This window comes from Pseudomonas baetica (assembly GCF_019733355.1).
Lineage (GTDB): Bacteria > Pseudomonadota > Gammaproteobacteria > Pseudomonadales > Pseudomonadaceae > Aquipseudomonas > Aquipseudomonas baetica_A.
Window position 1 is genome coordinate 1 of record NZ_JAIHLQ010000008.1, and the last position, 57671, is coordinate 57671.

Here is a 57671-nt window from a genome sequence, read left to right on the forward strand (position 1 = left end):
AGATTGCGGTGTGTGAAGACGAAACGAACCGAAAGTTCGATGTTCACAAAACACCGACAGCTGTCACATACCCAATTTGCTGAAGCGAGGCCAACAGGCCACGAGTCAGTACCCGAATTTCTTGACGACCATAGAGCGTTGGAACCACCTGATCCCATCCCGAACTCAGCAGTGAAACGATGCATCGCCGATGGTAGTGTGGGGTTTCCCCATGTGAGAGTAGGTCATCGTCAAGATTAAATTCCGAAACCCCAATTGCGAAAGCAGTTGGGGTTTTGTTTTGCCCGCAGGAAAGTTCTTACAGCCTGTAGGGCCTTCTTCCGGCTGTCACAACCTGCCGACAGTGCTAAGGTTCTGCCCTGGCTTTTGTACTTTCCCAAGGAAGCTTTTATGCCGGACGCCCAGTCCCTCAACGCTGCATTCATGGTGGTTCAGAGCAATAGCCTGGACGAACTGCGCAGCCTGGTGGTCAGCATAATGCGGCGCTATCCACTGGCCCCCCTGGAAAACGAAATTGCTCTGGTCCAGAGCAACGGTATTGCCCAGTGGCTCAAATTGGCCTTGGCCGAAGATCCTGAAGATGATGACCTCGGCGGCTGCGGTATCGCCGCAGCGATTGATGTGCAATTGCCTGGCAGTTTCATGTGGCAGCTCTACCGTATGGTCTTGGGCCGAGATGAAATTCCTGCCAAATCCCTGCTTGATAAAGCTCCGCTGACCTGGCGGCTCATGCGCCTGCTACCTCAGGTCATCGACCGTCCGCATTTTGAACCACTGCAACGCTTTCTCACCCACGACACCGACTTGCGTAAGCGCTATCAGTTATCCGAGCGTCTGGCGGATCTCTTTGACCAGTACCAGGTGTATCGGGCCGACTGGCTGGAGGATTGGGCTGAGGGACGGCATCAATTGCGTAACGTCAGAGGCGAAGTAAAACCACTGCCGCCTACCAGTTGTTGGCAGGCTGAGTTGTGGCGTGCATTGCTGGATGACGTAGGAACGCTGGGCATGGCTCAAAGCCGTGCCGGTGTTCATCAGCGATTTATCGAACGCATCAATACGATTGAAGAAGCCCCCAAAGGGATCCCTTCGCGAGTGATCGTTTTCGGGATTTCTTCCTTGCCAGCACAAGTGCTTGAAGCGCTGGCAGGGCTCGCACGTTTCAGTCAGGTTCTACTGTGTGTACACAACCCATGTCGACATCACTGGGCCGATATCGTCGCTGATAAGGACTTACTGCGTCACCAATACAAGCGCCAGTCCCGCAAGAACGGTATGCCCGTGGTTCTGGATCAGGAAACACTGCACCAACATGCCCACCCGCTGCTGGCCGCATGGGGCAAACAAGGTCGTGATTACATCAACTTGCTCGACAGCTATGACGATCCGAATAGCTATCGCGCAGCTTTTCGCGACGGGCGTATCGATCTGTTCAGTGAGACCCGGCCAGAGAATCTGCTTAATCAACTACAGGACGACATCCTGGAACTGCGGCCACTCAATGAGACACGCGAGCACTGGTCTGCTGTTGATCTGAATGAAGATCGGTCGATCCGTTTTCACATTGCCCACAGCGCCCAACGCGAAGTTGAAATCCTCCATGACCAGCTATTGGCACGCTTCAGTGCCAACCCGGATTTACGGCCGCGCGATGTAATTGTGATGGTGCCGGACATCGACAGCTATGCCCCGCATATCCGTGCAGTGTTTGGTCAGCTTGATCGACATGATCCACGTTTCATCCCATTTACCTTGGCGGACCAGGGCCAGCGTGGTCGAGATCCATTGCTGATCGCCGTCGAGCATCTACTCAAACTGCCTGACAGCCGCTTCCCGGTCAGCGAAATTCTCGACCTGCTTGACGTTCCAGCATTACGTGCGCGTTTCGGTATGGAGGAGCGCGATTTACCGACGCTGCATCGCTGGATCGAAGGCGCCGGCGTGCGCTGGGGAATGAACGCCGAACAACGTGCCGGACTAGGTTTGCCGGACGAACTGGAGCAGAACAGCTGGCATTTCGGCTTGCGGCGAATGTTGCTGGGCTATGCCGTAGGCAGCGCCAATGCCTGTGCGGGTATCGAGCCCTACGACGAAATCGGCGGATTGGATGCCGCACTGATCGGGCCATTGGTTGCCTTGCTCGATGCACTGGAACTCGCTCATCAGGAACTCACGCAACCGGCTCAACCCAACGTGTGGGGTCATCGCTTGCAGGCGCTGATGCAGTTGTTCTTCAAGGCCAGCAACGAGCACGATGACTACCTGCTCACCCAGTTGGAAGAGCTTCGTGAAACCTGGCTGGAGACCTGCGAGGCTGTGGGCCTGAAAGATGAATTGCCGCTGACCGTGGTTCGCGAGGCCTGGCTCGCTGGACTGGATCAGGGCCGACTGTCCCAACGCTTTCTCGCCGGTGCAGTGAATTTTTGTACGTTGATGCCCATGCGTGCCATTCCCTTCAAACTCGTCTGTTTGTTGGGGATGAACGATGGCGATTACCCCCGCGCACAACCGCCGCTCGATTTCGATCTTATGGGCAGCGATTACCGTCCGGGAGATCGTTCCCGGCGCGAGGATGATCGCTATCTTTTGCTCGAGGCGCTGCTGTCTGCCCGTCATCAGCTCTACATCAGTTGGGTCGGCCGCAGCATTCGTGACAACAGTGAGCGGCCGGCTTCGGTGCTGATCGGCCAGTTGCGCGATCACCTTGCCAGCGGTTGGCGATTAGTCGACGAAAGTCAGGATTTATTGCATGCCATGACCGAGGAGCATCCGCTGCAACCGTTCAGTGCGCGCTATTTTCATGAGGGCGATCAACTGTTCAGCTATGCCAGCGAATGGCAGGTATTGCATCAACATCAGGCGCCCAAAAACGAGGTGGAGTTGCTCGCTCCGTTTGTTCAAGAAGAGCCGCTGAGCCTTGCCCTGCTGCAGGACTTCTTGCGTAACCCCGTTCGACACTTTTTCACCCAGCGCCTCAAGGTGTATTTCGAAGCCGCCGAAGCGCCGCTCGCCGACGAAGAGCCTTTTGTCTTGGACGCGTTGCAGCGATATACGCTCAGCGACAGCTTGCTCGAAGCTGCGCTCAGACAGCCGGATAATGTCGAGCAAGCGCTCGCGGCTCAAGCCCGACGTTTGCAAAACAGCGGACTTCTACCCATGGCCGGTTTTGGTGAATGTCTTCAACGTGAGTTGATCGAGCCGTTGCCCGATCTGTTGCAGCGCTATCAACAGTTGCTGACGTTATGGCCGACACCGTTGACCAGTGCGATCCCGATCTCTATGGCACTACAGGGCTTACGCCTTGAAGGTTGGCTTTCGGGCTTGCATCAACGTGCCGACGGTGGCGTGTTGTCAGTCACGACCATCCCCAACAGCATCGGCTCGATCAAGAACCGCAAATGGCATCGACTGACCAAACCTTGGGTTAATCACTTGGTCGCCTGCGCCAGCAGACTTTCGATGACCACGGCGTTGGTGGCCAGCGATGACACCTTGCTGCTCGAACCGATGGAGCCAGACAAAGCTGTTCGTTTCCTTGGGGATCTTCTTCTCGCCTGGCAGGCTGGAATGCGTCAACCATTGCCGATCGCGGTAAAGACCGCGTTCGCCTGGTTATCACAGACTGATCCGCTCAAGGCTGAAGCCGCGGCGCGTAAAGCCTATGAGGGTGATGGCCAAACCAGTGAGGGCGAGCGCCGCGAAAGCCCGGCGCTGTCACGGCAATATGCCGACTTTGATGCATTACTTGCAGACGAGACGTTCTCCGGTTGGTGCGATACCTTGTATCGGCCTTTGCTTGAAGCGCCCTGGCGTTCGTTGTCCAGCGAAGGAACTCGGTCATGAGCAAGAAGATACCGCTGGCTCTGGCATTCCCATTACGTGGTAGCCAGTTGATCGAAGCCAGTGCCGGCACCGGTAAAACCTTCACTATTTCTGCGCTGTATCTGCGTCTGATTCTGGGCCATGGCGGCGAATCGAATGGCTTTGCCCGAGAACTGTTGCCACCGCAGATTCTTGTGGTGACGTTCACCGATGCTGCCACGAAAGAGTTGCGCGAGCGGATTCGCACTCGCCTTTCCGAGGCCGCGCGCTTCTTCAGAGACGAGATACCCGCTCCTGACGGATTGATCGCGCAGCTGCGCGAACAATTCGAGTCTCAGCAATGGCCCGGTTGCGCCAACCGTCTCGATATCGCCGCACAATGGATGGACGAAGCGGCGGTTTCCACCATTCACAGTTGGTGTCAGCGCATGTTGCGCGAGCACGCTTTCGACAGCGGCAGCCTGTTCACTCAGTCGCTGGAGACTGATCACAGCGATTTGCTCGGGGAAGTGCTGCGCGATTACTGGCGACTGTTCTGTTATCCGATGCAGGGCGATGCCTTGAATTGGGTTCGCAGCAATTGGGGTGGGCCTGCTGCGTTGTTGCCTCGGGTGCGTGGCCTGTTCGCCAGTGAACGCGACAGCGACGAAGGCAAGCCCCCGGCGGAGCTGATCGACGAGTGTCTGCAAGAACGCCGTGCAGCGCTGATCGAACTGAAAATGCCTTGGCGTCAGTGGGCCGACGAGTTACTCGCCATCTGTCATCAGGGCGTCGCGAGTAAAACCGTCGACGGTCGCAAGATGCAGGCGCGCTACTTTGAACCATGGTTCGAGAAGCTCAAAGCCTGGGCCGAGGACGAGTCCCTCGAGCAGCTCGACATCGGCACCGGATTCACTCGACTGACGCCCGACGGTATGGCTGAGGCCTGGAAAGGCCAGGTCCCCCGTCATCCCGGGCTGGATGCCATGTCGAGCCTCAAATCCAGTCTCGATGCTTTGCCGACCCCCGACGCCGCCGTTCTGCAACATGCCGCCAAATGGGTAGGTGCGCGTTTTGAGGAAGAGAAGCGTCGCCGCGCCGAAATGGGCTTCGACGACATGCTATTGCGCCTGGATGCAGCCCTGCAATCTGACGGGGGCGAGCGCCTGGCGACGTTGATCCGCGAACAGTTCCCGGTCGCGTTGATCGACGAATTCCAGGACACCGATCCGGTGCAGTACCGAATCTTCGAGAGCATTTACCGCATCGAAGAAAACAATCCGGACACCGGTCTGTTTCTGATCGGCGACCCGAAGCAGGCGATCTACGCGTTCCGCGGTGCGGACATCTACACCTATCTGCGCGCCCGGCTAGCCACGACAGGCCGACTGCATACATTGGGCACCAATTTCCGTTCAAGCCATGGCATGGTGGACGCGGTCAACCACATATTCGAACGCGCCGAATCCCGAGAGCAGGGACGCGGCGCGTTTTTGTTCCGGGAGAAAAACGGTGAGAACCCGGTGCCGTTTCAACCTGTCGACTCGCAGGGCCGTAAAGAAAAACTGCAGATTGCCGGGCAAGACGTTGCGGCGCTGAATGTCTGGTTATTGTCTTCCGATCAGCCCCTTTCTGGCGTGGTCTATCGTCAGCAGTTGGCATCGGCATGTGCCAGTGAAATCACCGCGTTGCTCAATGGGGGGCAAACAGGTGTTGCTGGATTCGTACAAGAGGGTAAAGACTTCAAAGGTCTGCGCCCTTCTGACATCGCGATCCTGGTACGTGACGGTAAAGAGGCCCAGGCTGTGCGCGGCGAACTCGCTGCCCGTGGCGTGCGCAGCGTGTATTTGTCGGACAAGGATTCGGTTTTTGCCGCGCAAGAAGCTCACGACCTGCTTTCCTGGCTCAAGGCTTGCGCCGAACCGGATGTCGAGCGCTCGCTCAAGGCCGCGCTGGCCTGCATCACCCTGAACCTGCCATTGGCGGAGCTGGAGCGTCTGAATCAGGACGAACTGGTGTGGGAAACTCGCGTCATGCAGTTCCGTGGCTACCGTGAGCTGTGGCGCAAACAAGGCGTCCTGCCGATGTTGCGACGCCTGCTGCACGATTTTCATTTGCCACAAACCTTGATGACTCGCAGTGACGGTGAGCGCGTGCTGACCAACCTTTTGCACCTGTCCGAGCTGATGCAGCAAGCCGCTGCGGAGCTGGATGGTGAGCAAGCGTTGATCCGCCATTTGGCCGAGCTTCTGTCGTTGTCCGGTCAGGCCGGTGAAGAGCAGATTCTGCGTTTGGAAAGTGATGAGCAACTGGTCAAAGTCGTGACCATTCACAAGTCCAAAGGCCTTGAGTATCCCCTGGTATTTCTGCCCTTCATCTGCTCGGCCAAACCGGTGGATGGCAGCCGATTGCCGCTGCATTACCACGATGCATCGGGCAAGGCTCAAGTGAGTTTGAGGCCGACTGCCGAATTGATTACGCAAGCGGACGACGAGCGTCTGGCCGAGGATCTGCGCTTGCTCTATGTCGCCTTGACCCGTGCGCAACATGCTTGTTGGCTGGGGGTGACGGATCTCAAACGCGGCAATAACAACAGTTCGGTGCTGCACCTTTCGGCGCTGGGTTACTTGTTGGGTGGCGGAGCATCTCTGGGGGAATCCAATGCGCTGAATCGCTGGCTACAAGAGCTGCAACACGACTGCCCGGCAATCAGCACGGGTGAAATGCCCCTGGCCACCGACGAGCATTACCTGCCTCCACGCAATGACGCTGTGCTCAGTGCCACGCTATTGCCCAAGCGCAAGGCCAGTGAAAACTGGTGGATTGCGTCCTACAGTGCATTGCGCATCAGCGACATTTTGAGTGTGGGCAGTGATGAAGCGCCGGACAGTCCTCAAGCACAAAAGCTGTTCGATGATGAACGCCTTGACCCCGATGCTCCGCGAGACATCATTGCCGGCGGCGCGGATATTCATCGTTTCCCTCGTGGTCCCAACCCGGGAACGTTCCTCCATGGTCTGCTGGAGTGGGCAGGTGAAGACAGTTTTGCCGTTTCCCGCGAGGCGCTGGAGGATGCGATTGCCCGACGCTGCAATCTTCGCGGATGGGAAGGCTGGATCATCACCCTGAGTGACTGGCTGCAACATCTGCTCAAATCCCCGTTGCCGATCGCTGGTGGGCAGCCTCCCGTCATTCTTGAGCAATTGCAGCAGTACCGCGTCGAGATGGAGTTCTGGTTCGCCAGCCATAAAGTCGACGTAGTCAAACTCGACGAACTGGTGCGTCAGTACACCCACAATGGCGTGGCACGGGTGGCGGCAGAGCCGGTGCAGCTCAATGGCATGTTCAAAGGTTTCATCGACCTGACCTTTGAACACGATGGTCGTTATTACGTGGCCGACTACAAATCCAACTGGCTGGGCGTTGATGACCTGGCCTACACCGCGCAGGCCATGGAGCTGTCGATCCTCGACAACCGCTACGACCTGCAATACGTGTTGTACCTGTTGGCGTTACATCGTCAGCTCAAGGCTCGCTTGCCAGATTACGATTACGACCGGCATGTCGGCGGCGCGCTGTATCTGTTTCTGCGCGGGACTCGCGCAGACAGTCGCGGTGTGTATTTTGCCCGTCCGCCCCGTGAATTGATTGAGCGCCTCGACCGGATGTTCCAGGGCAAACCCGAACCCAAGGCCGAACCCGCATGGGAACAGGGAGTCCTGCTATGAGCCGCACCTTCGACGATCTGCTGCCGACCCCTTTGACAGCCGACAGCCTGTCCTCGCTCTCGCCTCTGACTCGTGCTGAAGACTTGCTGTTGCTGCTCAATCGTTGGGTTGAGCGAGGCTGGTTGCGTGCGCTCGACAAGGCATTCGTGGCATTTCTTCACGAGCTTGAGCCGGATACCGATCCACTGGTGCTGCTCGCTGCGGCACTGACCAGCCATCAGCTCGGGCATGGCCATGTGTGTCTGGATTTGTTTGAAACCCTTAAAGCCCCGGATTTTGCCCTGTCGCTCCCGCCCGAAGGCGATGTGCAAGGGGGTGTGCTGTTACTGCCCTCGCAACTGCTTGAAACGCTCGATGGTGCCCATTGGTGCAAGGTTCTGGCGGGCAGCCCCTTGGTAGCCTTGGCGGCTGATAGCAGTGATGCGGCGCAGCAGCGGCCGTTGGTCTTGTCATCAAAGCGGCTGTACCTGCGACGCTATTGGGCTTACGAGCGCCGTATCGATTCGGCGCTACGCCAACGTCTCGCCCAAGTTGAGGCGACGCCGGGTGATCTGCCGCAGCGACTGGATGAACTGTTCGGCTCAGCCAAGCCTGGTGAGGTGATCGACTGGCAGAAACTCGCCTGTGCTCTTGCCACGCGCGGTGCCTTCAGCATTATCACGGGCGGTCCCGGCACCGGCAAAACCACCACCGTGGTGCGTTTGCTCGCGCTGCTTCAGGCGCCGGCGGTCGAGGCAGGCCTCCCACTGCGCATTCGTCTGGCAGCACCGACTGGCAAAGCGGCTGCGCGGTTGACCGAGTCGATCAGTCAGCAAGTACAAACGCTGACAGTCGCCGAAAACGTTCGGGCCAAAATCCCCTGCGACGTCACCACGGTGCATCGCTTGCTCGGCAGCCGTCCCGGCACCCGGCACTTCCGGCACCATGCCGGTAACCGCTTGCCATTGGATGTGCTGGTGGTCGATGAAGCGTCGATGATTGATCTGGAAATGATGGCCAATCTGCTCGACGCGTTGCCGCCGCATGCGCGTCTGGTGTTACTGGGCGACAAGGATCAACTGGCCTCCGTGGAGGCCGGCGCGGTGCTGGGGGATCTGTGTCGTGATGCCGAGGACGGTTGGTACAGCCCGCAGACCCGGCAATGGCTGGAGTCGGTCAGCGGCGAATCCCTGGAGGCCGGCGTTTTGCATGAAGACCTCGACGCTTCCCATCCATTGGCCCAGCAAGTGGTCATGTTGCGTCACTCGCGGCGCTTCGGCGAGGGCAGCGGCATCGGCCAGCTCGCGCGACGGGTCAATCAGCAGTTACCGGAGGAGGCACGGCAGTTGCTGGCGACGGGGCACTATGACGATGTGTTTTCGTTGCTGCTCAAGGGCGAGCACGATCACAAACTGGAGCGTCTGCTGCTCGAAGGCCATGGCGATGGCCCGCAAGGTTATCGGCATTATCTGAGTGTGCTGCGCAATCAGCGTCCACCGCTGGGCAGGCCGCTCGAACATCCGGACTGGATCGACTGGGCCCGTGAAGTCTTGCAGGCGTTCGACGCTTTTCAGCTGTTGTGCGCGGTGCGCAAAGGGCCGTGGGGTGTTGAAGGCCTCAACCAACGCATCACCGCGGCACTGCTCAAGGCTCGCCTGATCGAGAACGACCAACAATGGTACGAAGGCCGCCCGGTACTGATGACCCGTAACGACTACGGTCTGGGTTTGATGAACGGTGACATTGGCATCGCACTCAAACTACCGGAACGCGAAGGACCGGACGCTGGAAAACCGGTGTTGCGCGTAGCCTTCCCGCGTAATGACGGTCAGGGCGGGGTACGTTTCGTGTTGCCGAGTCGGCTCAATGACGTCGAAACCGTTTACGCCATGACCGTGCACAAATCCCAGGGCTCGGAGTTCGCCCACACGGCGCTGATTCTGCCGGATGCCTTGAATCCCGTGTTGACCAAGGAGTTGATCTACACCGGTATTACCCGGGCCAAGCACTGGTTCACACTGATCGAACCGCGTATCGGGGTATTTGAGGAGGCGGTACAGCGCAAGGTCAAGCGTCTGAGCGGGCTCATGCTGGAACTGGAGGAGGGTGCCGCGCCTCTTTGAAGGTAAACGCAAAGATTTTCGGTAATTTCTGACCAGTCAGTCAGGGGTCGCTGTTTCGCTGGTGATTCACCGCTGTGCTATCGTTGCGGCATCATTTCGTTACGATCGAAGAGAATACCTGCATGAAGGTGGCTTTCTGGGCGACAGAGCGCGTGGTTCGCTGCAAGCACGTAGTGCTTGTCGGTCTGCTCTGGTTGTTGGCGGGTGTGGCTGTCGCGCAACCGCAAACGCCGACGGGCATGGCTGAGCAGCGTGCCCGTTCTGTCACCAAGGTCGTTCTTGGCATCCTCAGCTACGCACGCTGGCCAGTGGAACCTGCGCAGTTGCACCTGTGCATCGTCGGCCCCACCGAATACACCGATGACCTGGTCAAAGGCACCACTCAAGCCACCGGCAGGCCGGTCATTGTGCGTCGCCTGCTGGCCGACAACCCGGCCATCGTCAGTGAATGCGATGCGGTGTACATCGGCAAACTGACCGCAGATGAACGCAGTCGCCTGTTCACTTCACTGATTGGTCATCCGGTGTTGAGCATCAGCGAAGGCGACGATCAGTGCACGGTCGGCAGCCTGTTCTGCCTGCGGGTGGGCGACGATCAGGTAGCCTTCGAAGTCAATCTCGACTCCGTTGCCCGTAGCGGCGTGCGCATTCATCCAAGCGTGTTGCAACTGTCCCGTCGCAAACCGGCGGCGCCATGAAACGGTTCAGTTCCAAAGTTCGTCCGACTCTGGGCTCGGTCATCGGTCGCGGGCATTTGATTGTGGCGCTGGTGGCTGTGGCAATGGCCAGTGTTTCGCTGACCCTGCTGGGCGTTCTGGCGCTGCGGGTCTATGCGGATCACAACTTGCACCTGATTGCGCGCTCGATCAGCTACACCGTCGAAGCGGCGGTCGTATTTAACGACAAGGCTGCGGCCACCGAAGCGTTGGCATTGATTGCCTCCACCGAGGAGGTCGCCGATGCCCAGGTGCTCGATGCTCAAGGCCAACTGATAGCGCGCTGGCAGCGACCGGAAAACGGCTTCATCTCCAAACTGGAAATGCAGACCGCCCGCGCCATCCTGGAGAAACCGATCAGCCTGCCGATCCTCCATCAGGATCGTGAAATTGGACGCATCCTGCTCACGGGGCATGGCGGCAGTCTGATGCGCTTTCTGCTGAGCGGTCTGGCGGGGATCCTTCTCTGTACCGCGATCAGTGCCTGGGTGGCGCTCTATCTGGCGCGTCGGCAGTTGCGTGGCATTATCGGCCCGCTGCACAGCCTCGCTACGGTGGCCCACGCCGCCCGCAGTGAGCGAGCACTGGACCGTCGCGTGCCGCCCGCGCAGATCGCCGAACTCGACAACCTCGGCAACGACTTCAATGCCTTGCTCGACGAACTCGAATCCTGGCAAAGCCATCTGCAAAGCGAAAACGAAACCCTTGCCCACCAAGCCAGTCACGACAGCCTGACCGGGCTGCCTAACCGGGCATTTTTCGAGGGCCGCTTGATCCGTGCCCTGCGCAACGCCAGCAAGCTCAGCGAGCGGGTGGCGGTGTTGTTTCTTGACAGTGATCGCTTCAAAGGGATCAACGACAACTTCGGCCATGCCGCCGGCGACGCGGTGTTGGTGGCAATCGCCAATCGTGTCCGCGCGCAATTGCGTGAGGAGGATCTGGTAGCGCGACTGGGCGGTGATGAGTTCGCCGTGTTGCTCACGCCGCTGCACAAAGTCGAAGATGCCGAGCGCATTGCCGACAAGATTCTCGCCAGCATGGACATGCCCATCGCGCTGCCCGGCGGCAGTAGTGTCGTGACTTCGCTCAGCATCGGCATCGCGGTTTATCCCGATCATGGCATCACGCCTGGCGCCTTGCTCGATGCTGCAGATACGGCGATGTATCAAGCCAAGCGCTTGTCTCGCGGTGCTCAATTCACGGCTGGGGCGGAGCACCCGGTCGATTCCGTTCAAAACAGGAGCTGACTCTCGTGTTCACACTTCCCATTCGATTTTTTACCGCTGTACTGTTGATGGCCGCCCTGGCCCTCACAGGTTGCCAGACCACCCCGCAAAAAGGCCTGACCCCGGCGCAAGTGGCGGTGCTCGAACAACAAGGCTTCGAGCTGACCGACGACGGCTGGGAGTTTGGGCTGTCCGGCAAGGTGCTGTTTGGCAGCGATGTTGAAAGCCTGAACACACAAAGCACCGAGATCGTCGAGCGCATCGGCAAAGCATTGATGGGTGTCGGCATCGAGCGCGTGCGGGTCGATGGTCACACCGATGCTTCGGGCCAGGAAAATTACAATCAGCAACTCTCGCTGCGCCGCGCCAAGAGTGTTGCCAATGTGCTTTCCACAGTCGGCATGAAGCAAGAGAACATCCAATTGCAAGGCCTGGGCAGCAGCGAGCCGGTGGCGTCCAACGACACCGCGGCGGGCCGCACGGAAAACCGTCGGGTGTCGATTGTGGTCAGTGCCAATTAATCGGCAAACCGCATCTCACGGGTCTGCCCCATCAACAGACCCTGATTGCGCTCGGTCACCTCACGAATGTAATCCCACAACAGGGTGATTCGCTTCAACTTGCGCAGATCCTCGCGGCAGTACATCCAGAACTGTCGGGTGATGTCGATTTCCTCCGGCAACACTGGCAGCAAGCGCGGGTCCTGTGCGGCGAGGAAGCACGGCAGAATCGCCAGTGAGCGCCCTTGCTGCGCTGCAACGTATTGCGCGATCACGCTGGTGCTGCGCAGGTTTGCGCTGGCGCCTGGCAGCACGTTCGCCAGGTACAACAGCTCCGAGCTGAACGCCAGATCATCCACATAACTGATGAATTGATGCTTGCTCAAATCGGCCGAGCGGCGGATGGGTGGGTGTTTATCCAGATAGTCCTGGGTTGCGTACAGCTGCAAGCGGTAGTCGCAGAGTTTGCAGCACACGTACGGCCCGTGTTCCGGCCGTTCCAGGGCAATGACGATGTCGGCTTCGCGCTTGGACAGGCTGATGAAGTGCGGCAGGGGCAGGATGTCCACCGAGATCGCCGGGTAGGCGTCGACGAAGTGGCTCAGTTGCGGCGTGATGAAGAAGCTGCCAAACCCTTCAGTGCAGCCCATCCGCACATGCCCGGACAGCGCCACGCCGGAGCCTGATACCTGCTCGCAGGCCATGTGCAATGTGCTTTCAATCGACTCGGCATAACCCAGCAAACGCTGGCCTTCGGTGGTCAAGACGAAGCCGCTGGTGCGCGACTTTTCGAACAGCAGCGTACCGAGCGCCGCCTCCAGCGAACTGATCCGCCGTGACACCGTGGTGTAGTCGACGGCGAGCCGTTTGGCGGCGGTGCTGGCCTTGCGGGTGCGGGCGACTTCGAGGAAAAACTTGAGGTCGTCCCAGTTCAGTGAACCTAGCGAGGTGATGTTTTTTTGCATGATGGACGGGCTTATATGTGCGTTCTTATCAGAAGTTTGCACATCTATACTCCAAAAACCGTCCGACAACCAATTCGTGACACACGCCTCATCTCAAGGCGCACCTTTCGCCTTGGCTCCTACGATAAAAACAAGTTCTGGAGACCAGCATGAACGCATCGCTTACGCCCAACGACACCACGCTGCAGAAGGTCAAGCTGCTGATTGACGGCGAGTGGGTCGAGTCGCAGTCCACCGAATGGCACGACATCGTCAACCCCGCGACTCAGCAAGTGCTGGCCAAAGTCCCATTCGCCACCGCCGCTGAAGTCGATGCCGCTGTCAGCGCCGCGCAACGCGCCTTCCAGACCTGGAAACTGACCCCGATCGGCGCGCGTATGCGCATCATGCTCAAGCTGCAAGCGCTGATCCGCGAGCATTCCAAGCGCATTGCCGTGGTGCTGAGCGCCGAGCAGGGCAAAACCATTGCCGACGCCGAGGGCGATATTTTCCGTGGCCTGGAAGTGGTCGAGCACGCTTGCTCAATCGGCACGCTGCAAATGGGCGAATTCGCCGAGAACGTTGCCGGTGGCGTTGATACTTACACCCTGCGTCAGCCGATCGGCGTTTGCGCCGGCATCACGCCGTTCAACTTCCCGGCAATGATTCCGCTGTGGATGTTCCCGATGGCCATCGCCTGCGGCAACACCTTCGTGCTCAAGCCTTCGGAGCAGGATCCGCTGTCGACCCTGCTGCTGGTGGAATTGGCGATTGAGGCCGGTGTCCCGGCGGGCGTGCTCAACGTGGTGCATGGCGGCAAGGACGTGGTCGATGGCCTGTGCACGCACAAAGACATCAAAGCCGTGTCCTTCGTCGGTTCGACCGCTGTTGGCACTCACGTTTACGACTTGGCCGGCAAGCATGGCAAACGCGTGCAGTCGATGATGGGCGCGAAGAACCACGCCGTGGTGTTGCCCGATGCGAATCGCGAGCAAGCCCTCAATGCACTGGTCGGCGCTGGTTTTGGCGCGGCCGGGCAACGTTGCATGGCGACATCCGTGGTCGTGCTGGTGGGTGCAGCAAAACAATGGCTGCCGGATCTCAAGGCCCTGGCGCAGAAGCTGAAGGTCAACGCCGGCAGCGAGCCAGGCACTGATGTCGGCCCGGTGATCTCGAAAAAAGCCAAGGCGCGGATCCTCGATCTGATCGAAAGCGGCATCAAGGAGGGCGCCAAGCTTGAGCTGGACGGTCGCGACATCAGCGTGCCGGGTTACGAGCAAGGCAACTTCGTCGGCCCGACCCTGTTCTCCGGGGTGACCACCGACATGCAGATTTACACCCAGGAAATCTTCGGCCCAGTGCTGGTGGTGCTGGAAGTCGATACCCTCGACCAGGCCATCGCGCTGGTCAACGCCAACCCGTTCGGCAACGGCACGGGCCTGTTCACCCAGAGCGGTGCGGCGGCGCGCAAGTTCCAGACGGAAATCGACGTCGGTCAGGTCGGCATCAACATCCCGATTCCGGTGCCGGTGCCGTTCTTCAGCTTCACCGGTTCCCGTGGTTCAAAACTCGGCGACCTCGGCCCGTATGGCAAGCAAGTGGTGCAGTTCTACACGCAGACCAAAACGGTCACGGCGCGTTGGTTCGATGACGACAGCGTCAATGACGGCGTAAACACCACCATCAACCTGCGCTGAGGAGCGAGCCATGAAAATCGCATTTATCGGTCTGGGCAACATGGGCGCACCGATGGCGCGCAACCTGATCAAGGCCGGCCATTCACTGAATCTGGTCGATCTGAACAAAACCGTGCTGGCAGAACTGGAACAACTGGGCGGCACCCTCCGTGCCTCGGCGCGCGAAGCCGCTGAAGATGCAGAACTGGTGATCACCATGCTCCCGGCCGCGGTGCATGTGCGCAGTGTCTGGCTCGGTGAGGACGGCGTGTTGGCCGGCATCGGCAAAGGTGTGCCGGCAGTGGATTGCAGCACCATCGATCCGCAGACCGCTCGCGATGTGGCGGCGGCCGCTGCCAAGCAAGGTGTGGCCATGGCTGACGCACCGGTTTCCGGCGGCACCGGCGGTGCGACGGCCGGGACGTTGACTTTCATGGTCGGTGCAACGCCGGAGCTGTTCGCGACTTTGCAACCGGTGCTGGCGCAGATGGGCCGCAACATTGTGCATTGCGGTGAAGTCGGCACCGGGCAGATCGCCAAGATCTGCAACAACCTGCTGCTGGCGATTTCCATGGTGGGCGTCAGTGAAGCCATGGCATTGGGCGATGCACTGGGGATCGACACCTCGGTGCTGGCCGGGATCATCAACAGTTCAACCGGTCGCTGCTGGAGTTCGGAAATGTATAACCCGTGGCCTGGCATCGTCGAAACGGCACCGGCCTCGCGCGGTTATACCGGCGGCTTCGGTGCCGAACTGATGCTCAAGGATCTGGGGCTGGCGACTGAAGCGGCGCGTCAGGCACACCAACCGGTGGTGCTCGGCGCGGTGGCGCAGCAGTTGTATCAAGCGATGAGCCAGCGCGGGGACGGCGGGAAAGACTTCTCGGCGATCATCAACAGCTATCGCAAACCGCAGTAGCAATCGCCGCCAATGTAGGGCCAATCAACGTGCAGTCAGTGTTGCCGGGAAATCACGTCGGGTGATTTCCCGGTTTTTTTGCATCAGGCAAACACGAAATATTTGCGTACGGTCTCGACCACTTCCCAAGTGCCTTTCATTCCCGGTTCAACCACGAAAATATCGCCGGCGCGCAGATGAATCGGCGCCATGCCGTCCGGGGTGATCACGCAGTAGCCTTCCTGAAAATGGCAGTACTCCCACTTCACGTATTCAACGCGCCACTTGCCCGGCGTGCAGATCCAGGTGCCCATGATCTTGCTGCCGTCTTCGCTGGTGTAAGCATTGAGGTTGACGGTGTGCGGGTCGCCTTCGAGTTTTTCCCATTTGCAGGCGTCGAGTACCGGCAGTGGGTGGGTGTCGCGCAGAACGGTGATAGGGGCGGTCGCGGTCATGAGGACTCCGGGCGGTGGACATGAGGAATGAAGTCGCACCCTATAGCGCCGGCTCGCCGCTCAGTTGTCTGTGTTCGACATCGAGCTGCTCAGAAACGCGCCAACACTTACAGATTTTCCAGCGGGCATTGCTCTCGGGCCTGTTGCAGGTTCGCGTCAAATGCCACCAACTGCGCGTGCTGTCGAGAAAGTTTGGCGATCTGGTCGCTGATCTCGCGTTTTTTGTCTTCGATGGCCTGCTGTGCCAAAGCCCAAGGCATCGACTCACCGTGATGGCCTGCGAAAATTTTCTGCAGCTCCATAAGTTTGAAGCCCATCTCCTTCGCACACTTTATAAAACCCAGCAGTTCGACGCTTTGCTGGTCGTAGACGCGATATTTGCCCTGTCGTCGAGGTGGGGGCAGCAATCCAATAGCCTCGTAATGGCGGATGGTTTTGACCGTGGAGCTGGCGCGTTGAGCGGCTTCGCTGATGTACATGAACAGTCCTTTTTACCTTGGCTATGCCTCAGTGATTATCGCCAGACTCAACGACTGACGATAGCCTGCGCCTGTTGCAACCACGCCTGTCGCTGCTGAGCGCTTGAGCCCAGCACCGGGCCGAACGTGAGCGTGCGCAGTGGTTTTATTCCGCAGAACGCTAGGGTGCTCTTGCGTACTTCATGCAAGGCGGGCATGCGATAGACCCAGCGGTAATACCAGGGCGGCGTGTCCATGGTCACCAGCAAATCCGCGGTGCGGCCTTTCAGCAATTTGTCGGGGAACGCTTTGCCTTTGCGGTATTTGAAGGCGAAACCCGGCAACAACACCCGATCAAAAAAACCTTTGAGCAGCGCCGGTATGCCGCCCCACCAGATCGGGTACACCAGCGTCAGATGCTCGGCCCAGAGGATGTCGGACTGTGCCGCACTCAAGTCATCTTCCAGCGCTTGAATCTGTTCATAGCCTTGGCGTAACACCGGATCGAAGTTCATTTCACCAAGTCGCAACTGGCGAACTTCGTGTCCGGCATCGAGTGCCGATTGTGCATAACTTTCGGCGAGTGCGGCGCACAAGCTGTTCGCCGAAGGATGCCCGAGAATCAATAGAATACGTTTGCCCATCGTCATCGTCCTTGCTGATGAAAAAGCCAAGGATGAAGTCTGCCCCTTAGGGGAGAGTCAAGGCGCACAGCGAAGCTTTGGCGTAATTGGGCCGGGCGCTGAACTCCCGGGCGCACACCGTCAAGCTGCGCCGCGCCCACTTGCTGATCAGCGGTTAGCCGATGCTTCGCTGAGCATGTCGATCAGACGGATATCGAAATCGCGTTCCAAATAGTCCATGCGCTCGGCGTAAAACGTCTTCATGTGCGGCAGCGTCGAATGCACATCGAGATGCGCCTGGGACTCCCAGACCTCGTAAAAGATGAACAACGTCGGATCTTCTTTGTCGCGCAGCATGTGGTACTCGATGCAGCCCGGCTCAGCGCGGCTGGGCTCGACGTAGGCGCGAAACAGCGCTTCGAAAGCCTCGGATTTTTCTGGGCGGGTCTTGGCGTGCAGGATGAAACCCCGGCGTTCACTCATCAGAAACGACTCCTCCAATTCAGATGGCTACCAATGCTAAGGCAATAATCTTCTGTCGATTCGTGCGTTTTACTCAAATGTATTTTGCGCCACCCCGGCTTATTCCGCGAAAGAGGGATGGTTAATCTGCCGCCATTCAATTTTCCCTTCTCCATCCAGCCCAATGGCTGTGCCGAGGCTTTCTCATGAAAAAAGTTCTGTTGCTCAATGGCGGTAAAAAATTCGCCCACTCTGACGGTCGCTACAACACCACCCTGCACGAAGCGGCGCTGAGCGTGCTGGATCGCGGCGGTATGGATGTCAAAACCACCTTCATCGACGAGGGTTACGACGTCGCCGAAGAAGTGGCCAAATTTCTCTGGGCCGACGTGATCATTTATCAGATGCCGGGTTGGTGGATGGGCGCGCCGTGGACGGTGAAAAAGTACCTCGACGAAGTCTTCACCGAAGGCCACGGCAGCCTGTACGCCAGTGATGGTCGCACCCGTTCCGACGCGTCGCAGAAGTACGGCAGCGGTGGGCTGATTCAGGGTAAGCAATACATGTTGTCGCTGACCTGGAACGCGCCACAGCAAGCCTTCGATGATCCGAACGACTTCTTTGAAGCCAAAGGCGTGGACGCGGTGTACTTCCCGTTCCACAAGGCCAATCAGTTTTTGGGCATGACCGGCCTGCCGACCTTCCTCTGCGTTGACGTGATGAAACGCCCGAACATCGAAAACGATGTGGCGCGTTATGAGCAGCATTTGACCGAGGTGTTTGGCCTCAAGGCTTGATGCTCGGCTACTATCGAAGGCCTGAACCTGCGGTGCAGGCCAATCGATCAGAGGACACCCGTGAAAGCCAGATCCGATGAGTTGCAGATTTTCGTCTGCGTGATCGAATGCGGCTCGATTTCCGCCGCCGCCGAGCAGGTCGGGCACACGCCGTCGGCGGTCAGTCGCACCCTGTCGCGGCTGGAAGCCAAGCTCGACACCACGCTGATCAACCGCACCACGCGGCGCATGGACCTGACCGAGGAGGGCAAGTATTTCTTCGAGCAGGCCAAGCTGATTCTCGATCAGATGGACGCGCTCGAAGAACGCCTGTCCTCACGTCAGCAAACGCCGTCCGGACGGCTGCGGATCAATGCAGCATCGCCATTCATGCTCCACGCCGTGGTTCCCTACATCGACGAATTCCGCCGTCTCTACCCCGACATCCAGCTCGAACTCAACAGCAATGACCTGATCATTGACCTGCTGGAACAGAGCACCGACATCGCCATCCGCATCGGCACCCTTGCCGACTCGACGCTGCATGCGCGTTCGCTCGGATGCAGTCCGCTGTTGATCGTTGCCAGTCCCGCCTATCTCGAAAAGCACGGCACGCCGCTGCAAGTGGCCGATCTGAGCGAACACACCTTGCTCGGTTTTACTCAGAACGAGGGCCTCAATCAGTGGCCGTTGCGTTATGTGCATGGCGACCGCTGGCCGATCACCCCGGCGATCAGCGCCTCCAGTGGCGAGACCGTGCGGCAACTGGCGCTGGAAGGGCAGGGCATCGCGTGCCTGTCGCACTTCATGACCATCGACGACATTCGTGCCGGGCGCCTGAACGTGGTGCTGGCCGAGTTCAACAGCGGCTATCGCCAGCCGATCAACGCCGTGTATTACCGTAATTCGCAACTGGCGCTGCGCATTCAGTGCTTCCTCGACTTCATCCAGAGCAAACTCGCCGCCTACGCCAGCGCCGATTTCAAAGGCTGAATGAGGTGCGTGACAAGCAAGCCCGCCCCCACAGGGTTTTGTGTTAACCCCATAACGATGTAAATCCCACCCCGCGATTTTCAATAATCGCGACACGGCCTATCCATCCGCGACAGGTCTTACCTCTCCACGAAAATGACTTTCATGGCGTTTGAAAACTCGATCTCGAAATGATTTATGAGTTTCACAACCCATTCGAACGTGACCCTTTCGAGGAGTACCGCATGACGCCTTCCTTCGGCTATTGGCTGCTGGTCTACGCCGCCGTCGCCATCATTGCTCTGATCGTGCTGATCGCCCGTTACCGGCTCAACCCGTTCATTGTCATCACCCTGATTTCCATTGGTCTGGCGCTGGTGGCGGGTATGCCGCCGTCCGGCGTGGTGGGCGCGTATGAGGCCGGGGTGGGCAAGACGCTGGGGCATATTGCGCTGGTGGTGGCGTTGGGGACGATGCTCGGCAAAATGATGGCCGAGTCCGGCGGCGCCGAGCAGATGGCGCGTACGTTGATGGACAAATTTGGTGAAAAGAACGCGCACTGGGCCATGGTCTGCATCGCGTTTCTGGTCGGTTTACCGCTGTTCTTCGAAGTCGGTTTCGTCTTGCTGGTGCCGATTGCTTTCACCGTGGCGCGGCGGGTCGGTGTGTCGATTTTGATGGTCGGCCTGCCAATGGTTGCCGGTTTGTCGGTTGTGCACGCGCTGGTACCGCCGCACCCGGCAGCGATGCTGGCGGTGCAGGCCTATCAGGCTTCAGTCGGGCAGACGCTGCTGTATGCGATTGCGATCGGCATACCGACGGCAATCATCGCAGGGCCGCTCTACGCCAAATTCATCGTGCCGCGCATTCAATTACCGGCGGATAACCCGCTGGAAAAACAATTCCTCGACCGCGAACCGCGCGACAACCTGCCAGGGTTCGGCATCACCATGGCGACCATCCTGTTGCCGGTGGTGCTGATGCTGATCGGCGGTTGGGCCAACCTGATTTCCACACCGGGCAGCGGCCTCAATCAGTTCCTGTTGTTTATCGGCAACTCGGTGATTGCGCTGCTGCTGGCGACCTTGCTGAGTTTCTGGACGTTGGGCATCGCCCAGGGTTTCAACCGCGAATCGATCCTCAAGTTCACCAATGAATGCCTGGCGCCGACGGCCAGCATCACCTTGCTGGTCGGCGCGGGCGGTGGCTTGAACCGGATTCTGGTCGATGCCGGCGTGACCGATCAGATCGTTGGCCTCGCTCACGAATTTCATCTCTCGCCGCTGATGATGGGCTGGCTGTTTGCGGCGTTGATGCGCGTGGCAACAGGATCGGCCACGGTGGCGATGACCACCGCTTCGGGCGTGGTTGCGCCAGTCGCCATCGGTCTGGGTTATCCACACCCTGAACTGTTGGTGCTGGCGACCGGTGCCGGGTCGGTGATCTTTTCCCACGTCAACGACGGCGGCTTCTGGTTGATCAAGGAATACTTCAACATGACGGTCGCGCAGACGTTCAAGACCTGGACCGTGCTTGAGACCTTGATCTCGCTGGTCGCTTTCGGTCTGACTGTCGGCCTTTCTTACTTGCTGTAACCGGAGCCCGCCGTCATGGACATCCTCTATCAGATCCGCGCCCGTCAGGATTCCTTCAGCGTCGGTGAAGGGCGCATTGCTCGGCTGATGCTCGACGACGTCGGCTTTGCCGCCTCCGCCAGCCTCGATGATTTGGCGCAACGGGCCGAAGTCAGCACCGCCACACTGTCGCGATTTGCCCGCACCGTCGGCTGTCGCGATTTGCGTGATCTGCGCCTGCAACTGGCCCAGGCCAGCGGCGTTGGCAGCCGTTTTCTCGACCCGGCCGGCACACCTGAGCAGTCGGCGTTTTACGGGCAGATTGTTGGCGATATCGAAACCACGCTGCGCCAGCATCTGGCGGCCTTCGACGAATCGCGATTTGCCGACGCGGTGAAAATGCTCAGCCAGGCACGCATGATTCACGCGTTCGGCATGGGCGGCTGCTCGACCCTGTGCAGCGATGAATTGCAGGTGCGGCTGGTGCGCCTCGGCTACCCGATTGCGGTGTGTCATGACGCGGTGATGATGCGCGTCACCGCCGCCAGCCTGAACGCCGAACAAGTGGTGATTGTCTGCTCATTGACCGGTGTCACCCCGGAACTACTGGAAACGGTCGAACTGGCGCGCAACTACGGCGCACGCATTCTGGCCATCACCCGCGCCGATTCGCCGCTGGCCGAACGGGCCGACCTCGTCCTGCCGCTGCAAAGCGCGGAAACCTCGTTCATCTACAAACCGACGGCAGCGCGCTACGGCATGTTGTTGGCCATCGACGTGCTTGCCACCGAGCTGGCGCTGGCCAATCCTCAAGACAATCAAGAACGTCTGCGGCGGATCAAACTCGCCCTCGACGAATACCGTGGCGGCGATGATCACCTGCCGCTGGGAGACTGACATGCTGTACGACACGTTGATTCGTAACGCCCTGATCATCGATGGCAGCAACCGCCCCGGTTACAGTGCCGACGTGGCGATTCTCAATGGTCGCATCGAGCAGATCGGCGACTTGCACGACGCCACCGCCAGCGAAGAAATCGACGCCGCCGGCCGCGTGCTGGCGCCGGGGTTTATCGACGTGCACACCCACGACGACACCGTGGTCATCCGCCAGCCAGAAATGCTGCCCAAGCTCAGCCAAGGCGTGACCACGGTGATTGTCGGCAACTGCGGGATCAGCGCCTCGCCGGTGACGTTGAAAGGCAACCCACCCGACCCGATGAACCTGCTCGGCACGGCAGCGGCGTTCATCTATCCACGCTTCAGCGACTACCGCGCAGCGGTCGAAGCGGCCAACACCACGCTCAATGTCGCCGCACTGATCGGCCACACAGCGCTGCGCAGCAATCATCTTGATGACTTGTTCCGCACCGCAACGGCTGACGAAATCAGCGCCATGCGCGAGCAGTTGCGCGAAAGTCTCGAGGCCGGTGCGCTGGGTTTATCCACAGGCTTGGCGTACGCCAGCGCCTACAACGCCTCCACCGATGAAGTGATGCAATTGAGCGAAGAACTCAGCGCATGCGGCGCGGTGTACACCACTCACCTGCGCAGCGAATTCGCCCCAGTGCTGGAGGCGATGGACGAGGCGTTTCAAATCGGTCGTCATGCCCGCTCGCCGGTGATCATTTCTCACCTCAAATGCGCCGGTGTCGGTAACTGGGGGCGCAGTCCGCAGTTGTTGGCCGCTCTTGAAGACGCGGCAAAAACTCACCCGGTCGGCTGCGATTGTTATCCGTATGCGGCGAGTTCATCGACGCTGGATCTCAAGCAAGTCACCGATGCCCACCGCATCACCATCACCTGGTCGACGCCGCATCCGCAAGTCAGCGGTCGCGACCTGATCGACATCGCCGCGCAATGGAACGTGCCGCTGCTCGACGCCGCCCAGCGCCTGCAACCCGCGGGGGCGGTGTACTACGGCATGGACGAGGCCGATGTACGAAGAATCCTCGCGCATCCGTTGTCGATGGTGGGGTCTGACGGACTGCCGGAAGACCCGTTCCCGCATCCGCGTTTGTGGGGCGCTTTCCCACGGGTGTTGGGACATTTCAGTCGTGACGTCGGGTTGTTTCCCTTACACACAGCGGTGCACAAAATGACCGGTCTGTCGGCGGCCCGATTCGGTTTGAAGGGCAGGGGCGAGATTCGGCAAGGCTACTGGGCCGATCTGGTGTTGTTCGATCCGGCAACGGTGCGTGACGTGGCGGATTTCAGCGACCCGCAACGGCCGGCGCAAGGCATTGACGGGGTGTGGATCAACGGTGTTTTGAGTTATTGCGATGGGCAGGCGAATGGGCGAAGGGAAGGGCGTTTTCTTGCCCGTCAGGGCGATTTGCGTGACGGCTTTCGTTGACGTTTCGCGCAGTGCGTCACAGCAGTGGCACATTGCGACTAAAGAAAGCCATCCACAAGCCGAAGTGCTGACATTCAGCCCCGCTACACTTTTGGGCCAATCAGTCAGGGAGCCCCCCCATGAGCTTCGGCAAAACCACTCCGATCCTGCGCATTTTCGATGAAGCCAAAGCCGTAGAGTTCTACGTCGACTTTCTCGGTTTCAGGATCGACTGGCAGCATCGTTTCGAAGCGAATTTCCCGTTGTATCTGCAAGTGTCGCGGGGTGAGTGTGTGCTGCATCTGTCCGAGCATCATGGTGATGCGACGCCGGGTTCGGCGCTGCGGATTGAAACGGATGAGCTGGAGGCGTTTCAGCAGCAACTGCTGGCCAAGGATTACAAATTCTCGCACCCACAGATCCAGGCCATGCCGTGGGGCAGTCAGGACATGACCATTGCCGACCCGTTTGGCAATCGGCTGGTGTTTACCAACGCGATCAGTGTTTGAAACCGTTTTAAGCCGCACAGAAAAAGCCCGCAGCCAAACCATCAGGGTTTGACTGCGGGCTTTTTCGTTACTCAGTCGGCACTAACGTGTCCAACACGCGATTGACGGCCAATTCGGCCAGCATCACCACTTGAGCAATACCTTGCAGTGTCTTGCGGTGCGTGCCTTCAACCAGCGCCACATGGTTGTTGATCATGACCGTGGCCGAACCGAGGGTTTCACTGGCATCGGCCAGCAGGGATTCGGTGTCGGCGTCGGGGTGTGCCATGTAGAGGGTGTTGGGTTTGTACGGCGCGGCCATGATTTGGTCGGCGGGTTTGAGGTAATGGTCGAGGGCGCGCTCGGCGGCTTCGTGGAATTTCTTTGAATCGGGCGATTCGTAGGGGGAGGCCGGGTCGGTGAACGGCGGGTTGGGCGTTACTTTGAACATAAGCTGTGTTCCCTTCATTGAGCGCCAACCCTTTGGCTACTAAACGAAAGGGAGGCAGCTGTACGCAGGTTAGTAGACCGGGGAACTCAGCTTAAGCCGGCGCGCCGAAGCGCCCTACGTACAGCCACCATCAAGCTCAGGTACGGGAGCACCTGTGATGAATGTACGACCAGCAGAATTACCACGGGCTACTAAACCCGATCACTGGAAATCAGTGACGGACTCAAGTTACCGATGGGCTCCGGGGCGCACAAGCCGGCGGATTCTGGCGCAGGCGTAGGCAGCGGCGCAAGGATTTGTAGGCTGTCGGGCGTAACACTGGATGTCTTTAAACGGATGCGCTGCGAGGTGTTTATTGCACTACAGAGATCAAGGATTTGCCTGTCGGATTTCGGTGCTGCGACTGACGCCTTCGCGAGCAAGCACCCTCCCACACTGGATCGTCAGTGGACACAGATTTTGTGTACGACATAGAGCCCCTGTGGGGGCTCGCTCGCGAAGAGGTCCGCACAGTCAGCCCCGATGCATCTGCCGAAACTCCCCCGGCGGCATCCCCCGCCGACGCTTGAACGTGCGGTGAAACGAACGCGGTTCGGTAAAACCCAAATACTGCGCAATGTCCTGAATCGGCAGGTTGCTGTTGAGCAAGTAATGCTCAGCCAGTTCCTGACGCAGGTCATCGAGAATCTGCTGATACGAGGTGCCGGCCTGTTGCAGTTGACGTTGCAGCGTACGCGCCGACACGGACAACTGCTCGGCCACCTGTTCCTTGCGTGGCAGACCTTCCTTGAGCAATTGGCGCAGGATGTTTTTCACGCGTAGCGCCAGCGACGCATCCTCCAGCGTCGCCATCAACCCCATCGCATGTTCTTCCAGCGTGCGCAGCAATTGCGCATCGGCCTGGCGCAACGGCAATTGCAGATACGCCAACGGCACAATCAACGCTGAATAAGGCTGATCGAACAAAACCGGGCAACCGAAAAACGCTTCGTACTGCGCCAACGTGGTCTCGGCAGGGCAGGAATGTTCCAGCCACACAGCCGCCGGCGACAGCTGCATATCAGCAATCCAGCGCGCATAGTGCAGCCACGAACCGAGCACGTTTTCCACCAGATGCCGGCGAATCTGTGGGCGCTGATAACGGCAGCTCCAGATCAGGTGCACATGGCCGTCCTGCACCTCGGCGCGGCTGACGCCCATGTCGCCGACCAGTTTCTCGAACGGCATGATCCGGCTCATGGCATCACCCAGCGTCGCGCAGTTCATGGTGATGTAACCCAGCACGCTCCACGAGTTGGGTAGCACGAACGTGGCCGCGTTGAGCCCAAACAATGGATCGCCCGAGTGTTCGCAGAAATAATCGAGCAGTTTTTCATGCGCCTCACCCGGCAGGCGCAGGCTGTTGTCGCTCAACTGCTGCGCCTGCAACCCGGCCGCCGCCAATGCCGGCGCAATGGCCATGCCCAGTCGCTCGGCATGGCGCAGGTATTTGAGCAGGGGCGGAACGGAGGTGAAGCCGAGCGATGGCATGATCAAAGCCTGCATGAGCGAATGAATGCCCTGAAAGGTAGTTTGAAAGCATGGCTGAAGTAAATTGCAGACGTGGAATGCGCTGAGGGTGTAATTGCCACTGGGAAGATTGCCAAATCTCAGCAAGGCGGGATGTGTTAGCCTGCAATCAATGATTTCATTGATTGCAGGAGGCGTCATGGCCAGCATCACAATCCGAAACCTTGATGAGAAGCTCAAGGAGCAGTTGCGTATCACCGCTGCCCATAACGGACATTCCATGGAAGAAGAAGCACGCCTGATTCTGGGCAGAGCCTTGGCGACGGTTGATCGCGCTGGTGGGCTTGGCAGTCGGATTCGCAACAGGTTCAGCGATGTGGGGGCCGTGGAGCTGGATCTACCCGCGCGTTCAGATAAAGCCACCGGCGTGGATTTTTCTGAATGATAGTGCTCGATACCAACGTGCTTTCAGAGTTTATGCGCCTCGAGCCGGCAACCCGGGTGCTTGCCTGGGTGGATGCGCAGCCGGCGATGGATCTGGCAATCAGCGCTGTCACCGTGGCCGAAATACTTCACGGCATCGCACGCCTGCCCTCTGGCAAGCGCAAACAAAAACTGGAGGCGCATGCCATGGCCATGTTCGAAGAGGACTTTGCCGGGCGCATTTTGCCGTTCGATGCCCATGCCGCCGTTGAGTACGCAACACTGGTTGCTGATTGCGAAGCAAAGGGCCGCGCGGTGTCGATGGCTGACGCGCAAATAGCCGCGATCTGCCGCGTGCATGGCGCATCCATTGCCACTCGTAATGTGAAGGATTTTGAGTTCAGTGGTGTTGAAATCATTGATCCGTGGGCGAGCTGACGGCTTCTGTTGCTGTTCAATAGCGCCCACAAAAAAGCCCGCTATCACATCTAGTTGATGTGGTAGCGGGCTTCTTCGTTAGTCGGTCAATCAGACGCGGAAGTGGCTCACCATCTGCTGCAACTGACCCCCCAGGCGCGCCAGTTCAACGCTGGACGCGGCGGTCTCATCGCTCGCGGCGGCGGTCTGTTCGGACACGTCGCGCACGTTGATGATGCTGCGGCTGATCTCTTCGGCCACGGCGCTTTGCTGCTCGGCAGCGGCGGCGATCTGCTGGTTCATCGACTGGATGTTCGACACCGTGCGGGTGATGTTTTCCAGGGACGAGCCGGCCTTGCGGGTCAGGGCTACGCTACTGTCGGTCAGCGCGCGGCTGTTGTTCATCACGGCCGAGACTTGCTGCGTGCCGTTCTGCAGGCCGGCGACCAGGCCTTCGATTTCTTCGGTGGATTTCTGTGTGCGCTGAGCCAAACCACGGACTTCGTCGGCCACCACGGCAAAACCGCGACCGGCTTCACCGGCGCGTGCCGCTTCGATGGCAGCGTTGAGCGCCAGCAGGTTGGTCTGTTCGGCAACGGCTTTGATCACGTCCATGACGCTGCCGATCTTGTCGCTTTCCTGCTGCAACACGCTCATGGCCTCGGTGGAACGCGCCACTTCGCTGGCCAGACGCTCGATCTGGGCGATGGCTTCATTCACAACCTTGTCGCCTTCACGGGCTTCGCCGTCAGCAGCGGCGGCCGCTTGTGAGGCTTCTTCGGCGTTGCGCGCGACTTCCTGCACGGTGGCGGTCATCTCGTGCATGGCGGTGGCGACCTGATCGGTCTCGATTTTCTGGCTGTTGACACCGGCGCTGGTCTGCTCGGTCACGGCCGACAGTTCTTCGGCAGCGCTGGCGATCTGGGTGACGCCGTCGCGGATGCCGCTGATCAGGTCGCGCAAGGTCACGCCCATGCGGGCGATGCCTTGTTGCAGCACACCGAGTTCGTCGCGGCGGGTGACGACCACGTTTTGCGACAGGTCGCCGCTGGCGATGCGCTCGACCACGGCAAGGGTGTCTTGCAGCGGGCGGGTGATCTGACGGGTGATGATCACGGCGGCAATGATGCCCACCAGCAGAGCCAGCAGGGTGCTGATCAGTTGCAGGGTGCGGGCCTGGGCGCTTTCGGCGTCGCGGCGATCAAGCTGGATCTGATACAGCTGCTCGCTCAGTTTCACGATAGTGCTGCCCTGATCGGTCATTTCCTTGCGTGCCTGCACGGCTTCGCTGTTGGCGGACTTGTAGGCCATCAGCGCGCTGCGATAGTTGATCAGCGCCGCTTCCAGCTGACGCAGGGCATCTTGCTGGGTATCGCCGAAATGCACATTCAGTGGCTTGAGGCTGGCGATGGCCGCGTCGAGTTGGCCGATGGCTTTCTGCTCGGTTTCGGCGTTGGTGGTGGCGGTGTAGCCACGCACTTCGTAGCGCGCGAGGATGAACGCTTCCTTGGCGCCAGTGATGGCCTGGAACTGGTCGAAACGCTGTTCGCTCATCGCCATCTGGTGGACGCGGGTGCTGATCGCTTCAATCAGGCTGTAAGCGGTTTGGGCGTTAGCGCCCATGGTCTCGCGCGCGGTGTTACCGGTGCGGTAGGCGTTGCGCATTTTGTTCAGCGACGTCTGGTACTCGGCGATAGTCGCGGCCTGCTCCTTGAGCAGTTTGACGTTTTCCGGGCTTTTGAAGCTGCTGATCAGTTGTTGCTGTTGTGCGGCGAAACCGTCGAGGGTGGTCTGCACATTCTGCGCGGCGGTCTCGTCGCCGTTGGTCAGCATGTATTGCAGGCGCACCACGCGCAGTTTGGTCAGGCCGGCGTTGAGCTGGGTGATGTCGCTCATCCAGTTACTGCGGTCAATCAGGCTGCCCAGGCTGGTCCAGCCGGTCAGGGCCAGTACGCAGGTCAGTGCCAGGACAAGGCCGAAGCCCAATCCCAATTTCAGGTTCACGCTGATGTTACCGAACCAGCTATTCATCACAATTCCTCCAGAAACGTTGGGTTTCTTGATCGTCGGTTAGGCTGGAAGATTGTTGTTTTTTTGAGCCAGCAAGGGTGTAGCAGGTGTGTATCGGCCGTAAATCCGAGAGCTGAAAGGATTTTGTCCGACAGAATTTGTAACAAGCCGATCCCAAGACTTTTTTCACATGGGTTTCACTGGCTGCCCACACGGGCGTCTGTAGCTTCGCCGCATCGAATGACAAGTGATGCTGGCTGGCGAGGCGGTTTTTTGTGGAATTGAGACTGAGTCTGTTCGGCGCCAAGCGCTCGATTGATCTGAGCGGTTTGGCGCGTTTTCGAAACACTTGGGTCGTGTTGGCGGCCTCGGTGTTGGTGATTCCACTGACCCTTTGGTTGCTGGCACCGGCGTCGGTGCCGGATCTGGCCCACGGCAACGTGGCCGGTGCGAAGGCGTTGGCGGCGGGGTGGGCCAAGGGCGACATGATCGTGCTGGTGCGCCACGTCGAGCGCTGCGATCACTCCAGTGCGCCGTGCCTGATCGGCCATGACGGCATCACCGACCGTTCGCGCAGTGCCGCCGTCAGTGTCGGTGCACAGTTCGAACAACTGGGCCTGAACAATGCCGACATCTACAACAGCCCGTCGCTGCGCACCGTGCAGACGGCCGGTTACATGTTCAATCGGGCCGCGAGTGGGGAAGACTGGTTGATGAACTGCAAGGGGCACATGTTGCAGGACGCGCTTTCGCACAAGATCCCCGGTCGTAACCTGATTCTGGTGACCCACAGCGAGTGCATGGGGCAATTGGAAAAAGATCTGAAAGTGCCGACATCCAACCTGGGTTACGGCGCTTCACTGTTTGTTTCCGCTGCCAGCCCGGCGGCTCCAAAAATGCTCGGCTTTATTGAAGCTTCCGACTGGCGCACGGTGACCACCCGATGAAATCTCGTTTTTACGCCTACAACTTTGGCATTCCGCTGGTGTGCGCGGCGCTGGTGTTCCTGATGTTCGACATGACCAAAATCGACATCGCCTTCAGCAATCTGTTGTTCGATCCACTGACTCAGAGCTTCCCGCTCGACAAGATTCACTTCTTCGAAAAACTGACGCACAAATGGGCGCGGATCATTCCGAACTGGACGGCCGAAATCGCCCTGATCGGTGCGATGCTGTCGGTGGTCTGGCCGTTGGTCAATGCACAGAAGCGTCCTCGACTTGGCGCGTTTCTGGAGCGCAGCAAAGTCGCTCCCGTGCTGCGATTCACCGCTGATCACCGTCGGGACTTTCTGTTTGTGGTGGTGGCTTTCGCGGTGTGTACGGGCGTGATCCATTTCCTCAAGTCGCACACCAGTGTTTACTGCCCGATCGAGACGACGTTGTATGGCGGAAAAATGGCCCACATCGAGTGGTACAGCAATTTCCAGCTGTTCCATGAAGCGGGTAGTGGGCGTTGCTGGCCGGGCGGCCATGCGTCCGGTGGTTTCACCATGCTGGCGTTGTATTTCGTAGCGCGTCGCTATCAGTGGCGTTTTTCCAGTGCCTTGCTGTGGGGGTCGTTGTTGCTCGGTTTCGTCTACGGCACGACGCGGGTTCTGCAGGGCTGGCACTACATGTCCCACACGTTCTGGGCTGGAATCTTCGTGTGGTTGGCGTGTTTGCTGACGGCGCTGGCGTTTTATGGGTGGGCACGGCTGGCGTTGCCGGTGCTGGACAAGCAGTCTCAGGCCTTCAGCACGCAGCCAGAAGCGTCGGTCTGAGTCTTTGCGATCGCTACAGAAAACCCGCCTTTTACTGGCGGGTTTCTTGTTTGTACTCCCGCTAGTTCAATACCCGACGAAGTAGTACGCCTGCTTTCCAACCATCAACGTCTTGAGCACTTTCAACGGCGCAGCGGGTTCGCGGTCTGCCGCCATTATTGCGACGTGGGAGGAAGAGGCGGCGAGGAAGTCTCTCAACTGTGCATCGGTATCCAGCCCCTTTAGCACGCGTTGGGTGTAGAACACGGTAGCGCCACCCAGACGTTCATTGGCCTGAAACAGGGCGATCTGATGCCCTTCGGCCTGCAGCGTCTGAATGTGTGCGGTCAGCGGCAGGAAAGAGAGTTTTTTATCCGCGTGGGGGAGTGCCCATTGCGCTGCGCCCAGGTAACTGAAGATCACCAGCGTGAGGATGCTCATTGCCAGTGTCTGACGATGACGGGCGATTTTTCCGACGAGCCCGATGGCGGTTTCGTGCCCTTTCAATCGCTCAAACAACACGCCTGCGTATTCGGCAGCAATCACCGCAGCAGCCGGTGTCATCGACATCAGGTACACCGTGCGCTTGCTCGACGCCAGGCTCAGCATGATGAATTGCACGATGATCCACAGGCTGAAAAACAGCAGGTAACGATTGGCCTTCAGCTCTTTACGTAAATGCCACAGCCCCAGGTACACCAGAATGTTCCACGGCAGGAAGGCTTCGGGCAGTTTGGCCAGGTAGTAATAGAACGGTTCGTAGTGCCCGGCCTCGACGAACGATCCGCTGAAGCGTCCGACGCTGTTGGTCAGCAGCACTTCCTTGAGCGCTTGCACCCCGCCGTGCTGATAGAGCACGGCCAGCCAGATCAGCAGCGGAATCAGCCCGATTGCCGTGAGCAACCCGGGCCTTAACCAGTCGCCAACCTTCAGGCGCTTGTCCATCAGGTTGTCGGCCAGCAGATAAGCGAAAATCACTACCCCCGGCATCGCCAGCCCGAGCACGCCTTTACTCAATGTGGCGATGGCAATCCCGACGATAAACAGCAACGAACTGCCTAGGGTCGATGCACGTTGCGCCTGGAAAAACGCCAACAGCGCCGTGGTCACGCCGAGCGCGAGCAGGGCATCTTCGCCAACGCCGCGCACGTTGCTCCAGTAGCTGGCCATGGTTGCCAGGAGAATTCCTGCCGTCCAGGCGACCATTTTTGGCCGTTCGAAGCGACGCAACATGCCGTAAAGCAACATCACGCTGAGCAACCCGGCAACCGCTGACGCCAATCGCACCGCCCACGGCGAAACACCGAATACGCGCATGGCGCCGGCGTCCAGCCACAAACTCAGGGGCGGTTTTTCCAGAAACGGTTCGCCGAACAGACGTGGGGTTACCCAGTCATTGTCCAGGTGCATCTCCATGGCGATCCCGGCGACGCGAGCCTCGGTGGAGCCTTGCAATTGATGGTTACCCAGCGCGAAGAAAAACAGCAGGGCGGCAAGCAGAAACAGCGAAGTGGCGGCACGCGACATGGGTTTCAGGCAACCGGAAGGGGCGGGAAACCTGAGCATACGTCGCCAATGCTTAACAAATTGTGAACGTCAGCGTTTATTTCACGCCAGGCGTCGTGACCAGCGCTGATCCGGCGCTTCGAACGCCGGATTGACCAACGCCGTCAGCACATGATCCTGCCAGCGTCCGGCTATGTTCAGGTACGCCTTGGCGTAGCCTTCACGCTCAAACCCCAGCCGTTCCAGCAAGCGTGCACTGCGATCGTTGCCAGGAATGTAGTTGGCCATGATCCGGTGCAGGTTCTGTGTCTCAAACATGTAAGCGATGGCAGCCTCCAGCGCTTCCTGCATCAAGCCCTGGCCCTGATGAGCCTGGTCAATGTGATACCCCAGATAACACGCCTGAAACGCGCCGCGAATAATCCCGCTGAAATTGCAGGCACCGATCATCTGTTGGCTGTCGGGCGTCAGCAGGGCGAAATGCATCGCCAGTCCCGCTTCAAACGCGCGGGCCTGGATGTCGAGGCGTCGGCGAATCTGTTCGGTGGAGAAATAATCGGTGGTCCGGATCGGCGACCACGCCGCGAGATGGCGTTGATTGCGCTGGTAGAAATCACTTTCCAGTGCCGCCTGATCCGGGGCAAGGATGGCCAGCGTCAGGCGTTGGCAGGGCAGGGTCAGCAGCGGCATCGGGGGCTCCGGTTGGCGAGAAGTCTGCTGGCAGGTTCGCGCAATAACCTGGAGTACGGCAAGCGATGGTGGAAAAGGGCGCGTAAACGCCAGGCAAAAAAAAGCCCGCGGGAGAGTGCGGGCGAACCGTAGTTTCTTGAATGAGCGAGTGGACTGTACCGGTTTGGCGCAGCGGCAGCAGTGAAGAAAAATTCATCTCGAGGCGCTGGCTCGATGTCGTTCCACCGGTTAATAAAAGACAGGCCGACAATGAGGTCGGCCTGTGCAGGTTTTGCCCATCAGTGGCGAACTTCAGGGTCGGGGGTGGCGCACGATCGTTGGGGGTCAAGATTGTCCCGCACCCGACAGATCACGATTTCGGCCAATGCACTCAGTTGCTTTATAGCGACCGCAACATGGCGCTGGGAACCGTCAAACTCATCAGCAAAGTTGGCGCTGATGACCGCGAGGGATTCAAGGAGGTCACTGGCATGCGCCAGCAGGGTTGTCGTGTCGACGTCGTCGCGTACGCTGAGCATCTGCTTGAGGGGGATGGTGCGGCGGGGTTTGCGTCGGTTCGAGCTGGTGGTGTTGGATTGCGGTTTCAGGCCGGCTGTTTGCGCTTCGGCAGATACCGGTCCAACAAGCGTAAGTCGGGTGATTTTTTTCATGACGTAGCTCCGTGGAATGAACAATCTCTGCGGTTGCGGCTGTCAAACCGTCCGCTGGATGGCAGCAATCGTGGAGGGTAATCCCCTGAAAACCTGTTCACCAGTTCATGAAAGTCGACGCGTATTGAGGGAAATTTCCTAGGATGCGAAATGTAGGAAGTGATGTTGCGTGTAAGAACCTTCCTGGATGCTTGTCAGCGCTCGGTAACTTTATCTTCCCGTAAAATCCAGCCCGCCTCGCCAGCGTCCAACGTGTACTGAACCTGGCGCATTTTTCCTGTCCGGCCCGCGTCTGCATCGGCGCTGTCGTAGAGCGGAAACCGCTGTACCAGCCCGTTCTCCACCACAGAAAATGAATCCTCTCCCTGATACCCCTCGGCGGTCTTCGGATTGTCGCTGACCGGCGGCAGGTAAATGTCGCTCAGGGATTTTTTATTGTTGGCCGAGTAGGCAATCAGTTCTCCCGGCATGCCGCGACCGGAGGCGCGCGTAAAAACGTAGATCTCAGGTGAGCCGTCGTTATTGAGGTCGGCGACTTCGGCACGGACGATCTCGCCGTTAAGCGGTCGGGTTATCGCCGAGTTGTCGATTTCCAGCCCCTTGGGTTCGATGCGCAAAGTGGGTTTGCCGTCGACGATATTCGCCTGCACATGAAAGCTGATGCCCTGCAACGCCAGGTTCTGGTCGAAGGGCGCGTGGTTATCCACAGCGTCGCCGTTGGCGAGGATGAGCGAGATGTTGTAGTCGGCCACTTCATTGCGCCGAGCGGCATTGCGCATGAGATAGACCTGCACCGAGTATTCGCCGTCGGCGGGTAACGAGCCGAGAAAGTGATTGCCCATCATCGAACCGTTGAACAGCGCGTAATCGGCGCCTTTGGCGGTGATGTTGAAGTAGGCGGAGGTGTTGGAGGGCTTGAAGTCCACCGTCAGGAGCTGCCCAGCCTTGGCATTGAGCCTGTACTGCGCCGTCTTGTAGCCCTTGATCGATTGTTTGAACTGCACGCTGCCATGGCCGCTTTTGTAGACGACCTGCTGGATCCTAGGCGCGATGTCGATGGTGGCAGCGTGGGCAGACAGTGAAACGAGGGCCGCCAGTACGGCGCCGAGCCAGATATTCATGAGCGTCCTTCGGGTAATTGCCTCTGTGCCCCGAAGCATAGATCCGGCGCCGCATACCAGTCCAACCTGGCAGGCGATTAAATCTCGCCGGATTTCAGGGGGTGTTTGAAAGGGGGGCTCCCAGAGCCGAATAACTAAGCTGCACTAGTGAGCCTGTGATGAGCTATTGAAGCTGTGCTGAGGTTTGATCGGCAGAACACCGCAGAAGCGTTGCTGGGAAATCGTAAAAACTGGCTTGAATCAATGTGAATTCAAGATCCCCAGATGCGACAAAGCCCGCACGGGGCGGGCTTTGTCGTTGAGAGTTGGTGGGCCGGGGTAATCTGAACTGAATATTTAAGTTATTGATTTATAATAAAAATATTCGGTTAATTGATTGGGTGGAATACCATTTGGAATGCCTTCAGCTGAGATTCGTCAGAAGGGGCTTTCTATGGATGGTGCTGGCAGCGGCCACGGTAATTGTTGAACTGAGGTATCAGGGGAGGAGAGGCGCTTGCGGATGACCCTGCCGTTTTCTTGTCCATACCTCACTGAGGTCGCCCTATGTCTGCCTCAAGATGAATAGCTTAGTTGTCCTCTTCGAGCTTTCTCTGAGGTCCTCGGATAACGGTGCGCTTCTTTCTTTGAAGCGTGACTTTGTTAGATCTAATGGTTATATCAGCGGAGGAGCAGCCTGGCAGGTTTTGTGGCGCTGATCGAGACTCAAGGTCGGTCGCATTTTTTTCAAGGGAGACAGAATTCTTCTCTTCTGAAAGCTCCTTTGGGCTTAGACCAGTGTGATTAGTCGTTCCCGGACCATGAGGCTTAGCTACGAGCACAAGGCTGGATTCCGAATGATCTTCTGGCAGTGGCAGGCGCTCCGAGTCAATCCTAAACGTATCTTCAGTTGAGCTTGATTGATTGCCTGGCGAAGAATTATTCGAGCAAGGCGGGCCCTCCGTTGCTGCCTCTTTTAGTGCCAGTATGGAGTCGCCTACTGGTATGGCGTGATTAAAGAGCTCGCTGTGGAGTAGGGTGCTCTGGCCTTTTACGATTGCTTCGGCATCGACCATTATCTGCTTGCACCGCTTGTCGATCCTGCGTTGCTGATCCTGGGTGACGGGTTCTGTTGAACGCGCGACATCTTGCAGCAGAGCCTCAAGTCGACAAAACGATCCCACGCTGTTCTTCAATAAGTCCATTAGGGTCTTATTGGCCTGCTTGTGTTTGTTGATTTCTTCTTTGCAGGCTGACAGCTGCGCTTTGTGCCGATCGGTTACCTGCTTAACCTCTTTTTTCAGGTCCGTCTGGGCTTGCGATTTGTCAGAGATCAAAGTGGTAAGCAAGCTGGTCTCGTTGGTTCGGTTTCTCCTAGCCAGTGACGAAAGCTCTTTTTTGACCCCAGTTTCGAGTTTGAAGGTGCAGGCCTTTCGACCCTTTTCCGGAGACCTGTACTTCTTCTGTCTCCAGGCATTCTTCATTTTACCAAGCAGGCCTTGGCCGGCTTCTGACTCTTCTAGGCTTTTGCCCACGCCGAGTAGGTATTCGTGCGTTGAAGCTCTGCGCTGTGGGTCGATGCGGCTTTTTCCCTGAAGGTACTCGTGGGCCCACCTTTGCTGCAGGTAATCGTTTTTATCGAGCCACTCAAGTCCCAATGACCTTTGGCGCATTGTCCTGACCCTCAGATTTCGGTTTTAGCACCGTTCCGGCATCGTACATCTAATTATCGTTATTCGTAACGTATTAATACCGTTATGCGTTGCGTTATGCATAACGAAATTATATTTATTACAGCCTGTAAATACTACGATATTATTGATCTCTGTTAACCGGTGACCGGAGGCCGTCGGTGCCTTTACGTGCTTTGCTTTGTGAGATCAAAGGCCTTCAGCCAGAGACCAAGTACTTCCTGGTGCGCTTCATTCAGTGTTTCGGCGTTACTGATCCTGTCTGCCTAGGGGTTAAGGATTTGGCCAATCATGTTGGCGTGACGGACCGCCAGGTTTCGGCGGCTCTGGATGCTTTGGTGGATGCTGCGATTTTGATCCGCTCCTCAATACCCAATGAGAGAGGACGTCCAGTAAGGAGCCATAGAGTCGCCAAGACCTTCCTGGCGGAACTGAATTGTTTGCCGGTGCCGTTGGGCGCGATGCACGAAGCAGCAATTGAACGGCTGATGGTGCATGTGGGGCCTGTTGGAGTTCAGGGCGAGGAGAGGGGGGGATCTCTGTCTCAGCTTCGAGCAAGAAAAAAACGAGGCAGCCTGAACAGGGTGAATCGACTCCTGATGGCCGTGCTGCTATGCGGCGCTGATCGGTTCGGTGTTGTGCGCAATCTCGGGACAGTGCAGATCTGTAAAGCGACAGGGTTGACTAAGGAAATGCTGAGGAACCGGCTCAAGACGCTAATGGATCAAGCCTTGATCCGCAGCTACATACCTGGCTTAAGCAGTCCGGTGCTGGCTGTGAAGCGAAAGAGTGTTTACTACCTCAACCTGAATCATGCGCAGCTAGCTGGGAATGGCCAAGCAACTTCTATTCTGGGGGTTCAGGGCAGAAACATTTACCGCGCCGGGCCAGAGTTGCTGCAAAAAATTCACTTTGTAGTAAACAAAACTAAAAAGGATGCCAAGGTCGTCCACGGTTCAAGCGAAGCTCTAATCGTTAAGATCTTGGCAGGTCAAGGGCCGGAGTTTTATCGTGCATTTCAGGCTCTCCTAGAGGAGTACGCTGCGCAGCTTTTATCTAGGCACTGGCTGAATCTAGCTGAGGGTGGAGCACTGGCGGAGCGAATTGATGACCTGCAGCTACGACAGCAGATCCAACAAGATTTTAGGTTACCGGAAGGCTTGCAAGAGATTGACGATATTGGTGTCAGCGTTGCTCGTGCCAGGTTCAACGAACAACTTTTTAATTTGACGTATGACATCGCCCTATGGATCAAGTCTCTGCTATCCAACGCCTCGAATGTTCCTCTTAGTGAGCTCGATTTCGTAATCTCCCCCCAACATTTTACGCATGCCAATTTTTACCGTGCATTGCTCGCGCTACCGAAGGCAGAGCAAGGTTGGAATGGGTGTCTGGTGATTGACACAAGCGCTCCTAAGGAGCTCGTCCGCAGCGTTGCTGGTGAGCAGGCAATCCCTTTGGAAGAGCTCTATCTCTACGGGTTGCTTTCTAGGCCAGGCAATGGTGAGGTGATTAAGTAATTTTTTACAGACTTTGCGAATCCTCTGAACGTATTACAGGAGCCCGTTCATGAGGATCATCCGTCTGAAAGAAGTCATCAACTCGACCGGTCTGGCACGGTCGACCATCTACAAGTACATCGGGGAAGGCAGCTTCCCCAGACCGGTCTCTCTGGGGGATCGGTGCGTTGCCTGGGTGGAAAGTGAAGTTCACAACTGGATCCGCGCTAGGATTGAGGCACGCGACTTGGCCGAGGGTGAGCCGTGTGACTCGTAGGCATCAGGGGTGAGCTTTGGATGCCTGTTCAAGCAGTCTCAATACGCCATGGCTGGGGCTTCCCCAACCATGGCGCTTTATGCCGCCTCAGCCGGTTGTCGTGGCGACACCTCAGACAACTCCCGCAATAGGCTCATAGCAAAAAGTATCTATAGGCGGGGCAATGTCGCCTTCCATTGTCCCGCTTCCCTGGGCAGTGCCTTGCTTGGTAAAGCTGGTTTTATTGATATAGCTATATAGCTACATCCATATTCAATCCAATCAACAACTCCCTTCCAATAGTCTCAAGCAGAGAGCGTCTCGGCAGTAAAAAAATACTCAGTGAGTACTTGGTGTGCATCCAACGAATCAGGCACTCAACCATGTACTCACCCAGCACTACCACCTACACCCGCGTATCCCAGTCTCAAGCCTCGATCCTGATCGAGCGACTCGTTCAGTCCATTGAGCGTACTGACAGACCTGCCTTCGAGATCATCCAGTCTCCATCGGGATACGAGCGGGTGCAGAAGACCAGGCTCTCCAAATACTTCGACTCCATGCAGCAGATGCTTGATCTCTTCTATGATGATGAAGCCTACGTCTACAGCGAGCACCTGCGAGCCTTCTGGCAAGCCTGTCAGGACATTGGCCTAGAGCGTAGTTCTGCAGGCCTGATCTGCCTGAATGAGCAAGGGACGGGATACTTGGATTGCCACCACGCCATGAACGTGCTGGTCGCTCGAATTCGTCAGATAGTCCGAAGCAAGAAGTTCAAGCGTAAGGAGAATGACCGCCTCTATGAGGCCAGCCAGAAACGGGCCAAGCTTACTGAGTATGTGGGACGAGTGCTGGATCGCTATTCCCGCACGGTTGTGGTACGGGTGGATCTGCACTACCGAGCAATAGCTCGAGCGCGTCTGCTTATCGAGCATGTGTTTGAGGACCTGGATATGCTGGTCCGAGCGAGGGAGCGTAATCCGATCTTCATGCACGAGACGGGCTATATCTGTTCAATTGAGCAAGGAGAGGACAAGGGGTTTCACGTTCATGCTGCCTTCTTCTTCAATGGTGCTGAGGTGCGTAGCGACTTCAACAAAGCGAGGGAGATTGGTGAGTTGTGGGAGCAGGTCAGCCGTGGGCATGGGTACTGCTACCGGTGCAATGATGACAAGGACCGTTACGGCGATGAGGTAGGTATTGGGACGATCCGGCGAGTTGACACTCAGGCGTGCGGCAAGGTTATCAAGGCCATGCACTACCTCACCAAGGACTCTCAGCATCTACGCATCAAGCCGACAGGGGCACGAACCTTTCGCACTGGTCGCATTCGGCGGACAGCTGCTTGAGCGCTATCGATCTGTCGATGGCTATCCCACTTCTGAGGCGAATGTCCTATTTCCTGACTAGCTGATTGCCACTACAGTGGTGCCCTTTTACTAGGAGGGCACCATGGCATCAGTGATTGAAGTCACTCAGGATGTGGTTTACGACCTGTCAGGCGAGAAGGTAACTATCCCGGCAGATTCGATAGTTCAGTCCCCACCTGAGCTGGTGGAGGCTCCCAGATTCAAGGGGGATGGTGAAACCTATGCGACCTTTTTCACCGGGACTACCCAGGCTGGGGATGTCGTATGGCGCGTAACGGCAGATTACGGTTTCACAACTCTAAGCATCGACGCTGTCGAGCTGGTGGAGTGCCCAGAAGTTATCGAGATTATCCAGAGCTTAGCGGTTGAGATCGTTCAAGTCGAATATGAAGACGATGCGTGTTGAGCTGGGCTGGTGGCTGAGTGAATCGCCCCTGGTGTCATGTGTCATCTGCGTTACCCCGAAGTATTCAAATTGAGACGGTCACGTTATGACAGAGGATGGGGGGCTTAAGTGATAGTTCATCACGATATCAACGGCAGCGAGGTAATGGTCCGCTCGAGGATTTCTTGACCGGCCTTTGCGGTAATAGCGAAGACGGCAGTTTTGTATGGCTGTTGGCAAAGATAATGACACGGTGGTCTGCGGTGGATAGGTTGCTAACAGAGATGAATCGCGCGGAACTACACCGCATCGCATTTAGATCCAGTCACGGAGGATTTTCTGCATGCAACCTAAAGGCGCACTATGTGCTGGATGAAGAATCTATAAGCGGTGGATCTGCATACATCCTGTTCGCTTTGGTCGGCAGCACCTGGACACACGTAACCTCAGTGGCGATCAGAACCGATTTGCAACTGCCTCCGTCTGGTTGGCTGGGGAGGTCTGATGTGTCGCATCTCCCAGCAAGAGCTGGAAAGCTATCGCTCGAGTGCTGCTGTGTGAGCTTCGCGCCTGATCGACGCGGTCGACTACAAGCAGTTCATGGTACTGAATACCTCTAACGATTTTATGAAACCACTCAGTCAGTGCTGAGCGCTCACCATTGGATGACTCAATATAGGAAGGTGGTCACTCCGAGTGCGCGGTGTTCAGTTCGTGGCGTCGAGCGCAGCGCTCCCGGATGGCTAGACACCAGTGGACTGATCGCATGGTCGAAAAACCCGGCCACATCGCCACATGATTCGGTTGGAAGACTTACCGAGATACGCATCTGTGGCCCGAGATGCCAATTATCGAGAGGCGCAGGAGCTCGTTGTTTGCGATGGTTTGCTGATCGATTCGCTCACGTCGTCAAAGTGAAGGTAGGGCTACTGCGGTGTCTGTTGGGTTCAAAGACCTTGATGCACATAGAAAAACTACTGTATGCGTGTACAATAACGCAAATGCACAGACAAATACGGGGCTCTCCATGCGATTTACTGACACTAAGAGCGAAACCTTGAATCTCAGAGTCTCCCCTTTATTTAAGCTTGCCTTAAGGGAAGCCGCCGATCACGAGCATCGGAGTATGGTGAACATGCTTGAAGTGTTGCTAGGTGAGTACTGCGAACGTACAGGTGTTTTGCCACCTGGGCAGCAGGCCGATCCAGTGCTCGAAAAGAAAAGAAGTCATGCTAAACGTCGAGCACACGTAGGAGCGGCAGCATGACATTTCGCTACATCGGCTCAAAATCCCGGATTGTCGACCAAATCACCACCTACATTGGCCCCCCAAAAGAAGGGGCTTTTTTTGTGGATGCTTTTTGCGGAACGGGGGCCGTGGCTGAGGCTGCTGCTCAGCTTGGTTGGAATGTGAGGATTAATGACAACCTGAACTCGGCAGTAATCTCTGCGGGGGCGCGACTTATCAGTCGGAACCAGGCGACGTTTAAGGTACTTGGCGGCTACGCAGGCGCCATCGATAAGCTCAACTCAACTAAGCCTTTGCATGGTTTCATGTGGAGCGCTTACAGCCCAGTATCGTTCGACTCCTGTGGCATTGAGCGTAGATACTTCACTGAGGAGAATGCCGCTCGCATTGACGCCATGCGTGCTCTCATCGCTGGATGGCGTGAGGCTGGAAGCATTGACGATGTCGAGGAGCGCTTGTTGATCGCAGATCTTTTTGGGGCCCTGAATCGTGTGGCTAATATTGCGGGTACCTTTGGCTGTTTTCTGTCCAAGTGGACCAAACAGTCTCAAGAGCGCATTGCTATGCGTTGCAGGGACCTTAAAGTCAGCAATGTGCGAGTGCAAGCCACTGTGGGTGATGTGTTCGATGTACCTAACGATCCTGAAGACTTGGTATACCTGGATCCTCCATACACGAAGCGTCAATATGCAAGCTATTACCATATCCTCGAAACGGTAGCACTTGGCGACGAACCCGAAGTGGAGGGTGTTGCTGGTCTGAGACCTTGGAAAGATCGTGCCTCAGATTTTTGCTACAAAACCCGTGCCCTTAAGACGCTCTCTCGCTTAATGACTCACTTAAAAGCGCAGCGAGTACTTTTGTCCTACAGCAGTGAAGGGCACATCTCCATGCAGGATATGAAGCAGGAGCTTTCCATGACCGGTAAGTTCACAATGCATCCCTTGGGTGCCATCGGCCGTTATCGTCCCAATAAAGTGGCAAGTAGAACGGCGTCTGATGTGAACGAATTTTTGATTGTGGCGGAGCGCCCAGATATAGGGCTTGCCAAAACACGCAATAAGACCTCCAGGCAAACCCCTGTGGAGAGCTATGCATGAGTGCGCCGCGTCCGCTTGAAGTTGAGTTCCTGTCGCCAGCAGAAGCAGCTTTGACTAAGGCTGTTAGTGGCCATGGCCCTGGTAGCTTTGAGCTTCGTCTTCAGGTGTTAGAGGCAGCGTCGGCTCGTTTTGGAGGGTTTGATCTAGAAGGATTTCATGAAATCTTTGGCATTCAAAGCAAGATGACAGCAGTCGCGTTGATGGAACTTGCCGCTCCAGTAGCCGCTGCTATTGAATGCTCCCCCATACATCCTGCTTTGGCCCTGAGCGCTCTAGCTCGGGAAGCCCTGCACGAACAGGATCGAAAGAGTACTGGGGCCTATCATACAGACTTCCGTCTTGCCTCTAGGCTCGCACAGCTTGCCTCCTCCAAACTCACTCATGAGAGTCGAGTGATTGATCCGGCCAGTGGAGCAGGGATTCTGTTAGCTGCTTTGACTCATGCAGTGTGTGGTGTAGACCGTGCCAAGGTCGCGCATTGGCTTGCTCACGGAGTGCATGCTGCTGACCTGTCGGCCAACTCCCTTCGTGCAACTCTCCTAAGCCTGGCTTCCTTCACCGACGACTTAGAGTCTCTCAAGTCAATGCGTGCTCGCTGGTACTGTGGAGACAGCTTGATGGCTGATCGTGAGGTTTGGATAACCATGGCTGGCGAAGGCTTTGACGCAGTGATCGGCAATCCGCCCTGGGAGAAAGTAAAGCTCTCACGACACGAGTTTTTGAAGTCTACCGGCACCAAACGGCACTATGGGGCGCAGATTCACGGTCTTGATGAAGAGTTGTTTGCTGTCCAGCGTGATCAGATGGCGAGCTATTCTCAGCGGCTGTTAGCTCGATATCCCGATCTAGGTAATGGAGAGCCTGACCTTTACGTTGCCTTTACGGATCTCTTCTTTGATCTCTGTAAAGAGCAGGGAACTGTGGCTGCTTTAATTCCTGGTGGGTTAATCCGTTCGCAGGGCACTAAGGAAATGCGGCGGAAGATTTTCGATTCGAGTCAAAGCGTTTCGCTTTCGATTATCGATAATCGAGCTCGGTTCTTTGCTATCGACACACGTTTTAAGTTTCTGGCGATGGCGTTGGTGAAGGCGGGATCTGGGAAGGGAAAGCGTGAGCCGATCCAGCTTCTGCATGAGCGTGGAACCACTACTGGCTTGGAAATAACGGGCAAGGCAATTATCGGTCGCGCTGCGTTGGTTGATGTAAGACCAGACCTGAGTTTACCAGAGGTCCGCAGCATTGCTGAGTGGAAGCTTTTTTCCAAAATTTCTGAGGCGGGTTGCTCTTGGGAGGAACCTGTTTACGGCTGGACTCCGAAGTTCTGTCGCGAGGTCGATATGACTAAAGAACGGCCAAAGTTTTTGGGATATGACGCTCATGGGGCAATGCCATTGGTAGAGGGTCGCATGGTGCAAGCCCATCGTTTTGGTGTAAAAGGGCACGTCTCCGGTACGGGGCGCAGAGCAAAGTGGGAAGCCTTCCCCATCGGGGGCTCGCGACTATCACCTCAGTTTTGGATTCGCTCTTCAGACGTACCACGAGCCAATCAGGGGCGATCTGGTGAACAAAGAGTCGGTTTTTGTGACATTGCAGGGCAGACCAATGAGCGATCACTCATGGCAGCATTAATACCTGCAGGCGTTGTGTGCGGTAACAAGGTCCCTACAATTCTCTTCCCTGATGATCCTTCCGAAGAGCGCCTTTTAGTATGGGCAGCAATTGCAAACAGTTTCGCTTTTGATTGGATGCTCAGAAGAGTGCTCACCACGACGGTGAATTACTTCCTTTTGCAAAGTGTTCCTCTGCCAAAACTCACCAAAGGCGGCCTGCCTTGGAAAAAGCTCGTGAGTGCTGCACGCGAGTTGCAGAAACTCGATAACGCGGGAGCAGCACGTGAGATTTATGAACGTATGGTGCAATTGCGCAGTGATATTGATGCCGAAATAGCTATGGCTTACGGACTTGATTTGAAGGACATGGAGCTTGTATTCCAAGATTTTCCGTTACTGGATCGAGGGCAAGCATCTTTGCCGGGCGAGTGGAAATCTACAATTACCCGAGACAGCGTTTTAGCTGCGGTGGCAAGAAGGATCGGAGACCGGTCTATAGATTGGCAGCAGCGTACTGTGAATGCACGTGCGTTGGGGGCTATGGCCTATGTGCCTTCAGAGCTAGCCCTCAGCGGCACAGAAATCGAAGAAGAAGGAACTCAGCTACATGGCTAACCAAGCAGGGCAAGTTGCTCGTATTCTCTACAAGGAGATTGTAGAAGGGGATTTGCGAAAGATTCAGGCTACGGCCAACGATTCAGACTCCGGTGGTGGGGCAAGGGATTTCCGATTTCGCTCCTACGACACACTTTTACCTGTGATTAGGCAGATGTTCCCCCAGACTGTCCAAGAAAATCGCAGGCGGAAGAAACAGCAAGTGCAGATCGATATTTTCAAAGGGGAGTTCTTTTGGTCTGACGCCAATGGCAATGTTGTCCGGAAGGATTCTTATATGGAGCCCCCGACAGACGCCAGACCTGGGGAGGGTCGAATAGCACGTATTCACGAGTATGGATGCTTCGATGCCAGTAAGGTAAAGATTGGTGTTGGTAATAGGGTCTTGCTGCTGCTAATCCAGCTAGACGATGGGTCTGTGTGGCCGCACTACGCTGAGGAGAGGTCGTTGCGAACACCAAATGTTTGGCATTCTGTAGTCGCCAAGGAGCTTTTAGATTGCCTTGATGCCGCTCGTCCATCCAATCAGGTCGTTCTCGGGTACCGTGATTTCACTAATGCCGGTAGGTTCTGCAATGGCAAGTGATTACTGCAAAGAGGCATTGAAGTTGTTGGCCCGCTCCCGGAATGTGTTGATCTCAGGCCCGCCAGGTACAGGTAAGTCGAGGTTGCTTGCTGAGGTTGCTTTAGCCTTTGAGTCGGCTTTCGGAATTGCTCCCGCAGGAGGGGCGCCGAAGCTTAATCGCTCGGGGGGCGTCCCGATCCCACCCGCTGCGGGCGAGGATGCTAAGGACGTTCCTGCTCCCACCAAGATGAGCCGTAGGGTATTTCGTACAGTATTTCATCAAAGCTCAAAGTACCGAGATTTCGTGTCAGGGATCACCCCTGCGGTGAACAAAAAGGCTGGAGAGCCTGACTTTGCCATCGTTAAAGGGACGCTGTATCGGGCTAGTGAGCATGCTAAAACCGCCAACGGTGCGTCCCTGCTGATTATTGATGAAATTAATCGTGGGCCCGCTGTGCAGGTCTTCGGCGGTTCCATCGTGGCTATTGAGTCCGATAAACGCCTAGCACCTGATGGGGGGAAACGTGCGGAGACTCAGTATTTTGAAATGCTCGATCCTGTCAGCGGCGATGTGATTGAGTATGGCTTGCCGCATGACCTTTATATCCTAGCGGCAATGAACCAAGCAGACGCCTCAGTGGAGCCTTTGGATGTTGCGTTTTTGAGACGTTGGGAACCGCTCCGTTTGGAGCCGCGTGAGCAGACCCTTCGCGATTTTTATGAGCTTGGGGCTAAGGGAGCTAACCCCTTGCCTGACGCCCCTGCCTCGGTAGCAGATGTCTTGGAGGCTTCTGTGCGCGCTTGGATGGCAGTCAATGAGCAAATTGCTCTGGGCCGAGGTTCCGAGTTCCAAATTGGACATGGAATGCTTATGTCTGATGTGAAGCTGCAAACCTTGAGTCTCCCGGAGGCATTAGGAGCTCTATGCGTGGGCTGGGCCAAGGCGCGGGCGCATGTAGAAGAGGTTTTCTTCGGAGACATCCGGGGTATTGCAGCTACTCTCAATGCATTAGATGGACCGGCCTATAACCCTTTTAAGTTAACCGAGACCACCTTTGCAGATGATCTTCGGTTTAGAGTTCAGGGTCCCGCGAATTTCTCTCAGGGCGACATATATGCCGCCCTGAGAGCCTTTGCTAGAGAGTAGTTTTGTGGCATATGTCCGAACACGGCTATCGCTTGTCGAATATGGCTCACCTATCGATTTGAGTCATGCTATTGGCGTGGCCATCGGAGCTGACCGCGCCAAGGCAAACGGGCTTTTGATTGATGCTGGCAATCGTGCCGCATCAAGTCTCGGTCTCAACTATAACCCTATAAGTGTCGATGCGCAGGGCGCTCGGGCTATAGACTTTGCGGGTCTAATTAGACTGGCTCCGTCACTTGAACTGGAAGTGGCTCCCAAATTTCTAGGACTTGATGATTTCGATGCGACCTGGAGAGAAGACTTCTTTTTCCTTTCCACGCTTTCATTACATGGAAGGCTCTTGGCGTCCGAGCGCTTAGCTGCATCTGGTGGGGCCCCGAGGGATCTATCCACTTTGGTAGCTCGTTCGATGACAAGCATGTATGAGGCCAGAAAGCGTAGGCCTTTGCGTACTTATCGCAGAGTAAGGGAGGCAGAATTCTTTCTCGATGGGGATCCAGACCCTGTGGATCTCATTTTTCCCTCGCCTGATGGATTCGAGCAAGAGCTAGTTCGTTTTGATCGACATAATGGTTGGAATTCAGATATTACAGCTGCTGCTAGAGCGCTTCTGACGGAGGTAAGCGACCCTTCGGTTGTCGGTAGTTTGGTGCGACTTATTGAAGATTTGGCTCCTCAAAAACATACATCTGCCGGACGGAGAAGACCCATTCCTGCTAGGCACAGGGCATGGAGACCATTGCACGAGCTATCTGTTGATGTGCTCGGTGGGCTTGGCCTAAATTACAATCAAGGACAGGCGCATGCGCCAGGATATGTAGTTGCCACTTGGCGAGTTTGGGAAGACCTCTTGACGGTAGCATTGCGTCTCGGCTTTGGGCGAGCGGCCGTTGTACCTCAAAAGGGTTTTACGCTAGGCAGCAAGACTAAAGTAAGTACGGGAGAGACGCGTATGCTATCCGTGTTTCCAGACTGCGTGATCGAGTCGGATGGTACCCGGCCTCGAATGCTTTTAGATGCCAAGTACAAAGGGCATGCTGAGAAAGGGCGGCTTAGGATCTCTGAAGCGGACATTTACGAGTCTTTGGCTTTTGCAAAGGCTGCGACTTGCAACCGAGTGGTACTCGCTTACCCTGCACTTCCAAGTAGCAAGCTCCATGCTGTTGGTACCTGCGCGACTTTTGAAACGATACAGATAGATGCCGTTCAAATCGTTGGCGTTCAGATCGAAAGCCGGCACATCTCTAAAACCGGCGGCCTGAAAGAGTTTGCGTTGAACTTGGCAAAAGGGGTGTCCGAAGCTTTCAGCTAGATCAAGTTAATGCAGGTTAGCTGATCATCTAAAGCGCCAGCATTTCGACGCGACCTAACCTGAAAACCTGGTTCCCTTTATTTCAGTATCCGGTGACCGCTTGTACGAGATCGACAACCCTGGCCTTTTTTATTGTGCTGAAAGCAAATCCAGAGCAAAGAAAAGCCCGCCATGGTAGCGGGGGCCAAAAAACCAAAAAGGAGCTAGTGCATTTTACGCGTATTACATGGCAGCATGTGAAAAACTCGTGAATGCACTAAATGCAAAGGCTCGGCACTAAGGGATCAAACTCTTTGTACGCTAAAACAAGCGTCGCATAGCAAAAATGGCGATCCCTGTGGATCGCCATTTTTGTCTGGTGCTATACATTCACGAGACCACAGCGGCGATGTTAGCGCACGCTCAGTACGATTTCGCCCCGGGTGAGCCATTGCGATTCGATGGCGAAGTCGGCTTGGGTCAGCTGGTTGTCGTCTAGCCAATTTTCCGGAAACAGCACATCGAGGCTGGCGCCCATGGCATGCAGCACCACCTTAGGCATTTGCTGGGTGCCGCGGATGTGATGGAACAGGATCGCGAAGCGCAGCAGTACGCACAGGCGAATCAGCTTGATGCCGTCATCGCCGAAGTCGGCGAACTTGTCCTTGGGGATGTTGCGGCGATGGCCGCGAACCAGCAGTGCAAGCATCAGCTGGTCTTCTCGGGAGAAACCGGCGAGGTCGGAGTGCTCGATCAGGTAGGCACCGTGCTTGTGGTACTGGTAGTGGGCGATGTCCAAGCCCACTTCATGGACCTTGGCCGCCCAGCCCAGCAGTTCGCGCCAGACGCCATCTTCCAGATCCCAGTCCTTAGCCACTTGATCGAAGGCATGCAGGGCCTTGCGCTCAACTCGCGCCGCCTGTTCCAGGTCGACGTGGTAGCGCTCCATTAACGAGGTCAGAGTACGTTCGCGCACGTCCTCGTGATGATGGCGGCCCAGCAGGTCATAGAGCACGCCTTCACGCAGCGCGCCTTCGCAATGATCCATGCGCTTGAGTTCTAGGGAATCGAAGATCGCTTCGAGAATCGCCAGGCCTGCGGGGAAAATCGCCCGGCGATCCGGCTTGATGCCTTCGAAGTCGATCTTCTCGACATCGCCCAGCTTCATCAACTTGCGCTTGAGCCAGGCCAGGCCTTCGGCGTTGACCTCGCCGGAACCATGGCCGCCGGCCTTGAGGGCCAGGCCGATGGCGCGGATGGTACCCGAGGAGCCGATGGCTTCATCCCAGGTCAGGCGGTGCAGGGCGTGTTCGATGCTCATGATCTCCAGCCGCGCCGCGGTGTACGCCTGGGCGTAGCGGGCCGGGGTGATCTTGCCGTCCTTGAAATAGCGCTGGGTGTAGCTGACGCAGCCCATCTGCAGGCTTTCGCGCAGCAGCGGCTCGAAGCGCTGGCCGATGATGAATTCGGTACTGCCGCCGCCGATGTCCGCCACCAGGCGCTTGCCCGGGGTGTCGGCGAGGGTATGGGACACGCCGAGATAAATCAGGCGCGCCTCTTCACGGCCGGAGATGACCTCCACCGGGTGGCCCAGGATTTCTTCGGCGCGGCGGATGAATTCCGCACGGTTGCGGGCTTCGCGCAGGGCGTTGGTGCCGACGATCCGCACGGAGCCGGTGGGCATGCCGTTGATTAGCTGGGCAAAGCGCTTGAGACAGTCGAGCCCGCGCTGCATCGACTCTTCGTTGAGCTTGCGCTCATCGTCGATGCCGGCGGCCAGCTGAACCTTCTCCCCGAGACGCTCGAGAATACGGATTTCGCCGTTCTGGGCCTTGGCCACGACCATGTGAAAGCTGTTGGAGCCCAGGTCTATTGCGGCGATCAGGGACAGGTTCTTGTCTTGGGATTGCGGCATGGTCAGGGGGTCTCGGTCGATAACTTCAACATCGTGCCACGATCAAAGGCTGCCGCCAACGCGCTAGGTTTAATACAGATGACCTGGGCAAGTGTTTGATCAGAGGGTAGTAGCAGAGCTTTTGAGGTTAGACAAAACGGGAGAACCCAAAAATTGAGGTTTTTTGTCTTGGAAAAATTAAACACTGGTAACGGATGTGTAAAAATTTCGGTTTTCGGGTATATCAAGATCACATCCCCGCGGCCGTTGAGGTAGTTTTGTCCATATGCGTTCAGCTGATAGAAGTCAGCTTGCGCCAGTCCATATTTGTCGGTGGCGTTGGCCTTCGTGGCCTCGATCAACTTCCATTTCGTATCCAGCACCAGCCGGGTAGTTGCCGACTCCTGAGCGAGTAAATCAGGCTTCAGTCGGAGCCAATTTTGCCCATGATGCTTGACTAGTGAAAAACTGCGAGCCTGTGTTTTCAGGTGGAACTGAGCTGCTAGTGATGAGTACTAGCCGTGGGTATTCGAATAGCTCAGCTTGGAATCGCTCGCTTTGTCGCCAGTGTCTTTGCGTGAGAATACGCCGAACTTAAACGATGAGCCGCCCCAGATGCTTCCCTGCTCATCCAATCGCGATTCAATCCAGTAATTTAAACTATTCTTCTACCCAGCTTGAGAGTATTCGTCCAGCGTCATCATCGCCAACCGCTCCCGAGGCCTATCCTTCACGAACTCGCCCCACAGGGCATATTTATGTTGGAAGTCGCTCATGCGTCAGATTCCTTGGCAGCGGTGAACAGCACGGATTCAGCGGCGAAGCCTATCAAAACAATGAAGAGATAGTTACTGACGCTGTTGGGGGAGGCGGCGTCGGTCCCCACTCCAACCGAAACCAAGACTGCCATCCCACAAAAAATTGATTGTTGACTCAAGAAGATGACTCGTCCTGCGAAGGACCGAAGCCTTCCTTCCAGTTCGCTGAGATTCAGGTAATAGCACGGCTTTTATGGGAGCGATCAAGCGTTTGACATCACCTACAGGTAACTGAAATGCAGCAGACATATCCTTTGGAAGTATTTGTTCCATTTCACCTCATTGCAGCGCAGTTAACACAAAAAAAGATTCATGAACTGCTGGCCCCATGTGCCAATGACCACCCCAGCCTTAGCCAAGGGTAGTCAGTCGCACAGGATTAAGCTCTTCGTTTAATGGCAACCTTGGTCGGCAAGTGATATGCAGCCTTCACGGCCCATCACTACATGATCCAATGTCTGGGCGCCAATCATGTTGAGAGCATTCTTGAGGATCGTGGTCAGTGCGCAATCGGCGCGGCTGGGCTCGGCATGGCTAGACGGACGGTTGTGCACTAGGATCACGGCCGCTGCGTTATGCTCCAAGGATATCTTGACCGCCTCCCGAGGTGATACGCAGGCAACTTCCAGTGCGCCCCTGAATAGCTCTTTGAAGCCGATAACCCGGTGCTCTGTATCGAGCAGTAGCAAAGCAAAGACTTCGTAATCATGGAATTGCAGCAGGGTTTTTAGGTGACTGAAGACGAGTCTACGCTCATTCAACGCCCGTCCTTTGGACAGACGATACATCGCGAGTTGTTGAGCCATCTGCAGGATGTCGGCTTCGGTGACCGGTGATTCCATGACATAAGTTCCGGTCTCTTCACCGGCTCTGAGCTTGGGATATTTCATGGGGACTCTCCTGAACTGGAAGACCTTGGTCATGTTGGAAGTTTGAATAGTGGGCGCGAGCGGAGTGGTCACTGCCGCTTTGGAAAGATTTAGATTCCAGCTTTTGTGCCAGGGAGGTTTTGGCTGGGCCCGCTGTTTTGGGTGCTGCTTCTTCCTTGCCGGGCTGATCTTCAGCTGCGGGGAAAAACTCCTCGACGATGGCGCCGGTGTCCTCCTCATTGTCTTCAAAGGCGCCGTTGTTAAAGCCCTGTCGTGCCGCGCGATCCAAGGCGGTCTGGTCAAAGCCAGAGACTTGTCGGGTTTCGTCAAGCTGCATGGCTTCCAGCAAGGCGTCTTCCATGCTCAAGCCACTGCGCACGGTGATGTCCACGTAGAAGATTGGCGTGCCATGGCTTTGGCGGGTGGACTTACCGCGCAGGCGTAGCTCCAGTGGCAGGCAGGCCAGGCGGTTGCCGGAGATGGCCTGGAAATACTGCAGGCGTGCCGCCAGAGTGCGAATGCTGTTAAAACCGGTGGTACGGAAGACAAAACTGCCTAGCGGATCATCGTCACCAATTACCACGTTCAGCCGGCCGTAAGGCTTGCAGGCATTGCCTTGGGCCAGTGAGCAGCCATCCGGTGAAGGGCAGGGCAACGACTGGATGCCGTCCTTGGTCAAACGCTTGCAGGTCTCACCATTGCCGACGCACACCGGCCGGCCGGTGTTACGGTCGAACAGACTGTAGTCAGCCCGAAAGTTGAGGTCCGGCTCGTTGAACAACAAACGGATCGGAATGCTGCGCAGCTTGCCGTCCTGGCCATTGCGCAGTTCCTCATTGAGCGGGTGCAGCAGCCAGCCGTCGCGGCTCTGTACCTGCGAAGTAATAGTGAACTGATCATCTTTCTCCGGCAGACGTTTGCCGTTTTTCTCGACGACCTTGCCGATGGAAATACGCCCGAGTACAGGAGGGGTAATGGCTAAACCTTTGAGCATGGCGGTTATCCTTGATCTGGAAATAAAAAAGCCACCGGGACGTGATCGGTCCGGGTGGCTTATGTACGGTGGGTAGAGTCAGGCGATCAGGAAACGACGACTGCCTGTTTTGATCTTGGGGTATCGGGCCTGCAGGTAGGGTTTATCCTTGAGCATCTGTTCGACATCGAGCATGGTGCTGTCTTTGGACTTCTTCCAGCTGATGTAGCCCTCGGTAAACTCCGCGCGGGTGGCGACGCCCATGGCCTGCTGCAAGACTTGTTTGAGCTGCGCCTCACGCGTCTCTTGCTGACCAATGCTCTGGCGAACAGCCTTGAGCTCCAGGTAGGCGCTGGTCAGCTCCGGGTGCTGGCTCAAGTCCAGGGTCTGACCGTTGTCCTCGGGGTAGAGGCAGCGTAGTGCGGCTTCCGCTGAGTCCGTACCATCGGCCGGTGGCGGGGTATCACTGACCACGTAATCCCAGAACAGCCGCTCCAGGTCGATCAGCCGAGCAATCATCGACTCGTCTCGTTCGATGCGGTGGATCTCCAGGTGTTGGCCACCCAGCAGTACCACCACATCCGCCGCCTGCTTGCCGGTCACTGCCAACTGGTGCATGACCTGTAACTGCACATACTCAGGCACGCCTTCTTTCCAGAGGCGAGCGCCGTTGATGCCGGCTGTTTTGCATTCAAGGATTTGTACGTCGTCTGCACCGATCACCTCTCGGTCGATGTTGGCCAGCATCCAGGGCAGTTTAGGATCCGGATGCTGCAGCACTGCATTGATACGTCGTACTCGGTTACCGCTACGCTTGCTGTAATGCCAGGCGACGATGGGCTCCAGCACATTGCCCCAGTAAGCTGGACTCTCTTCATCCTGCGGATCGAGCTTGGGTAGTGATTCATCACGGCCAGTTTTCTCCATCCACAGCTCCAACTGTGATTTGTAAGGGTTAAGCCCTACAGCAGCGGCGGCATCCGAGCTGCCGATGCCTTGTTTACGCACAGCCAGCCAGTCTTCTCGGGGAAGTTGTTTGGTCCCCACCAGACGCAAGGCGGGGCGGGGTTTACTGCAGGATTGTTGCAGCGACTGCGTTTCCATGATGTTTTCCTATCCGGCATAAAAAACGCCCGGCCAGCAGGAGCTGACCAGGCGCTTTAATAGTTGAGTAGGTGAGTGGGGCTAGGCGACGAGTTGCAGCGCTGCGTTCAGTGCGCGCTCCTTTAGGACGGCCCCGGCCCCAAACCACGCAGAGTCCATTCGGTATTCGGTACTCCTGGCGCGTCGCTCGTGATCGACATACTCCGTCACCGCGTTGAGCAAGCCCCACGCAGTACCTTGAGCAGATTCAAGCGTCGCTCCACGACCTTGGCCTTCGTACAGGCCTTGGACTTTGCGCAGTGCGCGCTCATTCGGCAGCACTTCCGGCAGTTTGCTATGGGGGGCTACGTCACACAGCACATTCATGAAGAAGCCTATCGCCTCATGCCATTGCACCTTGCGCTCCGCCAGTGCGCGCATGCGGTACATAAATTCATCCCATTGCGAGACGGCGATGCCCAGCTGTTTCTTCACGACCTGCGGATCAAAGCGCGTGTTGTGTGGCACCTTGATTGCGCGGGTAGCGCCGCTCAGGGAGATGGTCAGGGTGTTGTTGCAAACGACACGCACGGTGGTCGGGGTCGCGGTGGTGGCCAGCGTACCGTCACAGGAAGTAGCTAACAGAAGATAGCCATTCACCTGGTCGTTGCCCTTCAGCACGGATGTCTGCCCCGTCTTGGCCAGAGCCCAGAACTTGCGGCCACCTTTGAGTATCCCAGCTGTCTCCAACTCGTAGCCGGAGACCTCAGTCAGATCCCGGTAGAACTCCAGCACCTCACGAGGCTGCACAATCTGGTAGCGGTTGGAAACTACCGACAAGGGGGCCTTGGTATCGGAGCGATACAGCACCTTCTGTTCCGGAAAAGAGTGAATTGTGCCTAGGTTGCCGACAGTGTCGGCCTTGAAGTGAACAGGACTTTCCTGAATCTGCCAGTTCATGCCAGCTTCGCGCTGCCAGACTTCCAGGGGTTGCTTTTGCGTCAGGCAGTTACCCAGACCATGCCAAGGGGTAGCGCCAACGTATGCCATTTGTTCGACGAGATGAGCCATGGGAGTGATTCCTTTGGGAGGGCGCAGGCATAAATGCTGCGCACGCGCAGCACTGGCCGAAGAATGTTGAAAGAAGATTAGGTCGGCAGATTGAAACGGTGACCGCAGATTAAGCAGAGGTTATTTGAGAACACATGGCGATCGAATTTTTCGCCAAGCTGAGCACCGAGGGCGCAGCCGCCTGCACCTCCAGTGAGCCCGCCGAGGATGGCACCAGAAACTGTGCCGAGGGTGATGCCAAGAGGGCCGGCAATAGCGCCGGCAGAGGCGCCCACCTGGCCTGCTGCCAGAGCGGCGCTCGCACCACGAGCGGCTCCGCCGACGGTTCCAACAACTGCGCCAATCTTCATGGCCGTTTGTAAAGATGCGATCTTGGGGGAGTTACACAGAGGACATTGCAATGACATGGTTCTGAGCTCCATGGGGTGGACGTCATGGCAGTGATGTAGGACTGAATTTTTTTTGAGTCGAATCGTAATCGGCCTCCATGACGATTAAGTGCAGCAATCGGCCGATTCTGTTGACAAGTCGGTTTGCTCAAAATGCTCGAATATTGATGGGTGAAAACATCTCTTTCGCACGCTACAACGTGAAATCCGAGATCCGGAGGATCTGCTCAAAGCTAGGGTCTCCATTTCAGGCACGTACTTTTCTGCCGTGAAAACCAAGCCGGATTTTTTTCAATAGAATCGGCCAAAAGTAGTCATGGAATGACTACAAATTTGAGCGCGATTCAAGGCAGGATCCAGGTAGGCCCCTATCAACCGTGGCGGACGAGTCGAAGAGCGCGAGCGACTGATTCGGACCGAGAAAATACCGGCCCAACACCGGCACCGCTGAGCAACCGCCCTACTAACGGAACGAGCTCGAACAGATCAGGAGAACAACTCGATGGACCACACACTTTTCGAGCGCTACTCACCTGCCATCCGCAGGCTCGGCACGGCGGGCGCCAACAGTCCCGAGCTCGTGATTGCAAACACAGGCAGACACATCCTCAGGTACATCCCTTTCGAACACGTCAACGCTGATGCCAAGTTGGTCATCGTGGGCATCACCCCAGGCCCCAACCAGCTGCGATTGGCGTACGGCGAAGTCCAGCGACTAATGGCCGTTGGCATCCCTACTGCAACGCTGCTTCATGAAGTGAAAAAACTTGGTGCATTCGGTGGCAGCGCCATGCGCCCAAACTTGCTGCGCTATCTGCGGCACTTCAAGTTCGACAAGATCCTGCGCATTCCAGATGTAGAGTCCCTGTGGGAAGAAAACGCCGGCTTGTTCCACGGAACCTCGGTCATACCTCACGCGGCCTTTACAACAAAGCCTGAAGGCGGCGAATCCATGTTTGCGGGCTCATTTGCCTACCTGATGGCTTCCCCTTTATTTCGAGAGTGCTTCATGGACTGCTTCGTCTCCACACTCCGCGAAATTAATCCAGACGCCCTGTATATCGGCCTGGGCGATTGCCCCGAAGACGCGTTGCAATGGTGCGTCGATAACGGGTACCTGCACGCCCGGCAGTTTCTGGGTTCTTTCTGCCATCCTTCAACCAGTGGCGGCAGCGCACCGAGTGTGTATATCAGAGATAAAACACTCAGTGACCTGAAGCCAACAGACCCTGTACGTCACAGAGTTGCGAAACTCGATCGGGCCTATGCGCGAATGGCTGGCGCAACTGCGTTGCTTCTGGCCGGCGCTGCGCCAATGTCGGAACCGCCATGCGCCGTCCCTCTACCGGACAGTATCCAAGCTGCCCTTGCCCCACCGCCTCCGGCCAAGCCAGCCCGCAAGACCGTAGCTGTCCCATGCGATGAATTCCCCAAAAAGGTGATCAAGCAGATTGAACAGAGCGGATACGTGCTCGTCAGGGAGAGCAAATACCTCGCAGAGTTTTGCGCTGCCGGCCAGACGGTTTATTTATTGAAAGCAAGGACCCGCATCAACAACATCTGTCTGATGGTTCACCCCAACATCATCAGGGGTCACTTGGTAGATCTGCTGGCGGAAATCGCCGTCAGCACAGGCCATCGACACCACTCAAGCATGTCGAAGTTTCCATCGAAATTGCATAATGTCAAGCAACCCATCACTTATGGCTGGCTTGTGAGCATTGGCGGCCTGGCAGACGTCAGTGCTGTGGTGGAAGGCCTGCTTGAAATTTAACCGGCTACAAGCTGAATTGTCGTTGTCCAAATGAGCCGAAGTTTGCGCTCGGCAGACCCATCAATCTGTTATGGAAGAACACAATGAGCGAACACATCTGCGCGCGTTTCCCTACCCCGAATTTCGACCGACTGCTGGAAACCTTGCCACTCAAAGGCGCGAAGGTATTCAAGACCGGTTCCAGTTCAACTATCTTCGAGATGGGTGACAGTTTGCTGCGGCTTACCCTGCAAGGCAGTGGCCATAACTTCCTGGCGCAACAATCGGCTGCGGGTAACCCAAACGTGGTCAGGGTACTGCACAACTATGGTGCGGTGGCGTTATCGGACACCTACGAGTCTGGCCCTGAGGTAGAGTTCTACTGGCTAGCGCAGGTCGAGTGCCTGGTTGATATTGAAGTGGGCAGCGAGCCTGTTCTTGAGGCTTGGCTTGCGCGATTCGATGAAGAGGGGCAGCCTGGCCCGAGGGACTTACCCGTTGTTGCACAGCAATGTCGTGAACTGGCACGCGCTCATAGGCAGTATGCTGGGTTGATGGAAACGCTGGCGCTGGCGGCGGAGTTTCGGGGGATTGAGTCGATGGACCTGCGGCTGAGTAACTGCATGCGACGGCCTTTGACCGGGGAGTTGGTTTGGACGGATCCGTTAGATGATTGTTTCTACGAACCAGACACCAATGTGGAAATTTCACTGGATGTACTCTTCGCACTTCTCAAATGACGGGTGATCTAATCCATACACACGTTTTCGGGCCACTTCTTGCCAGACCTATGTGACCAGCTTTTTAATGAATTTTGGCTCTTCTCAGTGACCATATGCTCAGCTCCATCTGGCACGCTGAATCTCCCCTGATTTTCTAGTTGCTGCGACAGGGAGCTTAGGGTCGTCATTAGCCGGTCGTGGCAGGCTGAGATCGACCCAAATGGACGGTAGTAAGGGATTGGGCACCAAGCTTTGCGGGAGCGGACTTGCACGCGATGGCATCATCCCAGTGGTTCGCAGTGTAATCCTGCTCATGCCGTAGATGCTGAACCGTCGCTCCTGGCTGTGGATTCATCGGGCGACATCGCTGCAGGGTTATCACCTGTCGTTGCGCTTAATGGATAGCGCTGATAACGCTTGCTTCACCGTCACCCTAGTCGATGGTGAAAACCCTTTGGTAATGGCATTGCAGTGCCGCCAGCATAGCAGCCTGATGAGCATCGGCCGCGACCTCTCCCCACGTTTCCTTCGAATAGATCAAGTCCATTTTCAGGGAGTCAGGTCGCTTCTCGTACGCCCGCTTGTTGAGGAATCGCTGGCGCTTTTCGTTGTATGGCAGATTACCGTACTCCGAGTTGATACTGCGCGAGACAAGCGCAAGATTGCCAAAGCGGTCCAGCCAATCCCGCGAGACCGTGTTGGTATCGATCGCCTGTGGGGTCTGCGGCGAAATATGCTCTACCGAGTTCTTCGCGGTGAAACGGAAATTGCCCCAGAACTCATGATCACGTTGCTGTTCATACCAAAGCACGAAGTCCAGTTTATAGAACCAGTAATGCGCAAATCTGACGCCATGGTCCTCCGTCAGCACAGCGTCGAACTGCAGCGCCGAAGCGGTACGCCAGGGATCGTCCATGAACCGGCGGCTACGTACGACCAGCGAAGCATCCGTCACTTCTCCAAGCAGCTGGTTATCCAGATGGCATAGGAAGCCATAGTACTGCTCGATTTCACCGCCACCACCCCGCACGGTGTGCGCATGCTTGTGGATAAAATACAGGAAGGGGGTCAGCCAGTAATGGGTGGTGAT

49 protein-coding genes, 1 rRNA gene and 2 pseudogenes (1 of these 52 running past the window's edge) are annotated in these 57671 nt (G+C 56.9%); 30 read left to right on the top strand and 22 right to left on the bottom strand.

From position 1 onward, the window contains the following. Window positions 1-120: 120 nt before the first annotated feature. The 7 genes from rrf (at window position 121) to K5E40_RS09530 (ending at window position 12094) form a co-directional block, all read left to right on the top strand. A 5S ribosomal RNA gene (gene rrf, locus K5E40_RS09500) occupies window positions 121-236 on the top strand. Between the two features lie 154 nt (window positions 237-390). After that, window positions 391-3843, top strand: a complete 3453-nt coding sequence (gene recC, locus K5E40_RS09505; protein ID WP_221730498.1) for an exodeoxyribonuclease V subunit gamma — start codon at window positions 391-393, stop codon at window positions 3841-3843. Beyond that, window positions 3840-7529 (top strand): exodeoxyribonuclease V subunit beta, encoded by a 3690-nt coding sequence (gene recB, locus K5E40_RS09510; protein ID WP_221730499.1) that lies wholly within the window; start codon window positions 3840-3842, stop codon window positions 7527-7529. Before recC ends, recB begins: the two co-directional genes overlap by 4 nt. Further along, window positions 7526-9631, top strand: coding sequence for an exodeoxyribonuclease V subunit alpha (recD, locus tag K5E40_RS09515; RefSeq protein WP_221730500.1), 2106 nt, complete (start codon window positions 7526-7528; stop codon window positions 9629-9631). Before recB ends, recD begins: the two co-directional genes overlap by 4 nt. Window positions 9632-9753: 122 nt before the next feature. Further along, the gene (locus K5E40_RS09520) at window positions 9754-10329 is read left to right on the top strand and encodes a YfiR family protein (protein ID WP_221730501.1); all 576 of its coding nucleotides are present in this window, start codon (window positions 9754-9756) and stop codon (window positions 10327-10329) included. Further along, window positions 10326-11594: a diguanylate cyclase domain-containing protein gene (locus K5E40_RS09525; protein ID WP_221730502.1), complete on the top strand. Its 1269-nt coding sequence runs from the start codon at window positions 10326-10328 to the stop codon at window positions 11592-11594. Before K5E40_RS09520 ends, K5E40_RS09525 begins: the two co-directional genes overlap by 4 nt. Window positions 11595-11641: 47 nt before the next feature. Further along, the gene (locus K5E40_RS09530; RefSeq protein ID WP_221730634.1) at window positions 11642-12094 is read left to right on the top strand and encodes an OmpA family protein; all 453 of its coding nucleotides are present in this window, start codon (window positions 11642-11644) and stop codon (window positions 12092-12094) included. Here the strand turns inward: K5E40_RS09530 and K5E40_RS09535 are convergent. After that, a complete protein-coding gene (locus K5E40_RS09535; protein WP_221730635.1) occupies window positions 12091-13038 on the bottom strand; it encodes a LysR family transcriptional regulator in 948 nt (315 codons plus the stop codon). The genes K5E40_RS09530 and K5E40_RS09535 overlap by 4 nt on opposite strands. 149 nt (window positions 13039-13187) lie before the next feature. Here K5E40_RS09535 and K5E40_RS09540 point away from each other — a divergent pair, with 149 nt between their 5' ends. Further along, complete coding sequence (locus tag K5E40_RS09540) at window positions 13188-14714, top strand: CoA-acylating methylmalonate-semialdehyde dehydrogenase (protein WP_221730503.1); 1527 nt, start codon at window positions 13188-13190, stop codon at window positions 14712-14714. Between the two features lie 10 nt (window positions 14715-14724). Then, entirely contained in the window at window positions 14725-15612 is an 888-nt protein-coding gene (mmsB, locus tag K5E40_RS09545; RefSeq protein ID WP_221730504.1) for a 3-hydroxyisobutyrate dehydrogenase, read from the top strand. Window positions 15613-15695: 83 nt separating this feature from the next. Here mmsB and K5E40_RS09550 read toward each other — a convergent pair whose 3' ends face one another. From K5E40_RS09550 to K5E40_RS09565, 4 genes are all read right to left on the bottom strand, one after another. Beyond that, window positions 15696-16046, bottom strand: a complete 351-nt coding sequence (locus K5E40_RS09550; RefSeq protein ID WP_122589396.1) for a cupin domain-containing protein — start codon at window positions 16044-16046, stop codon at window positions 15696-15698. Window positions 16047-16153: 107 nt separating this feature from the next. Then, a complete protein-coding gene (locus tag K5E40_RS09555; protein WP_221730505.1) occupies window positions 16154-16525 on the bottom strand; it encodes a MerR family transcriptional regulator in 372 nt (123 codons plus the stop codon). 47 nt (window positions 16526-16572) lie between these two features. After that, entirely contained in the window at window positions 16573-17148 is a 576-nt protein-coding gene (locus K5E40_RS09560; protein WP_221730506.1) for an NAD(P)H-dependent oxidoreductase, read from the bottom strand. Window positions 17149-17295: 147 nt separating this feature from the next. Then, window positions 17296-17610 carry a putative quinol monooxygenase gene (locus tag K5E40_RS09565; RefSeq protein WP_221730507.1) on the bottom strand — a complete coding sequence of 105 codons (315 nt, stop codon included), beginning with the start codon at window positions 17608-17610 and terminating at the stop codon, window positions 17296-17298. A gap of 185 nt (window positions 17611-17795) precedes the next feature. Between K5E40_RS09565 and K5E40_RS09570 the strand changes: the two genes are divergently transcribed. The 6 genes from K5E40_RS09570 to K5E40_RS09595 all read left to right on the top strand — a co-directional run bounded on the left by K5E40_RS09570 (window position 17796) and on the right by K5E40_RS09595 (window position 23755). Further along, window positions 17796-18386, top strand: a complete 591-nt coding sequence (locus K5E40_RS09570; RefSeq protein ID WP_221730508.1) for an NAD(P)H-dependent oxidoreductase — start codon at window positions 17796-17798, stop codon at window positions 18384-18386. 60 nt (window positions 18387-18446) lie between these two features. Beyond that, window positions 18447-19358 (top strand): LysR family transcriptional regulator, encoded by a 912-nt coding sequence (locus K5E40_RS09575; protein ID WP_221730509.1) that lies wholly within the window; start codon window positions 18447-18449, stop codon window positions 19356-19358. Between the two features lie 224 nt (window positions 19359-19582). Further along, entirely contained in the window at window positions 19583-20932 is a 1350-nt protein-coding gene (locus tag K5E40_RS09580) for a GntP family permease (RefSeq protein ID WP_221730510.1), read from the top strand. Window positions 20933-20947: 15 nt separating this feature from the next. Next, window positions 20948-21808: a MurR/RpiR family transcriptional regulator gene (locus K5E40_RS09585; RefSeq protein WP_221730511.1), complete on the top strand. Its 861-nt coding sequence runs from the start codon at window positions 20948-20950 to the stop codon at window positions 21806-21808. 1 nt (window position 21809) lies between these two features. Further along, window positions 21810-23267, top strand: a complete 1458-nt coding sequence (locus K5E40_RS09590; RefSeq protein WP_221730512.1) for an amidohydrolase family protein — start codon at window positions 21810-21812, stop codon at window positions 23265-23267. A gap of 119 nt (window positions 23268-23386) precedes the next feature. Continuing rightward, window positions 23387-23755 (top strand): glyoxalase superfamily protein, encoded by a 369-nt coding sequence (locus tag K5E40_RS09595; RefSeq protein WP_221730513.1) that lies wholly within the window; start codon window positions 23387-23389, stop codon window positions 23753-23755. Between the two features lie 67 nt (window positions 23756-23822). Here the strand turns inward: K5E40_RS09595 and K5E40_RS09600 are convergent, their stop codons facing one another. Together K5E40_RS09600 and K5E40_RS09605 are read right to left on the bottom strand one after the other, a co-directional pair. Continuing rightward, complete coding sequence (locus K5E40_RS09600; RefSeq protein ID WP_221730514.1) at window positions 23823-24185, bottom strand: DUF6124 family protein; 363 nt, start codon at window positions 24183-24185, stop codon at window positions 23823-23825. Window positions 24186-24698: 513 nt separating this feature from the next. After that, on the bottom strand, window positions 24699-25715 hold the full coding sequence (locus K5E40_RS09605) for an AraC family transcriptional regulator (protein WP_221730515.1): 1017 nt from the start codon (window positions 25713-25715) through the stop codon (window positions 24699-24701). A gap of 178 nt (window positions 25716-25893) precedes the next feature. On the opposite strand from K5E40_RS09605, the gene K5E40_RS09610 reads away from it, so the two are divergent. Next, on the top strand, window positions 25894-26139 hold the full coding sequence (locus K5E40_RS09610; protein ID WP_221730516.1) for a FitA-like ribbon-helix-helix domain-containing protein: 246 nt from the start codon (window positions 25894-25896) through the stop codon (window positions 26137-26139). After that, the gene (locus tag K5E40_RS09615) at window positions 26136-26555 is read left to right on the top strand and encodes a type II toxin-antitoxin system VapC family toxin (RefSeq protein ID WP_221730517.1); all 420 of its coding nucleotides are present in this window, start codon (window positions 26136-26138) and stop codon (window positions 26553-26555) included. Before K5E40_RS09610 ends, K5E40_RS09615 begins: the two co-directional genes overlap by 4 nt. A 90-nt stretch (window positions 26556-26645) precedes the next feature. On the opposite strand, the gene K5E40_RS35550 is transcribed toward K5E40_RS09615, so the two are convergent. Both K5E40_RS35550 and K5E40_RS35555 read right to left on the bottom strand, forming a co-directional pair. Continuing rightward, window positions 26646-27509, bottom strand: coding sequence for a methyl-accepting chemotaxis protein (locus K5E40_RS35550; RefSeq protein ID WP_409339130.1), 864 nt, complete (start codon window positions 27507-27509; stop codon window positions 26646-26648). Further along, window positions 27504-28565: pseudogene (locus K5E40_RS35555) on the bottom strand (methyl-accepting chemotaxis protein); the annotation flags it as partial. The pseudogene K5E40_RS35555 and the gene K5E40_RS35550, both read right to left, overlap by 6 nt. A 254-nt stretch (window positions 28566-28819) precedes the next feature. Here K5E40_RS35555 and K5E40_RS09625 point away from each other — a divergent pair. Together K5E40_RS09625 and K5E40_RS09630 are read left to right on the top strand one after the other, a co-directional pair. After that, on the top strand, window positions 28820-29491 hold the full coding sequence (locus K5E40_RS09625) for a histidine phosphatase family protein (RefSeq protein WP_221730519.1): 672 nt from the start codon (window positions 28820-28822) through the stop codon (window positions 29489-29491). Then, window positions 29488-30306: a phosphatase PAP2 family protein gene (locus K5E40_RS09630; RefSeq protein WP_221730520.1), complete on the top strand. Its 819-nt coding sequence runs from the start codon at window positions 29488-29490 to the stop codon at window positions 30304-30306. Before K5E40_RS09625 ends, K5E40_RS09630 begins: the two co-directional genes overlap by 4 nt. A 66-nt stretch (window positions 30307-30372) precedes the next feature. Here K5E40_RS09630 and K5E40_RS09635 read toward each other — a convergent pair whose 3' ends face one another. From K5E40_RS09635 to K5E40_RS09655, 5 genes are all read right to left on the bottom strand, one after another. Further along, the gene (locus K5E40_RS09635) at window positions 30373-31812 is read right to left on the bottom strand and encodes a glycosyltransferase family 39 protein (RefSeq protein WP_221730521.1); all 1440 of its coding nucleotides are present in this window, start codon (window positions 31810-31812) and stop codon (window positions 30373-30375) included. Window positions 31813-31893: 81 nt separating this feature from the next. Continuing rightward, entirely contained in the window at window positions 31894-32481 is a 588-nt protein-coding gene (rimJ, locus tag K5E40_RS09640) for a ribosomal protein S5-alanine N-acetyltransferase (RefSeq protein WP_221730522.1), read from the bottom strand. Between the two features lie 278 nt (window positions 32482-32759). Then, entirely contained in the window at window positions 32760-33131 is a 372-nt protein-coding gene (locus tag K5E40_RS09645; protein ID WP_221730523.1) for a DUF6124 family protein, read from the bottom strand. Window positions 33132-33325: 194 nt separating this feature from the next. Further along, entirely contained in the window at window positions 33326-34252 is a 927-nt protein-coding gene (locus K5E40_RS09650) for a hypothetical protein (protein WP_221730524.1), read from the bottom strand. A 569-nt stretch (window positions 34253-34821) separates the two neighbouring features. Continuing rightward, complete coding sequence (locus K5E40_RS09655) at window positions 34822-35904, bottom strand: hypothetical protein (protein WP_221730525.1); 1083 nt, start codon at window positions 35902-35904, stop codon at window positions 34822-34824. Window positions 35905-36083: 179 nt separating this feature from the next. On the opposite strand from K5E40_RS09655, the gene K5E40_RS09660 reads away from it, so the two are divergent. From K5E40_RS09660 to K5E40_RS09700, 9 genes are all read left to right on the top strand, one after another. Beyond that, the gene (locus K5E40_RS09660) at window positions 36084-37442 is read left to right on the top strand and encodes a hypothetical protein (protein WP_221730526.1); all 1359 of its coding nucleotides are present in this window, start codon (window positions 36084-36086) and stop codon (window positions 37440-37442) included. 49 nt (window positions 37443-37491) lie between these two features. Beyond that, on the top strand, window positions 37492-37698 hold the full coding sequence (locus K5E40_RS09665) for an AlpA family transcriptional regulator (protein ID WP_221730527.1): 207 nt from the start codon (window positions 37492-37494) through the stop codon (window positions 37696-37698). Between the two features lie 362 nt (window positions 37699-38060). Then, a complete protein-coding gene (locus K5E40_RS09670) occupies window positions 38061-39026 on the top strand; it encodes an inovirus-type Gp2 protein (RefSeq protein ID WP_221730528.1) in 966 nt (321 codons plus the stop codon). A 103-nt stretch (window positions 39027-39129) separates the two neighbouring features. Then, the gene (locus K5E40_RS09675; RefSeq protein WP_221730529.1) at window positions 39130-39453 is read left to right on the top strand and encodes a hypothetical protein; all 324 of its coding nucleotides are present in this window, start codon (window positions 39130-39132) and stop codon (window positions 39451-39453) included. 1242 nt (window positions 39454-40695) lie between these two features. Further along, window positions 40696-41781 (top strand): DNA adenine methylase, encoded by a 1086-nt coding sequence (locus K5E40_RS09680; protein ID WP_221730530.1) that lies wholly within the window; start codon window positions 40696-40698, stop codon window positions 41779-41781. Then, window positions 41778-44006 carry an Eco57I restriction-modification methylase domain-containing protein gene (locus K5E40_RS09685; RefSeq protein WP_221730531.1) on the top strand — a complete coding sequence of 743 codons (2229 nt, stop codon included), beginning with the start codon at window positions 41778-41780 and terminating at the stop codon, window positions 44004-44006. Before K5E40_RS09680 ends, K5E40_RS09685 begins: the two co-directional genes overlap by 4 nt. Beyond that, on the top strand, window positions 43999-44592 hold the full coding sequence (locus tag K5E40_RS09690; RefSeq protein WP_221730532.1) for a hypothetical protein: 594 nt from the start codon (window positions 43999-44001) through the stop codon (window positions 44590-44592). Before K5E40_RS09685 ends, K5E40_RS09690 begins: the two co-directional genes overlap by 8 nt. Before the next feature lie 226 nt (window positions 44593-44818). Further along, window positions 44819-45718: an AAA family ATPase gene (locus K5E40_RS09695; RefSeq protein WP_409339131.1), complete on the top strand. Its 900-nt coding sequence runs from the start codon at window positions 44819-44821 to the stop codon at window positions 45716-45718. 4 nt (window positions 45719-45722) lie between these two features. Further along, on the top strand, window positions 45723-47030 hold the full coding sequence (locus K5E40_RS09700; protein ID WP_221730534.1) for an McrC family protein: 1308 nt from the start codon (window positions 45723-45725) through the stop codon (window positions 47028-47030). 391 nt (window positions 47031-47421) lie between these two features. On the opposite strand, the gene ppx is transcribed toward K5E40_RS09700, so the two are convergent. From ppx to K5E40_RS09735, 7 genes and pseudogenes are all read right to left on the bottom strand, one after another. Continuing rightward, window positions 47422-48924, bottom strand: a complete 1503-nt coding sequence (gene ppx / locus K5E40_RS09705; protein WP_221730535.1) for an exopolyphosphatase — start codon at window positions 48922-48924, stop codon at window positions 47422-47424. Between the two features lie 2 nt (window positions 48925-48926). Continuing rightward, a pseudogene (locus K5E40_RS09710) lies at window positions 48927-49397 on the bottom strand (5-methylcytosine restriction system specificity protein McrC); the annotation flags it as partial. A gap of 716 nt (window positions 49398-50113) precedes the next feature. Beyond that, window positions 50114-50611 carry a JAB domain-containing protein gene (locus tag K5E40_RS09715; protein ID WP_221730536.1) on the bottom strand — a complete coding sequence of 166 codons (498 nt, stop codon included), beginning with the start codon at window positions 50609-50611 and terminating at the stop codon, window positions 50114-50116. Next, complete coding sequence (locus K5E40_RS09720) at window positions 50583-51584, bottom strand: hydrolase or metal-binding protein (protein WP_221730537.1); 1002 nt, start codon at window positions 51582-51584, stop codon at window positions 50583-50585. The genes K5E40_RS09715 and K5E40_RS09720 overlap by 29 nt, the downstream gene beginning before the upstream one ends. A gap of 78 nt (window positions 51585-51662) precedes the next feature. Further along, on the bottom strand, window positions 51663-52667 hold the full coding sequence (locus K5E40_RS09725) for a YqaJ viral recombinase family protein (protein ID WP_221730538.1): 1005 nt from the start codon (window positions 52665-52667) through the stop codon (window positions 51663-51665). 81 nt (window positions 52668-52748) lie between these two features. After that, entirely contained in the window at window positions 52749-53717 is a 969-nt protein-coding gene (locus tag K5E40_RS09730; protein ID WP_221730539.1) for a DUF932 domain-containing protein, read from the bottom strand. A gap of 77 nt (window positions 53718-53794) precedes the next feature. Continuing rightward, entirely contained in the window at window positions 53795-54124 is a 330-nt protein-coding gene (locus tag K5E40_RS09735; RefSeq protein WP_221730540.1) for a hypothetical protein, read from the bottom strand. A gap of 484 nt (window positions 54125-54608) precedes the next feature. Between K5E40_RS09735 and K5E40_RS09740 the strand changes: the two genes are divergently transcribed. After that, a complete protein-coding gene (locus K5E40_RS09740) occupies window positions 54609-55880 on the top strand; it encodes a hypothetical protein (protein WP_221730541.1) in 1272 nt (423 codons plus the stop codon). 83 nt (window positions 55881-55963) lie between these two features. Further along, entirely contained in the window at window positions 55964-56599 is a 636-nt protein-coding gene (locus K5E40_RS09745; RefSeq protein ID WP_221730542.1) for a hypothetical protein, read from the top strand. Between the two features lie 415 nt (window positions 56600-57014). On the opposite strand, the gene K5E40_RS09750 is transcribed toward K5E40_RS09745, so the two are convergent. Continuing rightward, window positions 57015-57671 carry the end of a DUF262 domain-containing protein gene (locus tag K5E40_RS09750; protein WP_221730543.1) on the bottom strand. 1374 nt of this gene lie beyond the right edge of the window, so 657 of the gene's 2031 nt are visible here — the last part of the coding sequence; its start codon lies beyond the right edge, outside the window; the stop codon is at window positions 57015-57017.

Bases quoted from the DNA above. Each gene is read 5' to 3' on its own strand.
- recC (WP_221730498.1), top strand. From the start codon at position 391: ATGCCGGACGCCCAGTCCCTCAACGCTGCATTCATGGTGGTTCAGAGC.
- recB (WP_221730499.1), top strand. From the start codon at position 3,840: ATGAGCAAGAAGATACCGCTGGCTCTGGCATTCCCATTACGTGGTAGC.
- recD (WP_221730500.1), top strand. From the start codon at position 7,526: ATGAGCCGCACCTTCGACGATCTGCTGCCGACCCCTTTGACAGCCGAC.
- K5E40_RS09520 (WP_221730501.1), top strand. From the start codon at position 9,754: ATGAAGGTGGCTTTCTGGGCGACAGAGCGCGTGGTTCGCTGCAAGCAC.
- K5E40_RS09525 (WP_221730502.1), top strand. From the start codon at position 10,326: ATGAAACGGTTCAGTTCCAAAGTTCGTCCGACTCTGGGCTCGGTCATC.
- K5E40_RS09530 (WP_221730634.1), top strand. From the start codon at position 11,642: ATGGCCGCCCTGGCCCTCACAGGTTGCCAGACCACCCCGCAAAAAGGC.
- K5E40_RS09535 (WP_221730635.1), bottom strand. From the start codon at position 13,038: ATGCAAAAAAACATCACCTCGCTAGGTTCACTGAACTGGGACGACCTC.
- K5E40_RS09540 (WP_221730503.1), top strand. From the start codon at position 13,188: ATGAACGCATCGCTTACGCCCAACGACACCACGCTGCAGAAGGTCAAG.
- mmsB (WP_221730504.1), top strand. From the start codon at position 14,725: ATGAAAATCGCATTTATCGGTCTGGGCAACATGGGCGCACCGATGGCG.
- K5E40_RS09550 (WP_122589396.1), bottom strand. From the start codon at position 16,046: ATGACCGCGACCGCCCCTATCACCGTTCTGCGCGACACCCACCCACTG.
- K5E40_RS09555 (WP_221730505.1), bottom strand. From the start codon at position 16,525: ATGTACATCAGCGAAGCCGCTCAACGCGCCAGCTCCACGGTCAAAACC.
- K5E40_RS09560 (WP_221730506.1), bottom strand. From the start codon at position 17,148: ATGGGCAAACGTATTCTATTGATTCTCGGGCATCCTTCGGCGAACAGC.
- K5E40_RS09565 (WP_221730507.1), bottom strand. From the start codon at position 17,610: ATGAGTGAACGCCGGGGTTTCATCCTGCACGCCAAGACCCGCCCAGAA.
- K5E40_RS09570 (WP_221730508.1), top strand. From the start codon at position 17,796: ATGAAAAAAGTTCTGTTGCTCAATGGCGGTAAAAAATTCGCCCACTCT.
- K5E40_RS09580 (WP_221730510.1), top strand. From the start codon at position 19,583: ATGACGCCTTCCTTCGGCTATTGGCTGCTGGTCTACGCCGCCGTCGCC.
- K5E40_RS09585 (WP_221730511.1), top strand. From the start codon at position 20,948: ATGGACATCCTCTATCAGATCCGCGCCCGTCAGGATTCCTTCAGCGTC.
- K5E40_RS09590 (WP_221730512.1), top strand. From the start codon at position 21,810: ATGCTGTACGACACGTTGATTCGTAACGCCCTGATCATCGATGGCAGC.
- K5E40_RS09595 (WP_221730513.1), top strand. From the start codon at position 23,387: ATGAGCTTCGGCAAAACCACTCCGATCCTGCGCATTTTCGATGAAGCC.
- K5E40_RS09600 (WP_221730514.1), bottom strand. From the start codon at position 24,185: ATGTTCAAAGTAACGCCCAACCCGCCGTTCACCGACCCGGCCTCCCCC.
- K5E40_RS09605 (WP_221730515.1), bottom strand. From the start codon at position 25,715: ATGCCATCGCTCGGCTTCACCTCCGTTCCGCCCCTGCTCAAATACCTG.
- K5E40_RS09610 (WP_221730516.1), top strand. From the start codon at position 25,894: ATGGCCAGCATCACAATCCGAAACCTTGATGAGAAGCTCAAGGAGCAG.
- K5E40_RS09615 (WP_221730517.1), top strand. From the start codon at position 26,136: ATGATAGTGCTCGATACCAACGTGCTTTCAGAGTTTATGCGCCTCGAG.
- K5E40_RS35550 (WP_409339130.1), bottom strand. From the start codon at position 27,509: ATGGGCGTGACCTTGCGCGACCTGATCAGCGGCATCCGCGACGGCGTC.
- K5E40_RS09630 (WP_221730520.1), top strand. From the start codon at position 29,488: ATGAAATCTCGTTTTTACGCCTACAACTTTGGCATTCCGCTGGTGTGC.
- K5E40_RS09635 (WP_221730521.1), bottom strand. From the start codon at position 31,812: ATGTCGCGTGCCGCCACTTCGCTGTTTCTGCTTGCCGCCCTGCTGTTT.
- rimJ (WP_221730522.1), bottom strand. From the start codon at position 32,481: ATGCCGCTGCTGACCCTGCCCTGCCAACGCCTGACGCTGGCCATCCTT.
- K5E40_RS09645 (WP_221730523.1), bottom strand. From the start codon at position 33,131: ATGAAAAAAATCACCCGACTTACGCTTGTTGGACCGGTATCTGCCGAA.
- K5E40_RS09650 (WP_221730524.1), bottom strand. From the start codon at position 34,252: ATGAATATCTGGCTCGGCGCCGTACTGGCGGCCCTCGTTTCACTGTCT.
- K5E40_RS09655 (WP_221730525.1), bottom strand. From the start codon at position 35,904: ATGCGCCAAAGGTCATTGGGACTTGAGTGGCTCGATAAAAACGATTAC.
- K5E40_RS09665 (WP_221730527.1), top strand. From the start codon at position 37,492: ATGAGGATCATCCGTCTGAAAGAAGTCATCAACTCGACCGGTCTGGCA.
- K5E40_RS09670 (WP_221730528.1), top strand. From the start codon at position 38,061: ATGTACTCACCCAGCACTACCACCTACACCCGCGTATCCCAGTCTCAA.
- K5E40_RS09675 (WP_221730529.1), top strand. From the start codon at position 39,130: ATGGCATCAGTGATTGAAGTCACTCAGGATGTGGTTTACGACCTGTCA.
- K5E40_RS09680 (WP_221730530.1), top strand. From the start codon at position 40,696: ATGACATTTCGCTACATCGGCTCAAAATCCCGGATTGTCGACCAAATC.
- K5E40_RS09685 (WP_221730531.1), top strand. From the start codon at position 41,778: ATGAGTGCGCCGCGTCCGCTTGAAGTTGAGTTCCTGTCGCCAGCAGAA.
- K5E40_RS09690 (WP_221730532.1), top strand. From the start codon at position 43,999: ATGGCTAACCAAGCAGGGCAAGTTGCTCGTATTCTCTACAAGGAGATT.
- K5E40_RS09695 (WP_409339131.1), top strand. From the start codon at position 44,819: ATGAGCCGTAGGGTATTTCGTACAGTATTTCATCAAAGCTCAAAGTAC.
- ppx (WP_221730535.1), bottom strand. From the start codon at position 48,924: ATGCCGCAATCCCAAGACAAGAACCTGTCCCTGATCGCCGCAATAGAC.
- K5E40_RS09715 (WP_221730536.1), bottom strand. From the start codon at position 50,611: ATGAAATATCCCAAGCTCAGAGCCGGTGAAGAGACCGGAACTTATGTC.
- K5E40_RS09720 (WP_221730537.1), bottom strand. From the start codon at position 51,584: ATGCTCAAAGGTTTAGCCATTACCCCTCCTGTACTCGGGCGTATTTCC.
- K5E40_RS09725 (WP_221730538.1), bottom strand. From the start codon at position 52,667: ATGGAAACGCAGTCGCTGCAACAATCCTGCAGTAAACCCCGCCCCGCC.
- K5E40_RS09730 (WP_221730539.1), bottom strand. From the start codon at position 53,717: ATGGCTCATCTCGTCGAACAAATGGCATACGTTGGCGCTACCCCTTGG.
- K5E40_RS09735 (WP_221730540.1), bottom strand. From the start codon at position 54,124: ATGTCATTGCAATGTCCTCTGTGTAACTCCCCCAAGATCGCATCTTTA.
- K5E40_RS09740 (WP_221730541.1), top strand. From the start codon at position 54,609: ATGGACCACACACTTTTCGAGCGCTACTCACCTGCCATCCGCAGGCTC.
- K5E40_RS09745 (WP_221730542.1), top strand. From the start codon at position 55,964: ATGAGCGAACACATCTGCGCGCGTTTCCCTACCCCGAATTTCGACCGA.